Origin of the sequence: Skermanella rosea (assembly GCF_016806835.2) — a bacterium.
In the GTDB taxonomy this organism is placed as follows: domain Bacteria; phylum Pseudomonadota; class Alphaproteobacteria; order Azospirillales; family Azospirillaceae; genus Skermanella; species Skermanella rosea.
In genome coordinates, this window is record NZ_CP086111.1 from 228,983 (window position 1) to 284,315 (window position 55,333).

Annotated in this window: 54 protein-coding genes, 1 other RNA gene, 1 pseudogene and 1 riboswitch (2 of these 57 cut by a window edge); of the genes and pseudogenes, 30 read left to right on the top strand and 26 right to left on the bottom strand. The window is 68.0% G+C overall.

What is annotated here, in order from left to right; genetic code table 11:
- The 5 genes in view from JL101_RS01060 to JL101_RS01080 are tightly spaced (at most 26 nt apart) and all read right to left on the bottom strand, a layout consistent with a single transcriptional unit that may run on beyond the window.
- On the bottom strand, window positions 1-166 hold the 5' portion of the coding sequence (locus JL101_RS01060) for a putative urea ABC transporter substrate-binding protein (protein WP_203096701.1). Its footprint begins 914 nt before the window's first position; only the first 166 of its 1,080 coding nucleotides appear in the window; the start codon lies at window positions 164-166; its stop codon lies beyond the left edge, outside the window.
- 22 nt (window positions 167-188) lie between these two features.
- Window positions 189-1,991 carry an allophanate hydrolase gene (gene atzF / locus JL101_RS01065; protein ID WP_203096702.1) on the bottom strand — a complete coding sequence of 601 codons (1,803 nt, stop codon included), beginning with the start codon at window positions 1,989-1,991 and terminating at the stop codon, window positions 189-191.
- Window positions 1,992-2,008: 17 nt separating this feature from the next.
- On the bottom strand, window positions 2,009-5,611 hold the full coding sequence (gene uca / locus JL101_RS01070; protein ID WP_203096703.1) for an urea carboxylase: 3,603 nt from the start codon (window positions 5,609-5,611) through the stop codon (window positions 2,009-2,011).
- Between the two features lie 26 nt (window positions 5,612-5,637).
- Window positions 5,638-6,285 carry an urea amidolyase associated protein UAAP2 gene (locus tag JL101_RS01075; protein WP_203096704.1) on the bottom strand — a complete coding sequence of 216 codons (648 nt, stop codon included), beginning with the start codon at window positions 6,283-6,285 and terminating at the stop codon, window positions 5,638-5,640.
- 21 nt (window positions 6,286-6,306) lie between these two features.
- On the bottom strand, window positions 6,307-7,035 hold the full coding sequence (locus JL101_RS01080) for an urea amidolyase associated protein UAAP1 (RefSeq protein WP_203096705.1): 729 nt from the start codon (window positions 7,033-7,035) through the stop codon (window positions 6,307-6,309).
- Between the two features lie 73 nt (window positions 7,036-7,108).
- Window positions 7,109-7,232, bottom strand: a riboswitch (guanidine-I (ykkC/yxkD leader).
- Window positions 7,233-7,456: 224 nt separating this feature from the next.
- Between JL101_RS01080 and JL101_RS01085 the strand changes: the two genes are divergently transcribed.
- The 3 genes from JL101_RS01085 to JL101_RS01095 all read left to right on the top strand — a co-directional run bounded on the left by JL101_RS01085 (window position 7,457) and on the right by JL101_RS01095 (window position 9,358).
- Entirely contained in the window at window positions 7,457-8,131 is a 675-nt protein-coding gene (locus JL101_RS01085; protein ID WP_203096706.1) for an energy-coupling factor ABC transporter ATP-binding protein, read from the top strand.
- Window positions 8,131-8,730 carry an energy-coupling factor transporter transmembrane component T family protein gene (locus JL101_RS01090; RefSeq protein WP_203096707.1) on the top strand — a complete coding sequence of 200 codons (600 nt, stop codon included), beginning with the start codon at window positions 8,131-8,133 and terminating at the stop codon, window positions 8,728-8,730. Before JL101_RS01085 ends, JL101_RS01090 begins: the two co-directional genes overlap by 1 nt.
- Before the next feature lie 82 nt (window positions 8,731-8,812).
- Complete coding sequence (locus tag JL101_RS01095) at window positions 8,813-9,358, top strand: biotin transporter BioY (RefSeq protein WP_203096708.1); 546 nt, start codon at window positions 8,813-8,815, stop codon at window positions 9,356-9,358.
- 4 nt (window positions 9,359-9,362) lie between these two features.
- Here the strand turns inward: JL101_RS01095 and JL101_RS01100 are convergent, their stop codons facing one another.
- Window positions 9,363-10,082 (bottom strand): GntR family transcriptional regulator, encoded by a 720-nt coding sequence (locus tag JL101_RS01100; protein WP_203096709.1) that lies wholly within the window; start codon window positions 10,080-10,082, stop codon window positions 9,363-9,365.
- A 162-nt stretch (window positions 10,083-10,244) separates the two neighbouring features.
- Between JL101_RS01100 and JL101_RS01105 the strand changes: the two genes are divergently transcribed.
- From JL101_RS01105 to JL101_RS01135, 7 genes are all read left to right on the top strand, one after another.
- Window positions 10,245-11,228: a C4-dicarboxylate TRAP transporter substrate-binding protein gene (locus JL101_RS01105; RefSeq protein ID WP_203096710.1), complete on the top strand. Its 984-nt coding sequence runs from the start codon at window positions 10,245-10,247 to the stop codon at window positions 11,226-11,228.
- 57 nt (window positions 11,229-11,285) lie between these two features.
- Window positions 11,286-11,801, top strand: coding sequence for a TRAP transporter small permease (locus JL101_RS01110; RefSeq protein WP_203096711.1), 516 nt, complete (start codon window positions 11,286-11,288; stop codon window positions 11,799-11,801).
- Window positions 11,798-13,075 carry a TRAP transporter large permease gene (locus JL101_RS01115; RefSeq protein WP_203096712.1) on the top strand — a complete coding sequence of 426 codons (1,278 nt, stop codon included), beginning with the start codon at window positions 11,798-11,800 and terminating at the stop codon, window positions 13,073-13,075. The genes JL101_RS01110 and JL101_RS01115 overlap by 4 nt, the downstream gene beginning before the upstream one ends.
- A 7-nt stretch (window positions 13,076-13,082) precedes the next feature.
- Window positions 13,083-14,495 carry a glucuronate isomerase gene (gene uxaC, locus JL101_RS01120; RefSeq protein ID WP_203096713.1) on the top strand — a complete coding sequence of 471 codons (1,413 nt, stop codon included), beginning with the start codon at window positions 13,083-13,085 and terminating at the stop codon, window positions 14,493-14,495.
- Window positions 14,496-14,536: 41 nt separating this feature from the next.
- Window positions 14,537-14,926: a transfer-messenger RNA gene (gene ssrA, locus JL101_RS01125) on the top strand.
- A 170-nt stretch (window positions 14,927-15,096) separates the two neighbouring features.
- Window positions 15,097-15,294 (top strand): hypothetical protein, encoded by a 198-nt coding sequence (locus JL101_RS01130; RefSeq protein WP_203096714.1) that lies wholly within the window; start codon window positions 15,097-15,099, stop codon window positions 15,292-15,294.
- A complete protein-coding gene (locus JL101_RS01135; protein WP_203096715.1) occupies window positions 15,294-15,866 on the top strand; it encodes a hypothetical protein in 573 nt (190 codons plus the stop codon). Before JL101_RS01130 ends, JL101_RS01135 begins: the two co-directional genes overlap by 1 nt.
- Before the next feature lie 246 nt (window positions 15,867-16,112).
- On the opposite strand, the gene JL101_RS01140 is transcribed toward JL101_RS01135, so the two are convergent.
- The 10 genes from JL101_RS01140 to JL101_RS01180 form a co-directional block, all read right to left on the bottom strand.
- Window positions 16,113-16,337, bottom strand: coding sequence for a DUF4926 domain-containing protein (locus tag JL101_RS01140; RefSeq protein ID WP_203096716.1), 225 nt, complete (start codon window positions 16,335-16,337; stop codon window positions 16,113-16,115).
- Between the two features lie 92 nt (window positions 16,338-16,429).
- Entirely contained in the window at window positions 16,430-16,684 is a 255-nt protein-coding gene (locus JL101_RS36865; RefSeq protein ID WP_407697376.1) for a DUF6883 domain-containing protein, read from the bottom strand.
- A gap of 91 nt (window positions 16,685-16,775) precedes the next feature.
- A complete protein-coding gene (gene fba / locus JL101_RS01145; protein WP_203096717.1) occupies window positions 16,776-17,822 on the bottom strand; it encodes a class II fructose-bisphosphate aldolase in 1,047 nt (348 codons plus the stop codon).
- Between the two features lie 31 nt (window positions 17,823-17,853).
- The gene (gene tkt / locus JL101_RS01150; protein WP_203096718.1) at window positions 17,854-19,884 is read right to left on the bottom strand and encodes a transketolase; all 2,031 of its coding nucleotides are present in this window, start codon (window positions 19,882-19,884) and stop codon (window positions 17,854-17,856) included.
- A 37-nt stretch (window positions 19,885-19,921) separates the two neighbouring features.
- Entirely contained in the window at window positions 19,922-20,797 is an 876-nt protein-coding gene (locus tag JL101_RS01155; RefSeq protein WP_203096719.1) for a phosphoribulokinase, read from the bottom strand.
- Between the two features lie 4 nt (window positions 20,798-20,801).
- Window positions 20,802-21,908, bottom strand: coding sequence for a class 1 fructose-bisphosphatase (locus tag JL101_RS01160; protein ID WP_203096720.1), 1,107 nt, complete (start codon window positions 21,906-21,908; stop codon window positions 20,802-20,804).
- A gap of 65 nt (window positions 21,909-21,973) precedes the next feature.
- On the bottom strand, window positions 21,974-22,873 hold the full coding sequence (gene cbbX, locus JL101_RS01165) for a CbbX protein (protein WP_203096721.1): 900 nt from the start codon (window positions 22,871-22,873) through the stop codon (window positions 21,974-21,976).
- Window positions 22,870-23,577: a ribulose-phosphate 3-epimerase gene (gene rpe / locus JL101_RS01170; protein WP_203096722.1), complete on the bottom strand. Its 708-nt coding sequence runs from the start codon at window positions 23,575-23,577 to the stop codon at window positions 22,870-22,872. Before rpe ends, cbbX begins: the two co-directional genes overlap by 4 nt.
- A gap of 12 nt (window positions 23,578-23,589) precedes the next feature.
- Window positions 23,590-24,006, bottom strand: coding sequence for a ribulose bisphosphate carboxylase small subunit (locus JL101_RS01175; RefSeq protein WP_203096723.1), 417 nt, complete (start codon window positions 24,004-24,006; stop codon window positions 23,590-23,592).
- Between the two features lie 179 nt (window positions 24,007-24,185).
- Window positions 24,186-25,652, bottom strand: coding sequence for a ribulose-bisphosphate carboxylase large subunit (locus JL101_RS01180; protein ID WP_203096724.1), 1,467 nt, complete (start codon window positions 25,650-25,652; stop codon window positions 24,186-24,188).
- 132 nt (window positions 25,653-25,784) lie between these two features.
- Between JL101_RS01180 and JL101_RS01185 the strand changes: the two genes are divergently transcribed.
- Together JL101_RS01185 and JL101_RS01190 are read left to right on the top strand one after the other, a co-directional pair.
- Entirely contained in the window at window positions 25,785-26,723 is a 939-nt protein-coding gene (locus tag JL101_RS01185) for a LysR family transcriptional regulator (RefSeq protein WP_203096725.1), read from the top strand.
- Window positions 26,724-26,892: 169 nt separating this feature from the next.
- Window positions 26,893-28,674, top strand: coding sequence for a sensor histidine kinase (locus JL101_RS01190; protein ID WP_203096726.1), 1,782 nt, complete (start codon window positions 26,893-26,895; stop codon window positions 28,672-28,674).
- A gap of 185 nt (window positions 28,675-28,859) precedes the next feature.
- On the opposite strand, the pseudogene JL101_RS01195 reads toward JL101_RS01190, so the two are convergent.
- A pseudogene (locus tag JL101_RS01195) lies at window positions 28,860-29,597 on the bottom strand (amidoligase family protein); the annotation flags it as partial.
- Window positions 29,598-29,692: 95 nt separating this feature from the next.
- On the bottom strand, window positions 29,693-30,019 hold the full coding sequence (locus JL101_RS01200; RefSeq protein WP_203096727.1) for a DUF1476 domain-containing protein: 327 nt from the start codon (window positions 30,017-30,019) through the stop codon (window positions 29,693-29,695).
- Between the two features lie 381 nt (window positions 30,020-30,400).
- Between JL101_RS01200 and JL101_RS01205 the strand changes: the two genes are divergently transcribed.
- Window positions 30,401-31,873, top strand: coding sequence for a glycosyltransferase (locus JL101_RS01205; protein WP_203096728.1), 1,473 nt, complete (start codon window positions 30,401-30,403; stop codon window positions 31,871-31,873).
- Here the strand turns inward: JL101_RS01205 and JL101_RS01210 are convergent.
- A complete protein-coding gene (locus JL101_RS01210) occupies window positions 31,833-32,585 on the bottom strand; it encodes a class I SAM-dependent methyltransferase (RefSeq protein WP_203096729.1) in 753 nt (250 codons plus the stop codon). The two genes, JL101_RS01205 and JL101_RS01210, sit on opposite strands and share 41 nt — an antisense overlap.
- Window positions 32,586-32,738: 153 nt before the next feature.
- On the opposite strand from JL101_RS01210, the gene JL101_RS01215 reads away from it, so the two are divergent.
- Both JL101_RS01215 and JL101_RS01220 read left to right on the top strand, forming a co-directional pair.
- On the top strand, window positions 32,739-33,359 hold the full coding sequence (locus JL101_RS01215) for a glutathione S-transferase family protein (RefSeq protein ID WP_228435236.1): 621 nt from the start codon (window positions 32,739-32,741) through the stop codon (window positions 33,357-33,359).
- Complete coding sequence (locus JL101_RS01220) at window positions 33,359-33,805, top strand: VOC family protein (protein WP_203096730.1); 447 nt, start codon at window positions 33,359-33,361, stop codon at window positions 33,803-33,805. Before JL101_RS01215 ends, JL101_RS01220 begins: the two co-directional genes overlap by 1 nt.
- A gap of 19 nt (window positions 33,806-33,824) precedes the next feature.
- Here the strand turns inward: JL101_RS01220 and JL101_RS01225 are convergent, their stop codons facing one another.
- On the bottom strand, window positions 33,825-34,484 hold the full coding sequence (locus JL101_RS01225; protein ID WP_203096731.1) for a glutathione S-transferase family protein: 660 nt from the start codon (window positions 34,482-34,484) through the stop codon (window positions 33,825-33,827).
- Window positions 34,485-34,732: 248 nt separating this feature from the next.
- Here JL101_RS01225 and JL101_RS01230 point away from each other — a divergent pair, with 248 nt between their 5' ends.
- The 3 genes from JL101_RS01230 (at window position 34,733) to JL101_RS01240 (ending at window position 38,623) form a co-directional block, all read left to right on the top strand.
- A complete protein-coding gene (locus JL101_RS01230; RefSeq protein WP_203096732.1) occupies window positions 34,733-35,950 on the top strand; it encodes a polyhydroxyalkanoate depolymerase in 1,218 nt (405 codons plus the stop codon).
- A 140-nt stretch (window positions 35,951-36,090) separates the two neighbouring features.
- Window positions 36,091-37,773 carry an energy-dependent translational throttle protein EttA gene (gene ettA, locus JL101_RS01235; protein ID WP_203096733.1) on the top strand — a complete coding sequence of 561 codons (1,683 nt, stop codon included), beginning with the start codon at window positions 36,091-36,093 and terminating at the stop codon, window positions 37,771-37,773.
- A gap of 121 nt (window positions 37,774-37,894) precedes the next feature.
- Window positions 37,895-38,623, top strand: a complete 729-nt coding sequence (locus JL101_RS01240) for a hypothetical protein (RefSeq protein ID WP_203096734.1) — start codon at window positions 37,895-37,897, stop codon at window positions 38,621-38,623.
- A gap of 16 nt (window positions 38,624-38,639) precedes the next feature.
- Here JL101_RS01240 and JL101_RS01245 read toward each other — a convergent pair whose 3' ends face one another.
- The gene (locus JL101_RS01245; protein ID WP_203096735.1) at window positions 38,640-39,254 is read right to left on the bottom strand and encodes a glutathione S-transferase family protein; all 615 of its coding nucleotides are present in this window, start codon (window positions 39,252-39,254) and stop codon (window positions 38,640-38,642) included.
- A gap of 172 nt (window positions 39,255-39,426) precedes the next feature.
- Here JL101_RS01245 and JL101_RS01250 point away from each other — a divergent pair, with 172 nt between their 5' ends.
- The 3 genes from JL101_RS01250 to JL101_RS01260 all read left to right on the top strand — a co-directional run bounded on the left by JL101_RS01250 (window position 39,427) and on the right by JL101_RS01260 (window position 42,111).
- On the top strand, window positions 39,427-39,912 hold the full coding sequence (locus tag JL101_RS01250) for a PaaI family thioesterase (RefSeq protein WP_203096736.1): 486 nt from the start codon (window positions 39,427-39,429) through the stop codon (window positions 39,910-39,912).
- A gap of 175 nt (window positions 39,913-40,087) precedes the next feature.
- Window positions 40,088-41,590, top strand: a complete 1,503-nt coding sequence (locus tag JL101_RS01255; protein ID WP_203096737.1) for a S8 family serine peptidase — start codon at window positions 40,088-40,090, stop codon at window positions 41,588-41,590.
- Between the two features lie 191 nt (window positions 41,591-41,781).
- Window positions 41,782-42,111: a hypothetical protein gene (locus tag JL101_RS01260; protein WP_203096738.1), complete on the top strand. Its 330-nt coding sequence runs from the start codon at window positions 41,782-41,784 to the stop codon at window positions 42,109-42,111.
- Between the two features lie 73 nt (window positions 42,112-42,184).
- On the opposite strand, the gene hemB is transcribed toward JL101_RS01260, so the two are convergent.
- The 3 genes from hemB to JL101_RS01275 all read right to left on the bottom strand — a co-directional run bounded on the left by hemB (window position 42,185) and on the right by JL101_RS01275 (window position 45,212).
- Window positions 42,185-43,162 (bottom strand): porphobilinogen synthase, encoded by a 978-nt coding sequence (gene hemB, locus JL101_RS01265; RefSeq protein WP_228435454.1) that lies wholly within the window; start codon window positions 43,160-43,162, stop codon window positions 42,185-42,187.
- Between the two features lie 191 nt (window positions 43,163-43,353).
- Window positions 43,354-44,205, bottom strand: a complete 852-nt coding sequence (locus tag JL101_RS01270) for a metallophosphoesterase family protein (RefSeq protein WP_203096739.1) — start codon at window positions 44,203-44,205, stop codon at window positions 43,354-43,356.
- Between the two features lie 20 nt (window positions 44,206-44,225).
- Window positions 44,226-45,212: a diacylglycerol/lipid kinase family protein gene (locus JL101_RS01275; protein ID WP_203096740.1), complete on the bottom strand. Its 987-nt coding sequence runs from the start codon at window positions 45,210-45,212 to the stop codon at window positions 44,226-44,228.
- Between the two features lie 235 nt (window positions 45,213-45,447).
- Here JL101_RS01275 and JL101_RS01280 point away from each other — a divergent pair, with 235 nt between their 5' ends.
- From JL101_RS01280 to JL101_RS01295, 4 genes are all read left to right on the top strand, one after another.
- Entirely contained in the window at window positions 45,448-46,587 is a 1,140-nt protein-coding gene (locus JL101_RS01280; RefSeq protein WP_203096741.1) for an isobutyryl-CoA dehydrogenase, read from the top strand.
- A 64-nt stretch (window positions 46,588-46,651) separates the two neighbouring features.
- Complete coding sequence (locus tag JL101_RS01285) at window positions 46,652-47,791, top strand: enoyl-CoA hydratase/isomerase family protein (RefSeq protein ID WP_203096742.1); 1,140 nt, start codon at window positions 46,652-46,654, stop codon at window positions 47,789-47,791.
- Between the two features lie 44 nt (window positions 47,792-47,835).
- The gene (gene mmsB / locus JL101_RS01290) at window positions 47,836-48,726 is read left to right on the top strand and encodes a 3-hydroxyisobutyrate dehydrogenase (RefSeq protein ID WP_203096743.1); all 891 of its coding nucleotides are present in this window, start codon (window positions 47,836-47,838) and stop codon (window positions 48,724-48,726) included.
- 74 nt (window positions 48,727-48,800) lie between these two features.
- Window positions 48,801-49,274, top strand: a complete 474-nt coding sequence (locus JL101_RS01295; protein WP_201081626.1) for a MarR family winged helix-turn-helix transcriptional regulator — start codon at window positions 48,801-48,803, stop codon at window positions 49,272-49,274.
- Window positions 49,275-49,404: 130 nt separating this feature from the next.
- Here the strand turns inward: JL101_RS01295 and JL101_RS01300 are convergent, their stop codons facing one another.
- Window positions 49,405-50,643: an acyl-CoA dehydrogenase gene (locus tag JL101_RS01300; RefSeq protein WP_203096744.1), complete on the bottom strand. Its 1,239-nt coding sequence runs from the start codon at window positions 50,641-50,643 to the stop codon at window positions 49,405-49,407.
- 138 nt (window positions 50,644-50,781) lie between these two features.
- Between JL101_RS01300 and JL101_RS01305 the strand changes: the two genes are divergently transcribed.
- Window positions 50,782-50,985, top strand: coding sequence for a DUF6898 family protein (locus JL101_RS01305; RefSeq protein ID WP_203096745.1), 204 nt, complete (start codon window positions 50,782-50,784; stop codon window positions 50,983-50,985).
- A gap of 243 nt (window positions 50,986-51,228) precedes the next feature.
- Here JL101_RS01305 and JL101_RS01310 read toward each other — a convergent pair whose 3' ends face one another.
- Window positions 51,229-51,672, bottom strand: coding sequence for a MucR family transcriptional regulator (locus JL101_RS01310; RefSeq protein ID WP_037454989.1), 444 nt, complete (start codon window positions 51,670-51,672; stop codon window positions 51,229-51,231).
- Window positions 51,673-52,196: 524 nt separating this feature from the next.
- On the opposite strand from JL101_RS01310, the gene rpiB reads away from it, so the two are divergent.
- From rpiB to ribD, 4 genes are all read left to right on the top strand, one after another.
- On the top strand, window positions 52,197-52,631 hold the full coding sequence (rpiB, locus tag JL101_RS01315) for a ribose 5-phosphate isomerase B (protein ID WP_203096746.1): 435 nt from the start codon (window positions 52,197-52,199) through the stop codon (window positions 52,629-52,631).
- 85 nt (window positions 52,632-52,716) lie between these two features.
- Complete coding sequence (gene glyA, locus JL101_RS01320; RefSeq protein ID WP_203096747.1) at window positions 52,717-54,036, top strand: serine hydroxymethyltransferase; 1,320 nt, start codon at window positions 52,717-52,719, stop codon at window positions 54,034-54,036.
- 13 nt (window positions 54,037-54,049) lie between these two features.
- A complete protein-coding gene (gene nrdR / locus JL101_RS01325) occupies window positions 54,050-54,508 on the top strand; it encodes a transcriptional regulator NrdR (protein WP_201074650.1) in 459 nt (152 codons plus the stop codon).
- 40 nt (window positions 54,509-54,548) lie between these two features.
- Window positions 54,549-55,333: the 5' portion of a bifunctional diaminohydroxyphosphoribosylaminopyrimidine deaminase/5-amino-6-(5-phosphoribosylamino)uracil reductase RibD gene (ribD, locus tag JL101_RS01330; protein ID WP_228435237.1), read on the top strand. Its footprint extends 340 nt past the window's final position; only the first 785 of its 1,125 coding nucleotides appear in the window; its start codon is at window positions 54,549-54,551; its stop codon lies beyond the right edge, outside the window.

Sequence of the window (55,333 nt, forward strand, 5' to 3'; positions counted from 1 at the left end):
TGCCGCTGTCGGCGGCGTAGCCCCACGGCATCCAGCCCGCATAGATCGACCAGGCGATCCTGAAGGATTGTTTCTCCGCCGCGAGCGCCGGCGACTGCGCCGCGGTCGTGACGAGGGTCAGGGCGAGGCCCAGGGCGACGAGTGCCGATTTGAACAGGGTCCGCATGGGAAGGCTCCTCCGGGGTTGGTCAGCGGGCGGCCAGCCAGTTCCTCCAGCCGCCGTGGTTGGTGATATCCTGCGCTCCGGCGGTCGCGTGGGCCTCGCACAGGAAACCCTGCACGCGGGCGCCGCCGGCCAGTTCCAGCGTGCCGATGGCGAGGGGAGGGGGCACCTCGGCGACGAAGCCGCCGAAGCCGGCGGCGTCCAGCTCCCAGACCTCGACCTCGATCCCGCCGGGAGCGCCGGGGTCGCGCAGCAGGCCGGGCTTGGCGGGCGTTGTGCCGGGCAGGGCGAACAGCCTGTAGCCGGCCGCCGTGCGGTCCGTCCGCACCAGCCGCGCGCCGCGCCCGGTAAGCTGGTGGTTGAGCGGCAGTCCGGAGAGGTGGGCGCCGACGACGGCCAGCCGGACCATTCCCGACTCCGCCGCCTCCAGCGCCGGGCCGGCGACGGCATGCCCGGTGGCGCCGATCGTGGGGGCCTGCGCCCGGTGGAACCGGTCGGCCAGCAGCGCCAGCCTGCCGTCCTCGAAGCTGCGCCCGATCAGCGTCACGCCGAAGGGCAGCCCGGTGGAGCGGAACCCGGCGGGCACGGCGATGGCCGACAGGTCCATCAGGTTCACGAAGTTGGTGTAATGGCCCAGTCGGCTGTTCAGCCGGATCGGGTCGGCCAGCATGTCCTCGATGGTGAAGGTGGTGCCGGTCGTGGGAAGCAGCATCACGTCCATGCGCTCCCACCAAGCCTCCGCCCGCCGGGTCAGCTCGGCCAGCCTGTACTGCGCCTCGAAGGCATCGACCGCGCTGTAGCGGCCGGCCCCCAGGATGATCCCGCGGACCACGGGATGGATCGACTCGGGCTTCGTTTCCGCGAAGTCGCGGATCGCGGCCAGCCGCTCGGCCACCCACGGGCCGGCATAGAGCAGCTTCGCCGCTTCGACGAAGGGGGCGTAGTCGAACTCCACGCGGGTGCCGCCCAACTCCTCCAGCCGGGCGGCGGACGCGGCGAACAGCTCGGCGGCGCCCGCGTCGCCGAAGAACTCCAGTCCCCCGGCCGACGGCACGCCGAAGCGGAACCCCGGAGGCACCGAGGCCGGCAGCGTCGCCCCCGCCGGCGCCCGCCGGGAGAACGGATCGGCCGGATCGAACCCCGCCGCCGCCCGGAGGACCGCCAGGGCGTCCCCGCTGGAGCCGGCGAAGATCGACACGCAATCCTGGGTCCGGCAGGCCGGCAGCACGCCCGCGGTGCTGACCAGCCCCTTGGTCGGCTTCAGCCCCACGACATTGTTGAACGCGGCAGGCACCCGGCCCGACCCGGCCGTGTCGGTCCCCAGCGCGAAGCTGACCAGCCCCGCCCCGACCGCGACGCCCGACCCGGAACTCGACCCGCCCGACACATGGGCCGGGTCGAACACGGACGAGCAGATGCCGTAGGGCGACCGGGTTCCGACCAGCCCGGTGGCGAACTGGTCCAGGTTGGTCTTGCCGATCAGGATGGCGCCCGCGGCCTCCAGCCGCTCCACCACGGTGGCGGAGCGGTCGGGTACGAAGGCGAAGTCGGGACAGCCGGCGGTGGTCGGCACGCCGGCCACGTCGATGTTGTCCTTGACCGCGAAGGGGATGCCGAACAGGGGCAGGTCCTCTCCCGCTTCCTTCCTGGCCCGCGCCCGGCCGAGCCGGGCCAGCGCGTCCGCCTTGTCGAGCAGGGTGATCCAGACGGGGCGGAGCCCCATCGCGCCGATCCGGGCATGGACGCCGTCCAGCACGGCCTCCGGCGTCAGGCTGCCGTCCGCGTAGGCTCGGGCAAGGACGGCGATTTCCAGGCTTCGATCAGTCATGTCGGGTGCTTCGATCATCATGCTGCGGGGAGGAAGACGGCGAGCGGCTGGCCCAGCGAGACGGCCTGCCCCTCGGCGCACCGGATCTCGACCAGGGTGCCGTCGGCGGGGGCGGCGACCGTGATCTCCATTTTCATGGATTCGACGATGACCAGGACGTCGCCGGCCTTGACGGCCGTCCCGGCCGCTCCGGCCACCTTCCAGATGCTTCCCGACACCGGGCTGGCTATGGCCTCGCCCCCGTCGGGCATGTCGGCGTGCCCGGGGAGGGGGCCGGGGTCGGCCACCTCCGCCGCGACGGTCTGGCCCGAGGCCTCCCACCGCGTGCGCTCCTCCTCGAAGGCGGCCTGCTGGCGGGCCTTGAAGGCCTCGATCGAGTCCCGGTTCTCCTCCAGGAAGCGCCGGTAGTCGCGCAGGCGGAAGGTCTCCTCGGTGATCCTGAGCGACGCCCGCCCCTGGAGGAAATCGGCCCGGAAGGCCATCAGTTCGTCGTGGGTGACGGGGTGGAAGCGGATCTGGTCGAAGTGGCGCAGCAGCCAGGACTTGCCCGGCGGGAACTCGGCCGTGGTCCGGTAGGTGTTCCACATCTGGCAGGTCCGGCCGACGAACTGGTAGCCGCCCGGCCCCTCCATCCCGTAGACGCAGAGATAGGCGCCGCCGATGCCGACCGCGTTCTCCGGCGTCCAGGTGCGGGCGGGGTTGTACTTGGTGGTGACCAGCCGGTGGCGCGGATCGACCGGGGTCGCGACGGGCGCTCCCAGATAGACGTCGCCCAGCCCCATGACCAGGTAGCTGGCGCCGAACAGGATCTCCTTGACCGCCTCGACACCGTCCAGCCCGTTGATCCGGCGGATGAACTCGATGTTGCTCGGGCACCAGGGTGCGTCGGCCCGGACCGACTGCATGTATTTGGAGATGGCGAGCCGGGTCGCCTCGTCGTCCCACGACAGCGGCAGGTGGACGATCCGGGTCGGAACCTCCAGGTCGTCGATCGCGGGAAGCTCCCGCTCCGCCGCGACCAGCCGGTCCAGCAGGTCGTCGAGCGCCAGCACCCGGCTGTCGTAGTGGACCTGGAGCGAGCGGATGCCCGGCGTCAGGTCCAGGATGCCGGCCAGCCCGAGGCCTTCCAGATGCCGCTGGAGCGCATGGACCCGGAACCGCAGGGTCAGGTCGAGCACAAGCGGTCCGTACTCCACCAGCAGGTAGCGGTCGCCCGAGCGCCGGTAGACCACGTCCTCCCCGCCCGGAACGGCGGCAAGCCGGTGCAGCACCGCCTCGTCCGGCCCGGTTCCCCGCCGCGGCGGCAGGGCGGCCCGGTCCACCGGCCGGAGCGTCGCGACCGCGGCGTCCTGCGCGTCCTCCAGGGCGGCCGCCTCGGCGGCGGTCAGCCGGCGGAAGCGGACCTTGTCGCCCGGCCGGAGCTGGCCGATCTTCCACAGCTCGGCCTGGACGATGGTGGCCGGGCAGACGAAGCCGCCCAGGCTCGGCCCGTCCGGCCCCAGGATCACCGGCATGTCGCCGGTGAAATCGACGGTGCCGACAGCATAGGCGTTGTCGTGGATGTTGGAGGGGTGAAGACCCGCCTCCCCGCCGTCCTTCCGCGCCCAGTCCGGCTTGGGGCCGATCAGGCGCACGCCGGTGCGGCTGGAGTTGTAATGGACCTCCCAGTCCGCGGCGAAGAAGGTGGCGATGTCGTTTTCGGTGAAGAAGTCCGGCGCCCCGTGGGGGCCGTACAGCACGCCGATTTCCCAGGCATGGCCGTAGTCCGGCACCAGGGCCGGATCGATCGCCCCGGTTTCCCCAAGCCTCTCGTCCCCGACATGGAGCACGTCGCCGGGCATCAGCGCCCGCCCGCCATGGCCGCCGAACCTGCCCAGCGTGAAGGTGGAGCGGCTGCCCAGATATTCGGGAACGTCGATGCCGCCCCGGACCAGCAGATAGGCCCGGCATCCCGCGCCGGTCGCCGCCCCGATGCGGAGCGTCGAGCCGGCCGGTACGGCGACCGGCTGCCAGAACGGCACGGCGGCGCCGTCGAGGGTCGTCGGCATGGCGGCCCCGGCCAGGCAGACCAGCGCGTCCGTGTTGAACTTCAGCGTCGGCCCGGAAACCGTCAATTCCAGCCCGGCCGCCCCCTCCGGGTTGCCCAGCAGCCGGTTGCCCAGCCGGAAGGCCAAGGGGTCCATGGGGCCGGACGGTGGCACGCCGACTTCCCAGTAGCCGACGCGGCCGGGATGGTCCTGGACGCTGGTCAGCGTGCCGGGCGCCACCACCTCGATGGAGCGCGCCCGGTAGGCCACGGTCTCCAGGTACCGGGTGGTGAAGCCTCCTTCCGCGAAGGCCGGGTCGGCGGCGATCTGGCGCAGATAGCCCAAGTTGGTCTCGATCCCGTCGAGCCGGCAGGCGTCGAGCGCCGTCCGTAGCTTCGCGATGGTGTCGGCGCGGTCGGTGCCGCGCACGATGATCTTGGCCAGCAGCGGATCGTAGAACGGCGTCACCTCGGTGCCGCGCTCGACCCAGGTCTCCACCCGGGCATCCCCGGGGAACTCCGCCCGGGTCAGGATGCCGGCCGACGGGCGGAAGGCGCGGCCGGGGTCCTCGGCATAGACCCGCACCTGGATGGAGGTGCCCTCGGCCCGCCGGGCGTGCGCGGCCAGCGGGAGCGTCTCCCCGGCCGCCTGGCGGATCATCCATTCCACCAGGTCGACGCCGGTCACCTCCTCCGTCACGCCGTGCTCGACCTGGAGCCGGGTGTTCACCTCCAGGAAATAGAACTCCCCGGCCGCCGCGTCGTGGATGAATTCCACGGTCCCGGCGGACCGGTAGCCGACCGCCGCGCCCAGCCGCTCCGCCGCGTCGAACAGGGCTTGGCGCTGCGCGTCGGACAGATGGGGCGCCGGCGTCTCCTCGATCACCTTCTGGTTCCGCCGCTGGGCCGAGCAGTCCCGCTCGCCCAGGGCCACCACGGTGCCCTGCCCGTCGCCGAAGATCTGCACCTCGATATGGCGCGCGTGCTCGACGAACTTCTCCAGGTAGACGCCGGATTCCTTGAAGTTGTTGCGCGACAGCCGCGACACCGCCTCGAACATCCCGGCCAGTTGCGCCGGCTCGCGGCAGAGCTGCATGCCGATGCCGCCACCGCCGGCCGTGCTCTTGATCATCACGGGATAGCCGATGCGCGATGCCGCCTCCAGCGCCTCCCCGGCGCCGGCCAGCAGCCCGCTGCCGGGCGACAGCGGAACGCCGCTCTCCGCCGCCAGCCGGCGGGCGGTGTGCTTCAGGCCGAAGGCCCGCATCTGGTCCGGCGTCGGGCCGATGAAGACGATGCCGGCCTCGGCGCAGGCCTCGGCGAATGCCGGGTTCTCCGACAGGAAGCCGTAGCCGGGATGGATCGCTTGCGCGCCGGTCGCCCGGGCCGCCTCCAGGATGCGGCCGGCGTCGAGATAGCTTTCCGACACCGCGGCCGGGCCGATGCAGACCGCCTCGCCGGCCATGGCCACGTGCAGGGAGTGGGCGTCGGCCTCTGAATGGACGGCGACCGGGGCGATGCCCATCCGGTCGAGCGTGCGGATGATGCGGCAGGCGATCTCGCCGCGGTTGGCGATCAGGACTTTGCTGAACATGATGATTATCCGTGCCAGGGCCGCCGTTATGCCGCCGCGTCCCAGACCACCACTTCGATCGGCGTCGGGTCATAGGCGTTGCAGGGATTGTTGAGCTGCGGGCAGTTGGAGATCAGGACGATCACGTCCATGCAGGCCCGCATCTCCACATACTGGCCCGGCCCGCTGAGGCCGTCGGCGAAGGTCAGCCCGCCCTCGGGCGTGACCGGCACGTTCATGAAGAAGTTGATGTTGTGGGTGATGTCCCGCTTGGTCAGCCCGAACTCCTCGTGCTCGGCCACCGCCAGCAGGTAGCTGTCGCGGCAGGCATGCATGCACTTCTTCTCCAGCGCGTAGCGGACGGTGTTGGACTCGGTCGAGCAGGCTCCGCCCAGCGTGTCATGGCGGCCGACCGTGTCGGCGACGATCTCAAGCATGGCATTGCCGGCCGTGGACATCAGCCGGGTGCCGACGCCGAGATAGACGTTGCGCTGCTCCCGGATGGTATCGATCGCGCTGTAGCGCTCGGCCGGGTCGGCGGCGTTGTAGAAGAGGGTGTCGGCCGCCTGGTTGCCCTCCAGGTCGACGATGCGGAAGACTTGGCCGGCCTTGACCACGTGGATCCAGTAGTCGCCGGCGGGGACGGTCTTGCGGTAGACGGCGGTATCGGGGGAGAGGGTGCTCTGTCTCGTCATTGTTCCAGGTCCCGGTTCCGGTCAGCCGCACAGGTGGTAGAGGTGGTTGTTCGCGAAGCCGCGTCCGTTCTCGGGGCGGCTGGTGCGGCAGGGATCGTTCTCCGCCGCCGGATCGCCGCGATGGAGTTCGTAGGAGACGGGCTTGCGCGGATATTCCGCCGCAGGGTTCATGGGGTGCGGGCAGGTGTGGAACAGCACCAGCGTGTCCATGTCGAACCGCAGGTCCACGTGGGCTCCCGCGCGGGCACCCTCGGGATCGAAGACCAGAGTGCCGTCCTGCTCGGTGCGGACCTTGCTGAACCAGTTGACGTTGGCCGCCAGGTCGCGCCGGCCCAGGCCGTACTTGGCGGCCTCGACCAGGAAGCTGTCATGGCCGTTCTGGGTCCAGTCGTTGCGGTATTCCTGGTAGCTCCTGCGGCCCCAGCGCTCCGCCACCATGGATTTCGTGGAATTGCCGCAGACGGTGTCGTGCCAGCCGGCGGTGTCGTCGACGATGGAGCAGAAGACCCGTCCCATGTCGGAATAGAGGCAATGCCCGGCGGTCAGCTTGAAGGTGTACTGGCACTTCAGCGTGTCGGGCGCGTTGTAGCGCTCCAGCAGGTTGGCGGGATTGTAGAACAGCATGCCGACATTGGCGCCGCCCTCGCGGTCGATCAGGCGCAGGACCGTGCCGCGCCGGAGCGTGAACGACCAGTGTTTGCCGCCATCGATTTCGTCTTGATACAACAGGTCGGAGCGAACGGTCGCCATGGCCACACCTCAGGCATAGGAGGAGTGCCGGGCAATGGGACGTCCCATCGGAGCAACATCCTCCGTGTTTGAGACCTCCCGGGCTTTTGTCCCGCCGTGTGCCCGTCCGCTGTTCACCGGACGGGTCGCTGCTCTCGGACCAGTAACACCGGAGGGGATTTGAACCCGTTCCGGCCGGAACCCTAGCTGCTGGGACCATGGAGTTCGCAAGCGGCGTGCCAAGCGCCGAACACCCGGAAATGCGGGAGCCGCGCGGCGGCCCGTGCCGGGCAGGGGCGGGATTCTGCACATACGGGCACCAGGGCTGGCGAAGTTTTGGGCAATCGCTCTTCGGGGCATCCGAAGTCGCTTGATTCCACGGGATTCCCCGTGGCAGTAGCGGCCCAAAGAATCGGCTTCCCCAGAATCGGACGTTTCTCCCGTGATCGAACTTCGACAGGTCAGCCACCGGTTCGGCGACCATCAGGTCCTGCGCGACGTGTCGCTGACCCTGACGGAACGGCGGGTCGCCGTGGTCGGCGCGAACGGGTCGGGCAAGAGCACCTTCGCCCGCCTGCTGAACGGTCTGGTGGTGCCGGACGAGGGGACGGTTCTGGTCGACGGCCTGGACACCGGGAAGGACGGCAAGGCCGTCCGACGCAAGGTGGGGTTCGTGTTCCAGGACCCGGACACCCAGATCGTCTATCCCACGGTCGAGGAGGACATCGCCTTCGGCCTGAAGAACCTGAAGCTGGACCGCGCCGAGATCGCCCGACGGGTTGACGACGTGCTCGACCGCTACGGCTTGGCCGAACACCGGAGCCGCCCCGCGCACCTGCTGAGCGGCGGGCAGAAGCAGCTGCTGGCGATCTGCTCCGTCCTGGTGATGGAGCCGGCCTATGTCGTGTTCGACGAGCCGACGACGCTGCTCGACCTGCGCAACAAGCGCATGATCATGGAGATCGTGGCAGGATTGCCCCAGACCGCCGTCTTCATCTCCCACGACCTGGACCTGCTCGGCGCGTTCGACCGGGTGCTTGTGTTCGACGGCGGCCGGATCGTCGCCGACGACCGCCCCTCCGCCGCCATTTCCCGCTATGTCGAGCTGATGGCCTGATGCTGGGCCTCTACATCCGGCGCGAGTCGCCGATCCACGCCCTGGCGCCGGGCGCCAAGATGCTGGCGCTGATGCTGGCGGCGGTCGGCCTGATCCAGGTGACCGATCCCCGCATCCTCGCCATCGTCCAGGCCGCTGCCCTGGGACTGTTCGCCCTGGCGCGCCTGCCACCGCGGGAGGTCGCGGCCCAGCTTCGCCCGGTGCTGCTGCTGGGGCTGTTCTTCTTCGCGGTCCACGCGCTGCTGGTGGACTGGGGGAGCGGGCTGGTCACGGTCCTGCGCTTCACCGTCCTGGTCTCGCTGGCGGTGCTGATCACCCTGACGACCCGGGTCTCGGACATGGTCGAGGCCCTGGAAGGGGGGCTTCGGCCCCTTCGCCGGGTGGGCGTCAATCCCGCAAAGGTCGGCCTGATGATCTCGCTCGCGATCCGGTTCGTGCCGCTGCTGATCGATCTGGTCCGCGAGATCCAGGCGGCCCAGCGGTCGCGCGGCCTGGAACGGAGCGTCACCGCCGTGGCGGTGCCGCTGATCGTGAAGACCCTGCGCATGGCCAGCGTGCTGACCGACGCGATCGAGGCCCGCGGCTACGATCCCGATTGAGTTTCCCGCGCCGGCGCGCCATGTCTCCGCGCCTCGGCAAGAAACCTTCCAGATTTTCCACAAAGTACCGGACTAGACCGACATGCTGACCACCCGCGACATGGTCCATATCGCCCTGTTCGCCGCCATCATGGCGGCCCTGGGCCTGATGCCGCCGATCCCGGTCGGGTTCATCCCCGTGCCGATCACCGCCCAGTCCATGGGCGTCATGCTCGCCGGCTCCATCCTGGGGGCCAGGCGCGGCGGTTTCGCGATCCTGCTGTTCCTGGCGCTGGTGGCGGTGGGCCTGCCGCTGCTGTCGGGAGGGCGTGGCGGCCTCGGCGTGTTCTTCGGCCCGACCGCCGGCTTCCTGCTATCCTGGCCGGTCGGCGCCTTCGTGGTCGGCTGGCTGACCGAACGCTTCCGCAGCCGCCTGACCTTCGCCCGCCTGCTGATCGCCTGCGCCGTGGGCGGCATCTTCGTGGTCTATGCGATCGGCATCGTCGGCGTGAGCCTGGTCGCCGGCCTGCCGCTGTTCCAGGCCGCCGCCGGCTCCATGGCCTTCATCCCCGGCGACCTGGTCAAGGCCGTCGTCGCCGCCTTCGTCGCCCACACGGTCAACCGGAGCTACCCCGTCATCCGGGGCTGAAACCTCAGGCGGCGCAGGTGGGCCGTGCCGCCGGCGCCGCGGCGCCATCGAACAGGTCGGGGAAGCGCTGCTCCAGCTCGGGCAGGGAGGTCAGGATCTCCCGCAGGTGGCGGCGCATCGCGGCCTCCGCCCCGTCGGGATCGCGGGCCTCGATCGCGTCGACGATCGCCTCGTGCTGGTGGATCAGCCGGTCGAGCGGCGTCGCGCGGGGCAGGCTGAGATAACGCACGCGGTCCATCTGGGCCTTGGTCTCCTCGACCACGCGCCACGCGTATTCGCAGCCGATTCCCAGCGCGATGGTCCGGTGAAACGCCTCGTCCAGGTCGAGGAAGCGTTCGGGCGTGCTGTCCTCGGCGGCGGCGCGCTGGGCGCGCAGGTTGTCGCGCAGGTCGCGGAGGGCGGCGGCCGGCAGATCCTCGCCGGCCTTGCGGGCGACCGCCACCTCGACCGCTTCGCGGACGAAACGCGCGTCGATCACCTGCTTGACCGAGATCTTGACCACGAAGGTGCCGCGCTGCGGGCGGATGGTCACCAGGCCCGACTCGCCCAGCTTGATGAAGGCTTCGCGGACCGGCTGGCGGCTGACGCCCAGTTGGGTGGCGACCTCCTGCTCCGACAGCGGCTGGCCGGGGCTGAATTGCATCGTGACGATGGCCTGGCGCAGGGCCTGGAAGACGCGCTTCGCCACCGGCTCGGCCGAGTCCGTTTCGATCCTGCTGAGCATTGCCGTCCTTCCGTCCCTTTCCCGACCATCCCCACGGGGCGAATGGTGCTGCCCATTCTGCGCCGTCGCAAGGGCATTGCCAATACCATTCTTGTATACTACCATACCAGTGAGCTTCAAGAACGCCTCTGTAACACAGGCAAGCCCTCTAGGGAGGAGACAATGAGCTTCATCACCCGCACGTGGCGCGCGGCCACGCTCGGCATGGCCCTGGCCACCATGGCCGGCAGCGCCTTCGCCGCCGACTACACCCTCAGTGTCAACACCGCCCTGGCGCAGCAGGACCCGCTGTACAAGGGCTTGGAGGAATTCAAGAAGAACGTCGAGCAGCGGACCGGCGGCAAGGTTTCCGTCCGCCTGTTCCCGGGGTCCCAGCTCGGCAAGGACGAGGACGTGCTGGAGCAGGCCCGGGCCGGGGCCGGCGTCGCCGTGGTGGTCGACGGCGGCCGCCTCGCCGTCTTCACCAAGGAGTTCGGCGTCCTCGGCGGGCCGTACCTGGCGCAGGGCTATGAAGGCGTGCGCAAGGTCGTCACCTCCCCGCTGTTCGAGCAGTGGGTCGAGAAGCTGCGCAAGGCTTCGGGGCACCAGGTCCTGTCGTTCAACTGGTGGCAGGGCGAGCGCCATGTGCTGACCAACAAGCCGGTCGCCACGCCGGCGGACCTGAGCGGCGTCCGCATGCGCACGCCGGGCGCCCCGGTCTGGATGGAGACGATCCGCGCGATGGGCGCCACCCCGACGCCGATGGGCTGGTCGGAGGTCTATACCGCCCTCCAGCAGAAGGTGATCGACGGGGTCGAGGCCCAGCACCCGGCCAGCTACGGCTCCCGGCTGTACGAGGTGACCAGCCACGTCACCAAGACCGGCCACATCAACCTGATCACCGGCATCGTCACCAGCGCCGCCTGGTTCGACAAGCTGCCGGCCGAGTACCGCCAGATCCTGCGCGAGGAATCGACCAAGGCGGGCGACAACGCGTCCCGCGCGACCGAGGCGTCGCTGGCCGAGTACGAGAGGCAGATGAAGGAGCAGGGCATGACGATCGCGGAGATCGACGTCGCCCCGTTCCGCGAGGCCACCAAGCCGGTCTACGACAAGCTGGGATATACCGAGCTCCACCAGGAGATCGAGAAGATCCTCCAGAACTGACGCGCCTGCCCCCCGGCCCGCCGTCAAGAAGGCCCGCCGACAAGAAGGATTGCCGCCATGACATCCTGGCTGATCAAGGGGGAGGGGCTGCTGGCGACGCTCCTCCTCGCCATCATCGTGCTTCTCGTCTTCGCCGCCGGTGTCATGCGCTGGTTCGGCTATCCCCTGGTCTGGTCGGTGGACCTGGCGCAGCTCCTGTTCGTCTGGGTCAGTTTCCTCGGCGCCGACATGGCGCTGAGGAAGCGCGCCCATATCGGCATCGACTATCTGGTCAAGCGCCTGCCGCCGACCACGCGGGCGGTGGTCGACCTGGTCCTGGGCGCCGTGGTGCTGGTCTTCCTGCTGACCATGGTGGTCATGGGCTATCAGTTGACCATGCTGAACCTGGAACGGCAGTTCGGCGACAGCGGGATCAGCTACGCCTTCGTGACGGGCGCGGTGCCGATCGGCTGCCTGCTGCTGGCCGTCACGCTGGCGGGCCAGATGGTCCGGACCGCGCGCGGCCTGCGCACCCGGCCTGAACCCGTCTTCGCCGCCCCATCCGCCATCCATGCCGAGGAGGTCGTCCCATGACCCTGCTCGCCGTCACCTTCTTCGTCCTCATGGGGCTCGGCCTGCCGATCGCCTTCGCCATCGGGATCGCCGGATTCTCGTTCTTCGCGACGAACGAGATCATGCCGATGTCGATCGGCGTGCAGCAGGTCGCGACCGCGTCCCAGAGCTTCCCGCTGCTGGCGGTGCCGTTCTTCGTGCTGGCCGGCCACATGATGAACCGGACCGGCATCACCACCCGGCTGATCGCCTGCTCCAGCGTGCTGGTGTCGTGGATGTCGGGGGGACTGGCCCAGGTCTGCATCGTGCTGTCCACCCTGATGGGCGGCGTCTCCGGGTCGGCGGTGGCCGACGCGGCGATGGAGGCCCGCATCCTCGGCCCCAGCCTGATCGCGCGGGGCTATTCCAGGGGCTTCACCTGCGCCACGATCGCGGTGGGCTCGCTGATCACCGCGACCATCCCGCCGAGCCTGGGGCTGATCCTGTACGGCTTCGTCGGCAACGTGTCGGTCGGCAGGCTGTTCCTGGCCGGCGTCATCCCCGGGCTGCTGATGATGGCCGGGCTGATGGTCACCGTGTGGCTGATCGCGCGCCGGCGCGGCTACCGCGCCGAACTGGCGGAGCGGCCGACCCTGCGGTCGGTCTGGGCGGCGGTCGCCGACGCCAAGTGGGCTCTGCTGTTCCCGGTCGCCTTGCTGGTCGCGATCCGCGGCGGGTTGTTCACCCCGTCGGAGGTCGGCGCCTTCGCGGTGATCTATGCCGCCGTCGTCGGGTTCCTGCTGCACCGGGAGCTGACCTGGGCCGGCGTGATGGAATCCCTGTACGAGGCCGTGGTGGATACCGGGCTGATCATGCTGATCATCCTGTTCTCCGGCATGGTCGGCTACGCCATCATCTTCGAGCAGGCGCCGCAGAGCATCGCCGAAGCGATGACCGGGCTGACTCGCGAGCCGATCCTGGTGGTGGCGCTGGTGCTGTTCTTCCTGTTCGTCGCCGGGCTGTTCATCGAGAGCACGGTGCTGGTGCTGCTGCTGACGCCGATCTTCCTGCCGATCGTGACGCCGCTGGGCGTCGATCCCGTGCATTTCGGCATCCTGATGATGACCATCGTCACGCTGGGATCGATGACGCCGCCGGTGGGGGTCGCGATGTACACCGTGTGCAGCCTGCTGGACTGCCCGGTGGAGGAGTACGTGGTCGAATCGCTGCCCTTCATCTTCACGATCCTGCTGCTGGTCGCGGTCCTCGCCTTGTGGCCCGGACTGGTCCTGTTCCTGCCGAACGCCCTGATGTGAGAGCGCCATGCTGAACGAAGACCGACTGTTCCCGGCCGATCCCGGCACGCGGGCGATCGCCCGCCGGCTCCATGCCGAGGTCCGGGACCTGCCCATCGTCAGCCCGCACGGCCATACCGACCCGGCCTGGTTCGCCCTGGACGAGGCGTTCCCCGACCCCGCCACCCTGCTGGTGGTGCCGGACCATTACCTGCTGCGCATGCTGTACAGCCAGGGCATCCCGCTGGAGAGCCTGGGCGTGCGGCCTCGGGACGGGGCGGCCGGGGTCGGCCCGGTCGAGACGGATCCGCGGCGGATCTGGCGCACGGTGGCCGAGCACTGGCACCTGTACCGGGCGACGCCGACCCGGCTGTGGTGGGAATATTCGCTGGAGCATGTGTTCGGCGTGACGGAGCGGCTGTCGGCGGCCACCGCCGACGCGATCTACGACCGGATCGCCGAGTGCCTGGCGAAACCGGAGTTCCGGCCGCGCGCCCTGTTCGAGCGGTTCAACATAGAGGTGCTGGCCACCACGGAATCCCCGCTCGACACGCTGGAGCACCACAAGGCGCTCCAATCGTCGGGATGGCGGGGACGGGTGGTGACGACCTTCCGGCCCGATCCCGTGGTCGATCCGGACACCCCGGGCTTCCTCGCCAACCTGGAGGCGCTGGGCAGGATCACCGGCGAGGACACCCTGGGCTGGAAGGGCTATCTGTCGGCCCTGGCGCGGCGGCGGCGCGACTTCATGGCCTGCGGTGCCACCGCGACCGACCACGGCCACCCGACGGCGTTCACCGCGGACCTGCCCCCGGACCAGGCGGCGGCCCTGTTCGAGACCATCGTGTCCGGCAGGGCGACTCCCGCCCAAGCCGAGCTGTTCCGCGGCCAGATGCTGACCGAGATGGCGCGCATGAGCTTGGAGGACGGGCTGGTCATGCAGATCCATGCCGGCGTCCACCGCGGCCACAATGACTGGATGCGCCGCACCTTCGGGCCGAACCTGGGCGACGACATCCCGGTCCGGGGCGAGTTCGTCACCGCGCTGAAGCCGCTGCTCGACCGGTTCGGCAACGAGCGGGACCTCACGGTCATCCTGTTCACGCTGGACGAGACGGTCTATGCGCGCGAACTGGCGCCGCTCGCGGGGCATTATCCCGTCCTGCGGCTCGGCCCGGCCTGGTGGTTCCACGACAGCCCGGAAGGCATGCGCCGCTACCGCGAGCAGACCACGGAGACGGCGGGCTTCTACAACACCGTGGGCTTCAACGACGACACAAGGGCCTTCCCGTCGATCCCGGCCCGGCACGACGTCGCCCGCCGGATCGATTGCGCCTATCTGGCCGGCCTGGTGGCCGACCACCGGCTGGACGAGGACGAGGCGCGGGAGGTGGCGGTCGATCTGGCCTATCGCCTGGCGAAGAAGGCCTACCGGCTGTGAGGCTGGCCGGTCCCGGGAAGGGCTTGCGAATCCCGCCGCCAAGGCTTATCTAGAGGACAGCGTTGCAGGGCGGCCCTCGGGCCGTCCGGGACTGCGATCATATAAGACCTGGCGGACGGGGGCTGCAATGCCCCCCGCCTCCACCAAAAGACCTCGTGATGAGCGGGGCATGGCCTGCGGGCCATCAGGCCAAACCTCTGCGGAGTGAGGGCTTGTCCGATGGGGGCGAATTAGGATCGACGTGGGTGAATAAGGGTCGTTTAGACGTTGGGTGAGGTACGCCCGCTGATCCCCTCGGGGAAAGGCTCGTCCGACAACTTGTGAATGTCGCAAATGACAACCACAATGCTCAGGATCTCCGCGTAGCTGCCTAACGGTGGCCGTGGTGAAACTAGGCGGGGCTGGAATGGCCTAGCAACAGAATATTCCCAGGAAGGGCGGGGGCAACCCCGCCCTTTTTGCGTATGGGCGAGGGGGAGCGACCGCATCGATGCGGCGGCCTGGCTCACCTGAAACCCCCTGACTGATCTGCCATCCCACTGCTAATCCTGCGTCGAAAGTGGTATTTTTACATGTGAAGTTTTGGGGAAGAGCGCGACCGATGAAGTTAGCCGACATAAAGAAGAGCAACAGCCAATTCATCCAGGAACTGCAAGCCGCCAGAGCGGTCGCGTCTTCGGAAGTCCATGTCAATTCGGGTGTCCGCACGGCAGCCGACGTATCGGCCATCATCAACAACCGTATAACCGAAAAGCCGGACTGGGAGACTCTTTACCAGTACGCTACGAAATTCGATTGATGCGGGACCCGGACCTTTTGCCGGTGGAAGTTCAGGACAAGCTGGCGGTCCTGTTCTGTGAAGCCGTCTCTTCCATAGCGGAGGAGAACGGGTTGCCCGACACCCTGATCGACGTTTCAAGCAGCGAGCTGTCCCTTGCGTTGAGCGAGGCTCGCAAGGATCTGATGATCATGTTGGCGCGCCGCGTTACCCTGACGTCCAAGTCTGGCGGGCCGGATAGGTTCGACGGGCTGTCGATCGGAAAGCTGGCTGGAATACTCGTATTCCGGCTTTCACGGTATCGCATCGTTCATGTGAATACGTCGGGCATCAATCCGACGGACGTGAGGGCGATGAAGCTGTCCAGCAAGCTCCAGGAGTTGGCGGCGCTCAGGTTCGCATCCGAAACGATCCTCAAGGTTCATCCACTGGTCTGGCATCCCGAGTTACTTTACGTCCTGTCGCGACGCCACATCAATCAGGAGATGCTTGGCGTGACCTTCGACGTCATTGCAACTCACTGCCCGAAATTGGCTACGGCGTCTCCCCTGGACATGCCTCCATTCGACAAATACTATAAGCGTGCTTCCTGAGGCGGAGTTCGGTCGGTGTCGGTTCTTGGGGAAAGAGCCGTGATCCCTAGAGCTGTACACGATCAGGTCGATCCGCCCGAGACAGCTGATCCGATGCGTTGCGCCGTGGGCGCAACCTACGACCGTCGGCCCGCATCACCTCCGTCCTGCATCGAGCCGTAGGTTGGGCCCATGGCGCAACACGGTGCAGCGAGTGGAACGGCAGGCTGCGAGGACCGGAGCGGTTCAACCTGATCGGGGACCGCTCTAAGCCACCATCCTTGCATGGGGGATTTCCCTATCGCCTACTGCCCTGACTGCGTGGTCGGGAACAGTCACGACGGAGATGGTTTCGCCCGTCAGTGTGGCAAATTCGACTTCATAACCAACTCCGCCAGCATGGACCATCACGATGCAGCCCACATCACCGGCTTGCAGTCCTTCCTCGGGAAGGTCCTTGGTCAAAACGACGGGGTCGAGTTCCTTGATCATCGCTGACCTCCACGTGTCGGATAGGCTGTCACCAGTCCGGGGATGATTGTACATCTTGCGACGAACCAAGCCACTTTAACCTGCTGATTTCTTTAATCGGGCGGAAGCAACGGCCCCTCAACGACATATTTGGTGCCGAACTCCGATGAGGTTGCCGAAATAAAGTCACTCGTACTCAGGTGGAGGAGCAATGCGTCCCTGAAGATGCTCGATGAGTCGGCTCGAAAGCCAAAGCTACGGAAGTAGGCAGATTTGTTGCGCCCTGTCGGGTGGTTTTCGGATAGCAGATCTCCTTTGATCTTGCTCTCCTCGACTACCGCCAGATGGGAGTTCGGCACAGTGTCCATGGCGTGCGCTCGGCACCTGCAATATCGATCGGGGAGCGTCACTCCTGCATTCGGACCAACCGTCAAGTCAAAGCCTTTCGCGCCTCCCCCCTCACGCCGCGGCCATATAACTCTCCGCCACCCGCTCCATCGTCATCGGCCTGATCCTGGATGCTTGGCCGGCGCTGCCGAACGCCTCGAACCGGGCGCGGCAGAGGTCGCTGGCGGCGGTCAATGCTGCGGCGAAGAATTTGCGGGGGTCGAACTCGTCGGGCTGCTGGGACAGCAGGCGGCGGACCGCGCCGGTCATGGCGAGGCGGATGTCGGTGTCGATGTTGACCTTGCGGACACCGTAGCGGATGCCCTTCCGGATCTCCTCGACCGGGACGCCGTAGGTCTCCTTGATCTCGCCGCCATGCTCGCGGATGACGTCCAGCCATTCCTGCGGCACGGAGGAGGAGCCGTGCATCACCAGGTGGGTGTTGGGCAGGCGGGCGTGGATCTCCCGGATGCGGTCGATCGCCAGGATGTCGCCGGTCGGGCGGCGGGAGAACTTGTAGGCGCCGTGGCTGGTGCCGATCGCGATCGCCAGCGCGTCCACTCCCGTGGCCTGGACGAAGTCCGCCGCCTGGTCGGGGTCGGTCAGCAGCTGGTCGCGGCCCAGCGTGCCCTCGGCGCCGGAGCCGTCCTCCTCCCCGGCCTGGCCGGTCTCCAGCGATCCCAGGCAGCCCAGCTCGCCCTCGACCGAGACGCCGACGGGGTGCGCCATCTCCACCACCCGCCGGGTCACCCGGACATTGTATTCGAAGCTGGCCGGCGTCTTCATGTCCTCCCGCAGGGAGCCGTCCATCATGACGCTGGTGAAGCCGGATCGGATCGAGCGCTGGCACACCGCCGGGCTGGCGCCGTGGTCCTGGTGCAGCACGATCGGGATGTGCGGCCAGGTCTCGACCGCGGCCTCCACCATATGGCGCAGGAAGGCCTCGCCGGTATATTTGCGGGCGCCCGCCGAGGCCTGGAGGATCACCGGGCTGTCGCAGGCGTCGGCCGCCAGCATGATCGCGCGGATCTGCTCCATGTTGTTGATGTTGAAGGCGGGCAGGCCGTAGCCGTGTTCGGCGGCGTGGTCCAGCAACTGGCGCATCGCGACGAGAGCCATGGTTTCCTCCGGGGGATCTTCTGTTTTCGATTTATCGGAGCAGCGCGCGGGCGGTTTCGGCGACGCGCTCGGGCGTCAGCCCGAAGAAGGGGAACAGTGCCTCCGCCGGGGCGGATTCGCCGAAGCGGTCGATGCCGACGACGGCGCCGTCCGGCCCGACATATTTCCACCAGCCGTCGGTGCGGCCGGCCTCGACCGCGAGCCGGGGGACGTCGCTCCCCAGCACGGCCCTGCGGTAGCCGGCGTCCTGACGGTCGAACACCGTGGTGGACGGCATCGACACCATCCGCGCCGCGATGCCGTCGGCTGCCAGCAGGTCGCGCGCGGCCAAGGCGAGGGGAACCTCGGACCCGGTCGCGATCAGGACCAGTTCCGGCGTCCCCGCGTCGGGTTCGGCCAGGACATAGCCGCCCCGCGCCGCCGCCCGGCCCCGGTCGGCGCCGCCCGGCTGGGCGGGCAGGTTCTGGCGGGACAGCAGCAGGCTGGTCGGGCCGTCGCGCCGCTCCACGGCGGCGCGCCAGGCGACTGCGGTTTCCAGCGCGTCGCACGGGCGCCAGACATCCATGTTCGGGATCAGGCGGAGGCTGGCCGCGTGCTCGATCGGCTGGTGGGTCGGGCCATCCTCGCCCAGGCCGATGCTGTCATGGGTGAAGACCTGGATCGTGCCCAGCCCCATCAGCGCCGACAGGCGGAGCGCGTTCCTGGAATAGTCGGAGAACACCAGGAAGGTGCCGCCGAACGGAATATGGCCGCCATGCAGGGCGATGCCGTTGACGATGGCGGTCATGCCGAACTCGCGCACGCCGTAATGGACGTAGTTGCCGCCGCCGGTGCCCAAGACGGTCCGGCAGGCCGGCCAGTTCGTCAGGTTGGAGCCGGTCAGGTCGGCGGAGCCGCCGAGCAGTTCGGGCAGCAGGGGGGCCAGCGCCTCGATGGCGCGCTGGGACGATTTGCGGGTCGCCGCGGTCTGGGCCGCTTCCGCCGTGGCGGCGATGAAACCTTCGGCACGCTCGGCGAAATCGTCCGGCAGCCGGCCGGCGATGCGGCGGGTGAATTCGGCGGCGAGGTCGGGGTGCTCGGCGGCATAGGCGTCGAAGCGCCGCTGCCAGTCCTGCCGGAGCTTGGCGCCGCGCGCACGGGCGTCCCAGGCGTCGCGGATTTCGGCGGGGATCTCGAAGGCGGGATAGGGCCAGCCGAGGGCCTGTCGGGTGGCGGCGGTCTCGTCGGCGCCGAGGGGTGCCCCGTGGACGTCGTGGGTTCCCGCCTTCTTCGGGGCGCCCCAGCCGATCACCGTCTTGCAGCAAACCAGGACGGGCTTGCCGTCGGGAGCCAAGGCCCGGGCGAAGGCGTCGTCCAGGGCGGCGGCATCGTGGCCGTCCACGTCGCGGATCACGCGCCAGCCATAGGCTTCGAACCGGGCCGGGGTATCGTCGGTGAACCAGCCCTGGACGTGCCCGTCGATCGAGATGCCGTTGTCGTCGTAGAGGACGACCAGCTTCTCCAGCCCCAGCGTGCCGGCCAGCGAGCAGGCCTCGTGGGAGATGCCCTCCATCAGGCAGCCGTCGCCGACGAAGACGAAGGTTCGGTGGTCGACGATCGCGTGGCCGGGGCGGTTGAATTCGTCGGCGAGCAGCCGTTCGGCCAGCGCCATGCCGACCGCGTTGCAGATCCCCTGGCCGAGCGGGCCGGTGGTGGTCTCCACGCCGGGCGTGATCCCCCATTCCGGATGGCCGGGGGTGCGGGAATGGAGCTGGCGGAAAGCCTTCAGCTCATCGAGCGGGAGGTCGTAGCCGGTCAGGTGCAGCAGCCCGTAGAGCAGCATGGAGCCGTGGCCGTTGGACAGCACGAAGCGGTCGCGGTCGGGCCAGCGCGGGTCGGCGGGATCATGGCGGAGGTGGCGGTTCCACAGGGTCTCCGCGATGTCGGCCATGCCCATGGGCATGCCGGGGTGGCCGGACCTGGCCTTCTCCACCGCGTCGATCGCGAGCATGCGGAGCGCGTTCGCCAGGGTGCGTCGGTCCGTCGCCGGGGCCTGGGCCTCGGCGGTCAGCGTCTCAGTCATCGCGTTTCCTCCGCGGGCGTTTTTACGATTGCCCTTTTCAGTGGGCCTTCTTCTTGCGATCCATCAGCTGCCAGATCAGCGGCGTGATGATCAGCTGCATGGCGAGCGCCATCTTGCCGCCGGGGCAGACGATGGTGTTGGGCCGGGACATGAAGCTGTCCTTCAGCATCGACAGCAGGTAGGGGAAGTCGATGCCCCGCGGGTTGCGGAACCGGATCACCAGCATGCTCTCGTCGGCGCTGGGGATGTCGCGGGCGATGAAGGGGTTGGACGTGTCCACCGTCGGCACCCGCTGGAAATTGATGTCGGTCAGGCTGAACTGCGGGCAGATGTAGTTCACGTAGTCGGGCATCCGCCGCAGGATCGTGTCGACGATCGCCTCCTGGCTATGGCCGCGCGAGATCTTGTCCCGGTGGAGCTTCTGAATCCATTCCAGGTTGATGATCGGCACGACGCCGATCAGCAGGTCGGCATGGCGGGCGGCGTCCACCGTCTCGGTCTTCACGGCACCGTGCAGCCCTTCGTAGAACAGCAGGTCGGTCGGCTCGGGCAGGGGCTCCCACGGGGTGAAGGTGCCGGGCTCCTGGCCGTAGGGAGCCGCCTCCTCCGCGTTGTGCAGGTATTTGCGGGTCGTCCCGGTGCCGGTCTCGCCGTAGCCCTGGAACAGCGCCTCGACCTCCTCGAACAGGTTCGCCTCGGGGCCGAAATGGCTGAAGCTGGTCAGTCCCTGGCGCTGGGCCTCGGCGAGGCGCTGGCGCATCTCGGCGCGGTCGTAGCGGTGATAGGCGTCACCCTCGATGATCGCGGCGGTGATCTGCTCCCGGCGGAAGATCTGCTGGAAGGTGTGGCGGACCGTGGTGGTGCCGGCGCCCGACGATCCGGTGATGGCGATGATGGGATGCTTGACGGACATGGGATCATGATCCTCCTGCTGCGCCGGCCGGCAGGCGGAACAGCGAGCGGGTGTTGAACAGGGGCGAGTCGAACACCCGGTCCTCGCCCCGGTCGTGGGCCTCGTGGTAGCGGACGATGCGCTCGACCTCGGCCTTCGAGCCCAGGATCAGCGGCACCCGCTGGTGGAGCGCCGTCGGCACCATGTCCAGGATGCGCCCGCGGCCGGTGGAGGCGGCACCTCCCGCCTGTTCCAGGATCATCGCCATGGGATTGGCCTCGTAGAGGAGGCGCAGGCGTCCGGGCCTGGCGGCGTCGCGCGTGTCCCACGGATACATGAACAACCCGCCGCGGATCAGGATGCGGTAGACCTCGGCGACCAGCGACGCGATCCAGCGCATGTTGAAGTCCTTGCCCCGGGGACCCGCCTTTCCCTGGACGCATTCCTCCACGTAGCGCCGGACCGGAGGCTCCCAGTAGCGCTCGTTCGACATGTTGACCGCGAACTCGCCGGTCTCCTCCGGCACGCGCATGTCGGGATGGGTCAGGTTGAAGTTGCCGACCTCGCGGTCCAGGGTGAAGCCGTGGACGCCGGCGCCCAGCGTGACCACGATCATGGTGGTCGGGCCGTAGAGCGCGAACCCTGCCGCCACCTGCTCGGTGCCCGGCCGCAGGAAGTCGGCCTCGGTCGGGTCGGCGTCGCCCGGCGGTGCCCGCAGGATCGAGAAGATGGTGCCGACCGTCACGTTGACGTCGATGTTGGAGGAACCGTCGAGCGGGTCGAACACCAGCAGGTGCCGGCCCTTCCGGTGCGGCGGAGGAACGGCGTAGAACTCGGCCATTTCCTCCGACGCCATGCCGCAGACCTTGCCGCCCCAGCTGCATGTATCCAGCATGATCTCGTTGGCGGTGACGTCGAGGGGCTTCTGCTCCTCGTCGTGGACGTTGATCCCGGGGGCGGTTCCGGGAGCGGTCCGGTGCTTGTGGAGCGGCCCGCGCGACACGGTGACCCCGATCAGCTTGCAGGCGGTCTGGACATCGTTCAGCAGCGCGGTCAGTTCGGCGTCAGGACCGCCGCGTCGGCGCTGGTCCTCGATGATGAACTTCGCGAACGTCATGCTGCGATGCGGCATATGACTTCTCCCTGGGAAATCGTCGTCGTTCTTATTGTTTGCTTATGTTTGTAAGCTTGGCGGGGCTATTGAGTAAAGACGCGGCTCGCGCGGATGTCGGCCTCCTCGATGGTCTGGAGCATGTCGGCGTCGAGCACGCCGCCCCGGGCGAACAGCCGGTTGGCCTGGCGCAGGCGGGCGCGGTCGAGCGCGTTGCGGATCGAGCGGGCGTTGGCGAAGCGGGGCTGCTCCATGCGGCGCTCGATATATTCCCGCAGGGCGGCGGCGGCTCCGCCGGACAGGCGGTAATGCATCGATCCCGTCATGGATTCCGCGATGTCGAACAGCTCGTCCGATCGGAAGTCCGGGAAGTCCACGTGGTGGGCGATGCGCGATCCCATGCCCGGGTTGCTGGAGAAGAAGGTGTCCAGCCGGTCCTTGTAGCCGGCCAGGATGACCACGAGGTCGTCGCGGTGGTCCTCCATCACCTGGAGCAGGATCTCGATCGCCTCCTGCCCGTAGTCGCGCTCGTTCTCGGGCCGGTAGAGATAATAGGCCTCGTCGATGAACAGCACGCCGCCCATGGCCTTCTTCAAGGCCTCCTTGGTCTTGGGCGCGGTGTGGCCGATATACTGGCCGACCAGGTCGTCGCGGGTCACCGAGACCACATGGTCGCGGCGGATATAGCCCAGGCGGTGGAGGATGCCGGCCATGCGCCGGGCCACCGTCGTCTTGCCCGTGCCGGGGTTGCCGGTGAAGCTCATGTGCAGCGACGGCGGGTCGGTCGCGAGGCCGAGCTGCCGGCGCGCCTGGTCGATCAGCAGCAGGGCCGCGATCTCGCGGATGCGGGCCTTGACCGGGACGAGGCCGACCAGTTCGCGGTCGAGCTGTTCCAGGATCTCGCCGATGTTCGACGCGGCGTAGAGCGCGTCGAGATCGACGGAGGTCCGGGGGGAAGCCTGCGTGTCGGCGGCCAGCGCGGTCATGCCGCCCTCCTTGCCGGTTCCAGGGCGTTCCGCATGTCGGCCAGGACCTCCCGGTAGGAGCCGTCCGTTCCGCGGGCGCCGAAGATCGCCGAGCCGGCGACGAAGGTGTCGGCCCCGGCCTCCGCGACGGCGCGGATGTTGCCGGCCTTGATGCCGCCGTCCACCTCCAGCCAGATCTCCCGCCCGATTTCCGCCGCGTGGCAGTCGATCCGGCGGCGGACCTGGGCGATCTTGGCCAGCGCCTCCGGGATGAAGCCCTGGCCGCCGAAGCCCGGGTTGACCGACATGACCAGGATCAGGTCGAGCCGATCCATCACATGGTCCAGGTGCTGGAGCGGGGTGGCCGGGTTCAAGGCCAGCCCCGCCTTGCAGCCATGGTCCCGGATAAGCGCCAGGGTGCGGTCCACGTGCTCCGACGCTTCCGGGTGGAACGAGATGATGTCGGCGCCCGCCTTGGCGAACATCGGCACCAGCGCGTCCACCGGCTTGACCATGAGGTGGACGTCGATCGGGGCGCGGGTTCGGGGCCGGATCGCTTCGCAGACGAGCGGCCCGATGGTCAGGTTGGGAACGTAGTGGTTGTCCATCACGTCGAAATGGACGATGTCCGCCCCCGCCGCGATGACGTTCTCGACCTCTTCGCCCAGCCGGGCGAAGTCGGCCGACAGGATGCTGGGGGCGATCCGGAAGCCGCCGCTGCTCATTTCTTCGCTCCCTCAGTACCGCGCGCCCATGGGCTTCTCGGTCGCGTAGCTGCGGACGGTGTAGTTGACCTGGCGGCCGGGTCCCTCGGCGCGGACCAGCTCGAAGCCCTTCTCCTCGGCCGGGCGGTCGATGATGAAGGACATGCGGATGCTCTCGAAGCCCTTGCTCGCGTCGAAGGCCAGCACCTTGACGTATTTGCCCTTGTTCGCCTTGCGGCAGGCGTTGACCTCCATCATCACGCCGGCGGCGTCGACGATGTCGAACATCGGCGTGCCCCACATGTCCCAATAGGTGTTGCGGGGGTGGGGATCGTCGGTGGATTCGATCGCGACGGCCCAGCCCTGGCTGAGCGCGTAGGTGATCTGCTGCTTGATCTCGTCGTCCGTCAGGTCCGGAAGGAACGAGAACTGGCCCTGGGTCAGGCGCATGGGAATGGTCCTTCTTGGGTTCGCGGCGAACATGCGGTGAGGCTGTCCCGTGGAGCGGGGCCTAATGGTCTTGATGAGGTCGGCCTTCGCCCGTCAGGGCGAACGCCGACACATCGCATCCACTCTCCGGCCGCGCTGTCGGCGTCGGCCTTCGGCCGAGGCCGACCTACGGCTGACGGCTAGAAGGCGGGCGTCGGGGTCGGGACGTAGTCGACGCTGTCGGTCGAGGCGTAGTCGAACGTCACGTCCTTCCAGGTATCCAGCGCCGCGCGCAGCGGCTGGCACCATCTGGCCGCCCTGGCCAGGATCTCCGGCCCTTCGTTCCAGATGTCGCGCCCCTCGTTGCGGGCCTTGACCATGGTCTCCAGCGCCACCCGGTTGGCGACGGCTCCGGCCTGGATGCCGCCGGGATGGCCGATCGTGCCGCCGCCGAACTGGAGCACCACGTCGTCGCCCAGATATGTGAGAAGCTGGTGCATCTGGCCGGCATGGATGCCGCCGGACGCCACCGGCATCATCTTCTTCAGGCTGGCCCAGGGCTGGTCGAACAGGATGCCGTGCTCAAGCCGCTTCGGCACATGGGTCTCGCGGCAGGTATCGTAGATGCCGCGGATCACGTTGGGGTCGCCTTCCAGCTTGCCGACGACGGTTCCGGCGTGGATATGGTCGACGCCGGCCATGCGCATCCACTTGGCGATCACCCGGAACGACACCCCGTGCGACTTCTGGCGGGTGTAGGTCGAGTGCCCGGCGCGGTGCAGGTGCAGGATCATGTCGTTCCTGCGGGCCCACTTCGCCATGGACTGGATGGCGGTGTAGCCGATCACCAGGTCGATCATGATGATGACGCTGCCCAGCTCCCTCGCGAACTCCGCCCGCTCGTACATGTCCTCCATGGTGGCGGCGGTGACGTTCAGGTAGGTCCCCTTGATCTCGCCGGTCTCGGCGATCGCCTTGTTGACGCCTTCCATGCAGTAGAGGTACCGGTCGCGCCAGTGCATGAAGGGCTGGGAATTGATGTTCTCATCGTCCTTGGTGAAGTCCAGGCCGCCCTTCAGCGCCTCGTAGACGACCCGGCCGTAGTTGCGGCCGGACAGGCCCAGCTTCGGCTTCATGGTGGCGCCCAGCAGGGGACGACCATAGTTGTTCAGCCGCTCGCGCTCGGCGATGATACCGGTCGCCGGCCCCTGGAAGGTCTTCAGGTAGGCGGTCGGGATGCGCATGTCCTCGAGGCGCAAGCCTTTCAGGGGCTTGAAGCCGAAGACGTTGCCGATGATCGAGGCGGTCAGGTTGGCGATCGAGCCTTCCTCGAACAGGTCCAGGTCGTAGGCGATGTAGGCCATGTACTGGTCGGGAGCGCCCGGGATGGGATCGACCCGGTAGGCCTTGGCGCGGTAGTTCTCGCAGTCGGTCAGGCGGTCGGTCCAGACCACGGTCCAGGTCGCGGTGGAGGACTCGCCGGCGACGGCCGCGGCGGCTTCCTCCGGATCGACGCCGTCCTGGGGCGTGATGCGGAAGGCGGCGAGGATGTCGGTGTCCTTGACCTCGTAGTCGGGGTCCCAGTAGCCCATCTGCTTGTACTTGAGGACACCCGGCTTGTAGCGGGCCTTCTTGTCGGTGATGACGCGATCCGCGACCACTTCCATTATTCGTTTCCTCCCGCGATCGACCTGGAGGCTTCCAGGCGTGCCACGATTGACTTGGCCTTGACGGTATCAGCGGATCAGGTTAAGGAAAATTCAAATGTTTTGACCATTTACCCTAGGAATCCCTTGTCAATGACCCTGCGGCATTCCACGATCCGTCAGCTCCAGGTCTTCGTGGAGGCGGCGCACACGCTGTCCTTCGCCCGCGTGGCCGAGCGGCTGGGGCTGACGCCGGCGGCGGTGTCGTTCCAGATCAAGCAGATCGAGGGGCTGTGCGGCTTCGCCCTGTTCGAGCGGGTCGGCCGCCGGGTGGTCCTGACGGAGGCCGGGGCGGCCCTGCTGGAATATGCCTCGGTCGTCCTGAAGGCGCTGACCGACGCCGACGAGCGGATGCAGGAGTTGAAGGGGCTGAGCGGCGGCCACGCCCGGATCGGCTTGGTCAGCACCGCCAAATACATCATGCCCCGGATGCTGTCGCGCTTCCAGGCCGAGTACCCGCGGATCGCCATCCACCTGCACGAGGGCAACCGCCGCGACATCATCGCGGCCCTGCTGTCGGGGGAGGTGGACATCGCGGTCATGGGCAAGCCGCCCGACGACGCCGACGTGGCGGCCGACCCCTTCGCCCCGCATCCGTCCGTGCTGATCGCCCCGCCGGGCCACCGGCTGGCGGGCCAGAAGGAGATCCCCTTGGACGGGCTGGCGGAGGAACGCTTCATCGTCCGCGAGGAAGGGTCCGGCACCCGCGCGCTGATGGAGAACTTCTTCCGCGGCGCCGGCTTCACGCCCCGCATCGCGCTGACGTCGAGCAGCAACGAGACGATCAAGCAGGCGGTCATGGCGGGGATGGGCGTGGCGCTGATCTCCCGCCACACCATCGTGCTGGAGCTGCGCATGGGCCTGCTGACCGTCCTGCCGGTGCAGGGCCTGCCGCTGATGCGGAGCTGGTTCGTGGCCTGGCGCCGTCATATGCCCCTGCTGCCGGTCCATACCCAGCTCCGCCGCTTCCTGCTGGCCGAGGGAAAGTCGCTGATCGCCGGGATCGAGAGCGCCTATCGAACCGAGGGCTGAGGCGCCGGAATGACCTTTCGCGGCCAAGGAATTCTCCGACCCCGACCAATAGATACATAATACTATCTTAATAGGTAGCCTATCACTACAAAGCGGTTTAAAGTTGCGTTACAATAGGTATCGGTTTCGAGTGTTCCTCACCTGGGGATCGCCGCCCCGGAGTTCGCTGATGTCGCTGCGCCTGAAGATCCTTTCGGTGATGGCCCTGATCGCCGCGCTGATGATCGCCGTGAGCTGGATCCTGCTGCAATCCCTCGTGGTTCCCGGATTCGAGGCGCTCGAGGCGGGGGAGGCCCGGCGCAACCTGCTTCGGGTCGAGCAGGCGCTGGCGGCGGAGAACGAGGCATTCGGGCGGAACACGAACGACTGGGCGAAGTGGGACGAGACCGCGGCCTTCGTGACCGGCGGGCTGCCCGATTTTCCGGACCGCAACGTCTCCGCGGCGGTCCTCCGGGACATGGGCGTGGACATCCTGCTGGTGGTGGCGGCCGACGGCACCCTGGTCTACGGCACCTCGCTCGACGGCGACCGGCTGACCGAGGGCGCGCCGGCCGGGCTGACCCGCGAGATCCTTCCCCTGGCGCCTCCCGGCGATGCGTCCGGCGCGACCGACGGGATCGTGCTGAGCGACCGCGGGCCGGTCATGATGGCGGCCCGCGCGATCCAGCCGACCGACCGTAGCGGCCCCGTCCTGGGCATGCTGGTATTCGGGCGCGTGATCGATTCGGAGACGGTCGCGGTCGTCCGCCGGAGCGTCCAGCTCGACGTGGATTTCCTGTTCAGCGACCCGGTGACCGGAGCCGCCTTCCCCGAAGATGGCGGTCACAACCACCCGCCGGTGCTGGATCGCCGGGACGACGTGCTGGTCGCCACCGGAATGGTCGACGACATGCATGGCCATCACGCGATGATGGCCAGGGTGACCATGCCGCGCGACGCCGCCCTGGCCGCGGGACGCACGGTCCAGCTGGCCATGGCCCTGCTGGTGGTCGCCTGCGGCGCCGCGCTGGTGATCCTCTGGCTGATGCTCAACCGCCTGATCATGGCGCCGGTGCTGGCCCTGACCGACCATATCCTCTCGATCCGCACCACGGGCGACCTCGCCCGGCCGGGCCTGGCGGACCGCGGGGACGAGATCGGCGCGCTCGCGCGGGAGTTCGACGCCCTGCTGCGCCGGGTCGAAAGCCTGATCCAGGAGAGCGAGACGGCGCGCCGGTCGGCGGAGCAGGCGAGCCGGACCAAGACCGAGTTCCTGGCCTCCATGAGCCACGAGCTGCGCACGCCGCTGAACGCGATCATCGGCTTCTCCGAAATCATCCGGGACGCGATGTTCGGCGCCAGCAGCGCCCGGTACCAGGACTATGCCGAGGACATCCACCGCAGCGGCCAGCACCTGCTGGCGCTGATCAACGACATCCTGGACTTCTCCAAGGCCGAGGCGGAGCGAATCGAGCTGCACGAGGAAGCGGTCGACCTGCCGCGGGTCGTCGCGACCTGCCGGCATCTGGTCGAACCCATGGCCCGCGACGGCAACATCGACATCGCCGTCCAGTTCGCCGACCGGTCGGTCAGGCTGCTCTGGGCCGACGAGCTTCGGCTGCGGCAGATCCTCCTCAACCTGCTGACCAACGCGATCAAGTTCACCGCCCCGGGCGGCGAGGTCAGGATCCGGGTCGGCCGTCAGGCCGACGGCGGCGTCGAGATCCGGGTGGAGGACAACGGCATCGGCATGTCGCCGGAAGGCGTCGCCAAGGCGCTGGAGCCCTTCGGCCAGATCGAGAGCGCCCTGAGCCGGCGCCACAGCGGCACGGGGCTGGGGCTGCCCCTGGCCGCCCATCTGGTCAAGGCCCATGGCGGCCGGCTGGTCATCGAGAGTTCGCTGGGCTGGGGCACGACCGTCAAGGTCGGGCTGCCGCCCGCGCGCCTGATGGACGAGCGCCTGTCCGCCTGATCCCGATCGCTTCCGTCCCGGTCCGCGTCATCGTCCCGATCCGCGACCGGACGGCCCCGGAACAGCAGCCAGGCCCGGCTGAGCCGGTCGAGCCGGCGGGGATCGCCGGCGAGCCGTTCGACCGCGACCCAGCGGTTCCATTCCGGCGCGATGCTCCAGCCCGGCACGCCGACATGGGCCTGCGGCACGCGGTAATGGAAGACGGGACGGGCGGCGATCTTCTCCCGCGGCAGCCGGTGCCGGACCCGGGCGGGGTCGACGTGGAGCAGCAGCGGCAACAGGTCCAGCCCACGGTCGCGGGTTGGATTGGCCGCGAGGTAGTCGTCGATGAAGCCGGCGAGATCCGGCGCGTAGTCCGGATGCAGGACGCGCAGCACGTAGTCTTCCGGATAGGGCGGCGGCGTGGCCGTCCGCGTTCCCGGAAGGGTTCCGTGGGGTCCCGCCTGCGGCGAGCGCAGCCACCGGTCGAGCAGCATGAAGGCGCGCAGATGGGCCAGCAGGCAGCCGACCCCAAGCCCGGGCACGTCGATGTTGAAGTGCAGACCCAGCGACCCGAACTGGGGCGACCCGAATCCCGGCGAGCCGAACCGGATGGCGCCGTTGCCGGTCGCCCCGGCTTCCCGAAGCACCGCGACGGCCTCGTCCACCTCGGGCAGCCGGTCCGGCGGCAGCGGTGCCGTGATCAGTTCGCGCGGGACGATGCCGCCGGCCAGCCTGCCCAGCCAGGCGGCGCCTGCGGGGCTCGGCCGGAGCCGCAGGCTGCCGGCATGGCGCTGGGGATGGGTGTGGCGGAGGTCCAGCTCGACCGCCAAGTCGCCGATCTCGGTCCCGCGGATCGAGAAGGCATGGGGATCCTCCTCCAGCGGCAGGCCGCCCAGCCGGACGGCCAGGACCCGCGCCGCCTCGGCGACTCCGATGCCCATGAACTCGATCTCGACGCCCACCTGCCGCACCGTGCCGCCCGCGGTGCGGGCGGTCGGCAGGGCTTCGAAGCGGGACCCGAAGGCGGAGTCCGGTATCAGTCCGTCGCGGCGCACTGGCGGCTCGCCTCCGCATGGCAGGCGACCAGCCGGCTGGTCAGCTCGTCTTCCGGCACCGGGCAACCGGCCTGCTCCAGGTCCGCGCGCACCTTGCGCAGCACGTCCTCGTGCCCCGGCTCGTCGCGGTCGACCTTGACGACGGACCGCGCGTAGGTCTCCAGCTCGGTGCCGGTGAGGGACAGCCTGCGGCCGGCCCAGAGACCGAGCAACAGGTTGCGCCGGGCGGTCACGTAACCCTCGGTCGCGTCGAACGGACAGGGAGCCTCGAGCTCCGGGACGGTATGCTTGTGGTGGGAGGCGGGCATCGGTTGTCTCCTCGCGAGAAAGGGCTGACGGTGACCTGCAGCCTGCGGTTTCTGAGAAGGAACCATGTCTTGAACCCTCCAGATGCACGGCGTGCAGGTGGAGAGGTCCGACATCGCGGCGCTCGCTGGAGCTGCCGCCAGAGGGGCCCGGACCCCCGATACGAATTACGTGGGGGTGGCGGTGCGGTACTTCAATCCTCGGGCGGGGCGCTGTCGCCGGGACATCCGTGCGACGCCGATATCACCGGCTTGCCACAGGGGGACGGCATATCCAGAGATGTAACTCGCTGCCTGTACCGGGACTAAGCGCCGGCAGCCGGATGTTCACCGGGTGACCGGCCGTACGTGGAAACCATAGAGGGTGATCGGGGAATGCCTGTCGTGACCGTCGTTCAGTGGCTCTTGTACCTCCTTCTCTCCCTCTCCCTCGTCATGCTGTTCGCCCTCAGCTGCAACCTGCTCGGCCTTTCCGTCGCCTTCCTGCGCTCCCGCCGGAGAGCCCTGCGCACGGGACCCGAGCGCCTGGTCGTCACGGCTCCCGAAGATCATCCGAAAGTCCTGGTCCAACTGCCCGCCTTCAACGAGGGCATGCTGATCGAGCGGGCGATCCGCGCCGCCGATCTGGACTGGCCGCGCGACCGGCTCGCCATCCAGGTGCTGGACGACAGCACCGACGGATCCGAGGAGATCTCGAGGCGCTTCGCCGACGAACTGCGCCGCACCGGGGTGGACATCACGGTGATCCACCGGCGCGACCGCGCCGGCTTCAAGGCGGGTGCGCTGGCCAACGGGCTTGGCCGTGACGACAGCCCCTTCGTCGCGATCTTCGACGCCGACTTCGTCCCGCCTGCCGATTTCCTGAAGCGCACCGTCCCGATCCTGGCGGCGGACCGCGGCATCGCCTTCGTGCAGGCCCGGTGGGAGCACCTGAACGCCGGGCAGAACCTGCTGACCCGCGCCCAGGCCGTGATGCTGGACGCCCATTTCGGGGTCGAGCAGTCGGTCCGCTCGGCGACCGGCCTGGTGCTGCCGTTCAACGGGACCTGCGGCGTCTGGCGGCGCGAGGCGATCGATGACGCCGGCGGCTGGACCGCCGACACGCTGACCGAGGACCTGGACCTCTCGGTGCGCGCCCATCTCGCCGGCTGGCGCGCCGCCTATGCGCCCGACGTGGCGGCGCCCGGCGAGTTGCCGACGACGCTGGCCGCCTGGCGGACCCAGCAGCACCGCTGGAACAAGGGCTTCGCCCAGGTCGCCCGCAAGCTGCTGCCGGCGGTCTGGCGCTCCGGCCTGCCCACCTTGTCCAAGCTGGCGCTGACGCTGGAGGTCGGGCAGTCGCTGTTCTGCCCGCTGGCGGCCCTGTGCCTGACCACCTCGCTGTCGCTGCTCTGGATGGAGGCCGGCCAGCAGCCGCTGGCGCTGTCGGTCCTGGGACTGGTCGCGACCGCCATGGGCGTCTTCTCGGCGACCACCTTCGTCACCCTGGGCCAGGTGGCGCTGGGCCGCCGGCCGCTGCGCGCCGTCCCGCTGAGCATCCTGGCCGCGATGACGCTGACCTCGGGCCTGATCCTGTCCAACTCGCGCGCGGTGTACGAGGCCGCCGTGGGCAGGCAGTCGCCCTTCGTGCGCACGCCCAAGATGGGCGGCGGCCCGGTTATCCCCGCGGCGCCGGTGCGCCGCGCCGGCCCGACCGGCATTCCGGAGATCGTGCTGGGGGGCTGCCTGTTCTTCACGATGGTGCTGCACGAGGGCTGGTACTCGCCCCTGCTCGGCACGACCATCCTGGGCCTGGCCGTGGTCGGCGGCGCGTTGTTCAGGGAGCGCTGGCAGGTGCTTCGCGCGGTGGTGCCGTAACCCGGCCCCGGCGTTCCGGCGGGATCGCCACGCAGGTCAGCACCAGCGAGAGCGGCCGGCCGGTCCGCGGGTCGGCCGGTTCCCGCAGGTCGGCCACCCGCCAGCCGCCGTCCCGCAGGTCCCCGATCCAGGTTTCGAGCGTCCGGAAATACCAGGGCATCGGGCTCCAGGGTTCGCCGCCGGGGCCGCCGAACCCGGCGAAACTCTCCTCGCGCCAGCCGTCGGCATAGGGGCCGTCGCCGCAGGCGGTCCAGGGATGCACCGTCTGGATCACCAGCGCTCCGGCCGACGCGCAGGCCGCCAGGGCCCGGAGCAGGCCCGACAGATCCTCGTCCAGCAGCGCGAAATTGGCCGCGACGGCGTCGAACGGTCCGCCGAGGCGACCGGGATCGGCGGCGATCGCGGCGTAATCGGCATGGAGATACCCGCCGTCCGGATCGGCCTCGCGGGCGAGCCGGACCAGTTCGGCGCTGCCGTCGGCGCCGGTGACCCGGCAGCCCGCTTCGTCGCGCAGGCGGCGGGCGAGCCAGCCTTCCCCGCAGCCGAGGTCCAGGACGTGGGCGGGACGCAGGCGGGCCACGGCCCCGAGGATGGCCGAGTCGGTTCCCGCCCGGCGGCTGGCGATCGCTCCCGACCGCACCGCGGCGGTCCACCGCCCGGCATTGTCGTGCCAGGACCCCTGGATTCTCCGGTCCGTCGGTGAAGCCGACATGGTGCTCTCCCGGTTTCGGCGGTAATCCTGCGGACACTATAGTCATATACCTTTGGCCTTGCGGGCGCATTCCGGCGCGGCTGGACAGGATATGGATGTTCACGTATTGTTCTTTTGCTGGATGTCTTTCGAACCTGATGGGAGGCGAGGGCCATGACTGTGATGAGGCTGTACTGGATGCCGCGGACCCGGTCCATGCGGACGCTCTGGCTGCTGGAGGAGGCGGGATGCCCGTATGAGAGGGTCCTGGTCGATCTTTCCACCGGAGCCCAGTCCACGCCGGAGTACCGCCGCGTCAACCCCATGGCCAAGGTCCCGGCGCTGGTGGACGGGGAGGCCGTCGTCGCCGAGTCGGCGGCGATCTGCGCCTACGTGGCCGACCGCTGCCCCGAAGCGGGCTTGGCGCCGCCGGTCGGCGATCCGGCGCGCGGCCGCTATCTCCAATGGCTGTTCTTCTCCGCCGGTTGCGTGGACCCCGCCTTTTCCGAGCGGATGAACGGCTGGACGACCGACAGCGCCGCAACGGGATGGGGCAGTTTCGACCGGGTCTTCGCGGTCCTGGACGAGGCGCTGGCCGATGCCGGGAAACGGGGCGGCTGGATCCTGGGCGAACGCTTCTCCGCCGCCGACGTGCTGCTCGGCATCGACCTGCACTACGGCATGGACATCATCGGCATCGTGCCGCGCCGCCCCGCGTTCGAGGAGTATGTCAGGCGCTGCCTGGACCGCCCGGCGTTCCAGCGGGCGCTGGCGATCGACGCGGCGGGCGCGTGATGGCCGGCCCTTCCAGGCCCGGGGCCGGGACCGGCAGCGTCGTCCCTTGCCTGCGCTATCGCGATGCGCCCGCCGCGATCGACTGGCTGTGCGATGCCTTCGGCTTCGAGCGGCATGCGGTCTATCCGAACGGCGACGGCACCATTGCCCATGCCGAGATTGCCACGGGCCGGACCGGCGGCCGGGGTATGGTCATGCTCGGTTCCGCGGTCGAGGGCGAATATGGGGCCTTGATGCGCCAGCCGGACGAGTTGGGCGGCGCCAACACCCAGGGCACCTATGTGGTGGTGGAGGATGTCGACGCGCATTACGCCCGCGCCAGGGCGGCCGGCGCGCGGATCGCCATCGACATCAGGGACCAGGACTATGGCGGCAGGGACTATACCTGCCGCGACCCCGAGGGCCATGTCTGGACCTTCGGAAACTACGATCCCTGGGCGGAGTGACGACTGCGGCGCGGAGTTCTCAGAACTCCGCGTCCAGCTCCGGCAGTTCGTCGGGTTCCATCCTCGCGGCCTCGAACCATTCGGCCATGTCGGGCAGGGACAGGATATTGGCGCAATAATCCGAGCAAGCCTTGTCAAGCTTGACGTCGTAGGTCTGGAAGCGGGTGGTCACCGGCGCGTACATCGCGTCCGCCATGGTCGGCGTGGCCCCGAACAGGTAGGGACCGCCGTATTTTCCCAGGCAGTCGCGCCAGATGTCGGCGATCCGCTCGATGTCGGCGAGCGCCCCCGCCCAGACCTTGAAGCCGGGATAGTGCCGCTTCAGGTTCATCGGCAGGGCCGAGCGCAGCCCGGCGAAGCCCGAATGCATCTCCCCGCAGATCGAGCGGCAATGGGCGCGGGCGCCCGTATCCTCGGGCAGCAGGCCCTTGCCGGCCGGCCTGACCTCGTTGAGGTATTCGCCGATCGCCAGCGTGTCCCAGACCGAGTTGCCGCCATGGATCAGGCAGGGCACCAGGATCGACGGGGACAGCAGCAGGATCTCCGCCTTGGCCGATGAGTCGTCGAGCGGAATGATCCGCTCCTCGAACGTCAGCCCCGACATCCGTGCCAGGAGCCAGCCCCGAAGCGACCACGAGGAATAGTTCTTGCTGCTGATGACGAGGGTGGCATCGGCCATGGCTGGGGTCCCTCCTGGGCGGGCTGCCGTTCGATGCCCCAAGGATTGCGTGCATGGCGCTTGCAAGTCCAGAAGAAACGCTGTTGCTTGAAGGGGCTTTTGCCTATCATTTCGTATAGGCGAGGGCAGGGATTTTGGCGCGATTATTTCTTGGGCGGGCTGCCGAGTTCTTGTGCAATCGGGTTTTCCGCGAGCTTTTCGTTCGTTCTGAAATAAAGAAATCCACTCAGCGGATCGGGTGAACGCGTATGATTTACCAGCTGTACCAGCACCAGTCCGACATCCTCGATCCGTTGCGCTGGATGGCGAGGAGTTCCAGCGCCGTCTTCGGCCATCCCTGGCCGGGAATCGGCACGGGCGCCGTGGCGCGGCGGCTGTCGGCGGCGCTGGAGGTGCTGTCCTGCATGGGAACCACCCACACCCGCCCCGATTTCGGCATCCGCTCGGTCACCGTGGGCCACCGGGAGGTCGGCGTGACCGAGGAGGTGGTCCACCGCACCCCGTTCTGCTCGCTGGTCCGCTTCCGCAAGGACGTGTCGGTGCAGGAGCCGAGGGTGCTGGTGGTCGCCCCCATGTCCGGCCACTTCGCGACCCTGCTGCGCGGCACCTGCCAGACCATGCTGGCCGAGCACGACGTCTACATCACCGACTGGCACAATGCCCGCGACGTGCCGCTGTCCGAGGGACGGTTCGATTTCGACTCCTATGTCGACCACCTGATCGGGTTCTTCGAGTTCCTGGGGCGCGACTGCCACGTGGTGGCGGTCTGCCAGCCCTCGGTCGCGGTGCTGGCGGCGGTCGCGGTGATGGCCCAGTCCGACAACCAGTCCCAGCCGCGCAGCATGACCCTGATGGCCGGCCCGATCGACACCCGCGTCAGCCCGACCAAGGTCAACGAGCTGGCCATGTCCAAGCCGATCGAGTGGTTCGAGGAGAAGATGATCTCGACCGTGCCGCTGCGCCATGCCGGCGCCCTGCGGCGGGTCTATCCGGGGTTCGTGCAGCTGGCCGCCTTCATGCAGATGAACCTGGAGCGCCACGTCAAGGCGTACCGCGACATGTACGAGCATCTGGTCGCCGGGGAGGACGAGAAGGCCCGCGCGATCCGCACCTTCTACGACGAGTACCTGGCCGTGATGGACCTGCCGGCCGAGTTCTTCCTGCAGACGGTCCGGCTGATCTTCCAGGAGCACGCGCTGCCGCTGGGCACGCTGGAATGGCACGGCAGGCGGGTCGAGCCCGCCGCGATCCGCCGCACCGCCCTGTTCACCGTCGAGGGCGAGAACGACGACATCTGCTCGGTCGGCCAGACGCTGGCGGCCCAGGATCTCTGTACCGGGCTGCGCCCGCACCTGAAGCACCACCATCTCCAGGCCGGGGCCGGCCATTACGGCGTGTTCAACGGCCGGCGCTGGGGGGGCCAAGTCTATCCCATGCTGCGCATGATCATCCAGGCCAACGACTGAGCCGCGCGAAGCTCGCCGGCGGCGAGTCAAACCTCGCCAATCCGCGCGCCTTGCGCTACATAAGGCGCAACATCGACGGGAGGCCGTTGCGGTGGCGTCCCGTCGCACCCTGATCCACGTGAATTTGGTCGGAGAGACGCATGGCGTCCTATCAATACGTCTTTGTCATGAAGGGGCTGACCAAGATCTACCCCGGCGGCAAGAAGGTGCTGGATAACGTCTGGCTGTCTTTCTACCCCGGAGCCAAGATCGGCGTGCTGGGCGCGAACGGCGCCGGCAAGTCCACGCTGATGAAGATCATGGCCGGCATGGACAAGGACTTCAACGGCGAGGCCTGGACCGCGGAGGGAGCCACCGTCGGCTACCTGTCGCAGGAGCCGCAGCTGGACGAATCCAAGACCGTGCAGGAGAACGTCATGGAGGCCCTGGCGGGCACCAAGGCGCTGCTCGACCGGTTCGAGGAGGTCAGCATGAAGCTCGGCGAGGTCGAGGACCCCGACGAGATGACCGCGCTGATCGACGAGCAGGCCGAACTGCAGGAGAAGATCGAGGCGGCCGACGCCTGGGACCTGCAGCGCACGGTCGAGATCGCCATGGACGCGCTGCGCTGCCCGCCGCCCGACAGCGCGGTCACCAAGCTGTCCGGCGGCGAGCGCCGGCGCGTGGCGCTGTGCAAGCTGCTGCTCCAGAAGCCCGACCTGCTGCTGCTCGACGAGCCGACCAACCATCTAGACGCCGAGTCCGTCGCCTGGCTGGAGAAGTTCCTGGAGGACTACAAGGGCACCGTCGTCCTGGTCACCCACGACCGCTACTTCCTCGACAACGTCACCGGCTGGATCCTGGAGCTGGACCGCGGCCAGGGCATCCCGTACGAGGGCAACTACTCCGCCTGGCTGGAGCAGAAGCAGAAGCGGCTGGAGCAGGAATCCAAGACCGAGGCCAACCGCCAGAAGACCCTGGCGCGCGAGCTGGAATGGATCCGGCAGTCGCCCAAGGCCCGCCAGACCAAGAGCAAGGCGCGTATCTCCGCCTACGAGACGATGCTGGCGGAGAGCGGCAAGGCGCAGAACACCGACGCCCAGATCATCATCCCGACCCCGCCCCGGCTGGGCGGCGTGGTGATCGACGCCGAGAACATCGCCAAGGGCTTCGGCGACCGGCTGCTGTTCGAGAACCTGAGCTTCCGCCTGCCGCCCGGCGGCATCGTCGGCGTGATCGGCCCGAACGGCGCCGGCAAGACCACGCTGTTCCGCCTGATCACCGGCCAGGACCAGCCCGACGAGGGCAGCTTCAAGGTCGGCGACACCGTCAAGCTGGGCTATGTGGACCAGAGCCGCGACACGCTGGCGCCTAACAAGACGGTGTGGGAGGAGGTCTCCGACGGCCTGGACGTGATCGAGCTGGGCAAGCGCTCGATGCCGAGCCGGGCCTATGTCGCCGCCTTCAACTTCAAGGGCAGCGACCAGCAGAAGAAGGTCGGCCAGCTCTCCGGCGGCGAGCGCAACCGCGTCCACCTGGCGAAGATGCTGAAGTCCGGCGCCAACGTCCTGCTGCTCGACGAGCCGACCAACGACCTGGACGTCGATACGCTGCGGGCGCTGGAAGATGCGCTGGAAGGCTTCCCCGGCTGCGCCGTGGTGATCAGCCACGATCGCTGGTTCCTGGACCGTATCGCGACCCACATCCTGGCCTTCGAGGGCGAGAGCCACGTCGAGTGGTTCGAGGGCAACTATCAGGACTACGAGGCGGACCGCAAGCGCCGCCTGGGCCACGAGGCCGACCAGCCGCACCGCATCAAGTACAAGCCGCTGGTGCGGGCGTAACCGGGACGCGTCTCCGCCGGTCACCCTTAAGGGCGTGATCGGCGGAGATCTCCGCTTTCCCATGAACCTTGGACCCGATCCGGAGTTGTAAAGAGACCGCCAGCCAGATCGGGTTCTCGACATGACTTCGCGCAGACCGCTTTCGCCTCCCGAAGCAGCGGACTGGCCGGACGAGGAGTTCCCCCGTTTCAAGCGGCCCGTCGGTGCCGCCGCCCAACCCTGCGGGCCTGCGGAACCGGCCCCGGCGCGAAGGCCGCCGCCCGCGCCGCCGCGCCGGGGCGGGCGGTTCGCCCTGGGATTCCTGGCGGGCTTCCTGCTGGCGGGGATCGGGCTGGGCTTCGCGACCTATGTGCTGATCGTCGACGTGCTGGGTCCCGCCCGTCCGGCGGCGCCGACCGCGGTCGTGATCGAACCGGAAGTGCTGGGCGCCCCGCTTCCCCTGGGCGGGGAGGAGGAGGCGCTGACGCCGCGGCCGGAACCGCCGCCGGCACCGCCGGCCGCGGAACCCCCGCCGCCCGGACCGGCGGGGCCGACGCCGCTGAGCGGCGCCCGCCTGTTCGTGCATCATTACGTCGTTCCGCCGCTCGCCACGGTCGCCGCCGACGTGGTCGGGGCCCTGCGGTCCGACGGGCTGACCGTCATCGATACGCGCACCGTCCAGGCCAGCATCTCCGCCGGCAACGTTCGCTATTTCTTCCCGGAGGACCGGGACGCGGCGGCCAGCCTCGCCGAGCGGCTCAGCGGACTCTATCGCGAGCGGTTCGGGGGGCAGGATTTCCGGGTCATCGACTTCACCCACTACGACCCGAAGCCGCGTCAGCGCACGATCGAAATCTGGCTGCCCGGATGACCGGCCGTGTCCGGGGTCAGCGCCCCGGAACCTCGGTGATCGCCACGTGCCCGGGATGCGCGGCCACGCGGCTCAGCCAGGCCAGCACCGACGGGTAGGGCTTCAGGTCGAAGCCGCCCTCGTGGGCGACATGGGTATAGGCGTAGAGCGCGATGTCGGCGACGGTGTAGGTATCGGCGACGAAGAACCGGTTCAGCGCCAGGTGGGCTTCCATCACGTCGAGCGCGGCATAGCCGGCGATCCGCTTCTGGACCACGGATTCCTGGCGCCAGGGCGTCATCTCGACGCCGTGGGTCAGCCAGAAGCGGACGGTCGCGATGTTCGGCTCGTGGCTGTACTGCTCGAAGAACATCCATTGCAGCGCCTGGGCGTGGGCGAACCGGTCGGCCGGAAGGTATGGCGTGCCGTCCGCCAGGTAATGCAGGATCGCGTTCGATTCCGGCAGCAGCCGCCCGTCGTCCAGCTCCAGCAGGGGAATACGGCCGTTCGGGTTCTTCGCCAGGAACTCCGGCGTGCGGGTCTCGGCCTTGTCGATGTCGAGCGGGACGTACTCGTAGCCCTGCCCGAGCAGGGCCAGCATCAGCCTCGCCTTGTACCCGTTGCCCGAGCAGGGATCGTCGTAGAGCCGCATGGTGCCTCCGGATGCTGGGAGCGGTCGAACGTGCCCGCCGATGATAGCCGGCGGATGATAACCGATGGCCGCGAATTTCCAGTATGCCGCGAGCGCATGCTGTCGGGACGGGGGTGCGGCGCGTTACCCTGTGGTTTCCATCTTCCGGACACCGCGTACAGGTACCCAGCCCATGACGATACCGCCAAACCTTCACGCAGAAGAGCCGAACGACCTGGAGCCGTTCGACGATCCCCTTCTCGCGCCGGAGCAGCCTTCCGCCTTCCAGCGGACGATCCGCTACCGGCTGGCGGAGTGGAAGCCCGACGAGGCGGTGCTGGTGCTGGACCTGCTGCCGCGCCACCTGAACCGCGGCGGCGTCGTCCATGGCGGCGTGCTCGCCACCCTGATCGACACCGTCGGCGGCTTCGCCGGCACCTTCTGCACCGTTCCGGGCAACAAGCGCGGCACGGTCACGCTGTCGCTGACCACCAGCTTCCTGGGGCAGGCCAGCAGCGGCACGCTCCGCGCGGTCGGCCGCCGGCGCGGCGGCGGCCGCAAGATCTTCATGGCGAGTTGCGAGGTCTTCGACGCCGAAGGCAACCTGATCGCCATGGGCGAGGGCACCTACCGCTACCGCAGCGGCAGCGAGAACCCGGAGGGCGTGCCGGTCGGGTGATCGGCTTCGTTAGAGTCGGCAATCAGCAGCAGGACAATTTTACCGCATCTTTCTCAGGATATTTATATTGATTCGCGGCATATCCGTGGGAACAAACTACCTTAAGAGGAAGCTGGGCGGAGCTTACGGGCGGCCCGCGACCGCCCTGCGGGAATTTCTGTTCGATGGTGCGACGATGAGCGAAGCGATCTCTGATTTTGACCCGCAGTCGGGAGATGGATGCGAGCTCATCATAACCTTGAACCAGGGGCCGCTCGCGACCTCTCGGTCGAGGCATATGCCGGCCGATGCCTTACTATCCGGATCGACGCTTCAGGAAGTTGCGGTCACATCCGGGATCCGGTTCCGCAGACTGTTCGGCAGGGCGGACGGATCCAGCGGGGAAGCCCCGGCCGGCCGGCAGTTCGGTGCCAAGCGGTCCGCCGCTTCAAGGCTGGAGGCATTCTTCGCGGCGGAACCCGTTGGCGAACGGATGGGCCGAAGACAGTTGGAAGAGATCGCGGAGCGTCTGGCAGCATGCCCGGAGATCGCCGCCGCCTACGTCAAGCCCCCTGCTGCTCCGGCCACGCTGCTGGGGACCCCGGATGTCGGGCGGGTCGATCCGGGCCTCAAGGGCAAAGTCCCGCTCGGCCCCATGCCGTCGGGGATTTCCGATTTCACAGGTTCCCAGTCCTATCTGGAACCGGCTCCCGGAGGTGTCGATGCGTTCCATGCCTGGTCCCTGGCGGGCGGGCGTGGCGAAAAGGTGCGGATCATCGATGTCGAGGGTGGTTGGCAGTTCACCCATGAAGCCTTGAGAGCGGGGTCGGTCGGATTGCAGGGCGGAACTTCGATAGATCCCTCATGGCGGGATCATGGGACGGCGGTCCTGGCGCTGCTCGGCGGCTCCCATGGCGTCATGGGCGTGGCGCCCGGCTGCCAGTTCGGCGGCGTCTCCATTTTTCGGGAGAATGGCAGGGTAGGAAGCGCCGAGGCCATTTATGACGCGGCGGCAACGTTGGAGCCGGGTGACATCATCCTTGTCGAGATACACCGGCCCGGACCCCGCTACCAACTTTCAGTGATGCCCTACCAGGAGGGATACATCGCCACGGAATGGTGGGACGATGATTTCGCCGCGATCCGCAAAGTGGTGGACGACGGCATCGTCGTCGTCGCCGTGGCAGGAAATGGGGGAGAAAATCTTGATGATCCCCTTTACGATAGCGGATTGCCGGGCTTTCCTCACCAATGGCGCAATCCTTTCCGGCGTGGTACCCGCGACTCGGGCGCGATCCTCGTCGGGGCGGGAGCGCCGCCCCGCGGCAGTCACGGCCCCGACCGCTCGCGCCTGGACTTTTCCAACTACGGAAGCGCCGTCGATGCGCAAGGCTGGGGACGTGAGGTAGTCACCGCCGGGTATGGGGACCTCCATGGCGGAGCGGACGAGGATCGCTGGTATACGAGAAGCTTCAGCGGTACCTCGAGCGCAGCCGCCATGGTCGCCGGCGTGCTGGCCTGTATCCAGGGCATCCGGCGGGCCGCGGGACTCGCCCCGCTGAACCCCGGCCAAGCGCGCGACCTGCTTCGGGCCAGCGGGACTCCGCAGGTGGGGACTCCTGGTCAGCCGGTTGCTAGACGAATCGGCAGTCGACCCGATCTGAAGGCTTTGATTGCACTGGCGCTGTCATTCGCCTGATGCGCGGAGTATCGCTCGGCGATAGCCCTTGTGGCTTGCTTGACTCTCGCTAAAGATAGTTATCTCGCTGCTTGGAAGGTGTGTTATTGTAACTACCCCATACCGACTGATCGTCGCGCGGGTCCCGCTTGCGGCGCATGTCTCGGTTCATGGGGCGGGTTGAGAATAACCTGTCTGGTCGGAGGTTGCGTATGGAGATCGTTCTTACCGTGACGCCTGAGGCCGCGCGCTGGCTGCGTGAAGGCAATGTCAAGGAGAATGAGGAAGCCCAGCGCATCTCCAAAACCGTCCGGTCGCTCGGCGTCAGGCTGGTTCCCATGCATAAGCATATCCGGGGACGGGATGGCGGGCTCTCCACCTTCTTCATCATCGAAGGCGCGAAGCCCTGGCAGGTTGAGGCGATCACCGGCAAATTGCGCGGCATGAAGGCCGTTACGGGCGCTTACGCAAAGCCTGATGCAGCACCCGCTTCCGGGTTGGTCTCCGCACCCCTGAGCCGGGTCGGCTTCAGCCCGCGGTAACGGCATCCCCTGCGATAGCCACAGGCATGCGCCGGATCAGGGTTCCCGCGCATGCCTGCACAGCCGGAACAAGTCACCCCCGCATCTCGCGCAGCAGCTTGGCCGCCTCGATCGCCGAGTAGGTCAGGATCGCGTCGGCGCCGGCGCGCTTGAAGCCCAGCAGGGTTTCCATCACGACCCTGTCGTTGTCCAGCCAGCTGTTGGCCGTCGCGGCCTTCAGCATCGCGTACTCGCCGCTGACCTGATAGACGAAGGTCGGGACCGAGAAGGTCTGCTTCACGCGGGACACGATGTCCAGGTAGGGCATGCCCGGCTTGACCATGACCATGTCGGCGCCTTCCTGGAGGTCGAGGGCCACCTCGCGGAGGGCCTCGTCGGTGTTGGCCGGGTCCATCTGGTAGGTGCGCTTGTCGCCCTTCAGCAGCCCGCCCGAGTTCAGCGCGTCGCGGAACGGGCCGTAGAAGGCCGAGGCGTACTTGGCGGCGTACGAGCAGATGCGGACGAGCTGGTGGTTGCGCGCGTCCAGCGCGTCGCGGATGGCGCCGATCCTGCCGTCCATCATGTCGGACGGCGCCAGGATGTCGATGCCGGCGTCGGCCTGGGCCAGCGCCTGGGCGACCAGCACCTCCACCGTCTCGTCGTTCAGGATCACGCCGTCGCGCACCAGCCCGTCGTGGCCGTGGCTGGTATAGGGGTCGAGCGCCACGTCGCCGACCAGGCCCAGGTCCGGGAACTGGCTCTTGAGCGTGCGGATCGTGCGGCACATCAGGTTGTCGGGGTTGGCGGCCTCGGCGCCGTCCGGGGTCTTCAGCTCGTTCGGCGTGACCGGGAACAGGGCCACCGCGGGGATTCCCAGCTCCACGGCCTGCGCCACGTGGCCGACCAGCAGGTCCAGCGACAGGCGCTCCACGCCGGGCATCGATGCCACCGGCTCGCGCCGGTTCTCGCCGTCGAGCGAGAACACCGGCAGGATCAGGTCGTCGGTGCTCAGCCGGTTCTCGGCGACCAGCCGGCGGGTCCAGGCATCCGCGCGGTTGCGGCGCGGCCTCATGCGCAGGCTGAGCTGGCGGGTCGCGGCGGCTTCGGTCTGCGGCAGTTCGGCGGGCCGGGGCGGCTGCCGGTTGAACATCTTGGTGAACATCTGACCTGGAACTCGGGCTTGGAACGGGGGCTTTGAACTCGGAGTCGGCGTCCGGTATCGGGGCAAGAGGCTTGCCGGCTCCGGCGGGGACTGTACGCCGTTCAGGACGCCGGGCTCAATCCCGGATCTTGCGCCTGAAGCTCCCAGCGGTGTCCCCGCTTCACATATTGGCTCTTGAGCCCCGGAGTGAAACGGGCGCCCTCCCAGGATCGTACCAGGAAGGTCACCCTGGCGTCCTCGCCGGTTCCCTCGATGGTGATGAAATTGTACGCGTTCGGCTCGTTCCGCAGCCGGGTCGAGGTGGCCGTCGAGGCCTGGGCCACCAGGATCGAGCGTGCCACCTTGGTGTGGTGGCTCATGATGTCGCCGCTGTACGCCCGGTGCAGGTGCCCGGCCAGCATCAGGTCGACGCCGGCCTCCTCCAGCCGGCGCAGGGCCTCGCGGGCGCGGCCGACCAGCCTGGTCTCGGGCGCGTCGGGCGGCGGCAGGAACGGGTGGTGCGTGAAGAAGATCTTGAACCGGTCCGGTCCGGCGGCGTGGAGCACCTCCTGCATCCGCTTCATCTGGGCGCGGTTGATCCGGCCTTCGGCGAAATCCAGGATCCAGGACCTCACCGTGTTGATGCCGACCGCCACCAGTTCGTCGTCCTGGTGGATCGGGCACAGGTCCTCGCTGATGTAGCGCTTGTAGTTGCGGTAAGGGTCGGTGAATCGGCCGAGGATGTTGAAGTTCGGTATGTCGTGGTTGCCCGGGATCACCAAGTAGGGCATCGGCAGCCGGTCCAGGAAGGCGCGCGCCTCGCGGAATTGGCTGCTCCGCGCCCGCTGGGTCAGGTCGCCGCTGATGATCGCCAGCGACGGCTTCTGCTCGGCCAGATCCTCGGCCAGGGCCTCGACCACCCGAGGATCGATGCGGCCGAAATGCAGGTCGGAGATGTGGGCGACGGTGCGCATGGTCGAATCCCGGCGCCGGTTCAGGCGCTTTCCTTCCGCGCGGTCTCGGCCCGCGTGATCTCCGCCTCCTCGGCCAGGCGCTCCCCGGGGGATGCCGCCTGCACGCCCGACTCCTCCGACGGGACCAGCATCCTCAACCCGCCGGCCAGCATCCGGTAGTGCAGGGGGGCCTCCATGCGATGGACCTCGCCGTCGTTGGCGACCTTGAGGGTCCGCCGGCGGCTCTTCACGGTGAACTCGGTCATGTGCATCACCTCCAACTCGGCATCGCGCTGCCAAGTGCCGAGCACCAGCGCCACCATCATCCGCGCCATCCGCAGCGGCTGGCGGTGCTTGGCGACGTAGAGCGCCAGTTCGCCGGTATCCAGGCGGGAGCGCTTGAGGAAGGAGCCGAAGCCCTCGTCATAGGGGTTGTTGGCGACCGCCAGGATCGGCGTGGTGATCCGCCGGGTGCCCTTGTCGGTTTCCAGCCGGACGCGCAGCAGCGGATAGCGCTTCAGCGCCTTGCACATGGCGATCGCCATGGCCGGCCACTTGCTCAGCCCGCGCTCCTCCCGGACCTCCTCGCGCTCCTGCACCATCATCGGATAGAGGCCGAGGACGGAGTGGTTGAGGAAGACCGTGCCGTTGACGTCGCCGACATCCATCGGCTTGATCCGGCCGTGCGCCAGCAGCGGCACCGCCTCGGCGATGTCGAGGGGAATGCCCAGGTCCTTGGCGTAGAGATTGAGCGTGCCGAGCGGCAGGATGCCCAGCGCCTTGTCGGTGCCCATCAGCTTGCCGGCCGCCGTGGCCACGGTGCCGTCGCCGCCGCCGACCACGACCACCTCGGCGTCCGACGCCACGGCCCGGTCGATCGCGGCGACGATCTCCGGGCCGGACGCGGCCGTGACCGTGGCGGTGTGCCCGGCCTCCTCGAAGAGACGCTTCACCTCGCTGACCGACTCTTCGATCGGCTGGCCCACCAGGGATCCGGCGGCGCCATTGAGGACGACGGAAATTTTCATGTGACGGGTTCCACTTCGGAACGGCTTGAAAAGGGAGACTATCCACGCACCTGGGGTTCAACACGGGTGCAGGTCCGGTGTTCCGGATGGCCGGTGTTCCAGGGGGCTCGGCGCGCCGCGCATTCCCGCCCCGCGCGCCGCCGGAGTGCGCCTCGATTGACAGTCACCCCGCCGGCTTTATCATCCGGTCCGAACAAACGGGCCATCCGGATAAACGGGAGGAAGCAAGGCCGCCATGAATTTCGACCTCACCGAGGACCAGCGCGCGTTCCGGGAAACCGCCCGCGGATTCGCCGCCGAGCACATGGCGCCCCATGCCGCCGAGTGGGACGAGCACCAGGTCTTCCCGGTGGAGACCCTGCGCCGCGCCGCCGAACTGGGATTCGCCGGGATCTATTGCCGCGAGGAGTTCGGCGGCTCGGGCCTGTCGCGGCTGGACGCCGCCGTGATCTTCGAGGAGCTGGCGGCCGGCTGCGTGTCGACCTCGGCCTATATCTCGATCCACAACATGGCCTCCTGGATGATCGACAGCTTCGGCGACGAATCCCAGCGCGCCCGCTGGCTGCCGAAGCTGACATCCATGGAGCATTTCGCCAGCTACTGCCTGACCGAGCCCGGCGCCGGCTCCGACGCCGGGTCGCTCAAGACCCGGGCGGAGCGCGACGGCGACCACTACGTGCTGAACGGGACCAAGGCCTTCATTTCCGGCGGCGGCGTGTCCGACGTCTATGTCGCCATGGTCCGTACCGGCGAGCCGGGCCCCAAGGGGATCTCCTGCATCGTGGTCGAGAAGGGAACGCCGGGGCTTTCCTTCGGCAAGAAGGAGAAAAAGCTGGGCTGGAACAGCCAGCCGACCGCGGCGGTGATCTTCGAGGACTGCCGCGTTCCGGTCGCCAACCGGCTGGGGGCGGAGGGCGAGGGCTTCAGGATCGCCATGAAGGGGCTGGACGGCGGCCGGCTCAACATCTCCGCCTGCTCGCTGGGGGGAGCGCGCGCCTGCCTGGAGCTGGCGCGCGACCATATGACCGTCCGGACCCAGTTCGGTCGCAAGCTGGCCGATTTCCAGGCGCTCCAGTTCCGGCTGGCCGACATGGCGACCGACCTGGAGGCCGCCCGGCTGATGGTCCATCGCGGCGCCGCGAAGTTGGATGACGGCGACTCCGAAGCCACGCTATATTGTGCGATGGCGAAACGCTTCGCCACCGATGCCGGCTTCAGGATTTGCAACGAAGCCTTGCAGCTTCACGGCGGCTACGGCTACATCAAGGAGTATCCGGTGGAGCGCTATCTGCGCGACGTCCGCGTGCACCAGATCCTGGAGGGCACCAACGAAATCATGCGCCTGATCATCGCCCGCCGCCTGCTCTCGGCCTGAACTCCCCTCCCGATCGGACCCGCTTTTCCGATCGGACGCCTGCCAACGACCAAGAACGGACGCCATGACCGATACAGCGAATTCCCCATCCGGAGCCGGGAGCACTCCGGAGAACGGGCCGGACTCCAGGCAGGAGATCACCTTCGAGCGGCGGGGCGCCGTCGCCGTCGTGACGCTCGACAGGCCCAAGGCGCTGAACGCGCTGACCCTGGGCATGATCCGGGAATTCGATCCCCGCCTCGCCGACTGGGCCGGGGACCCCGCCGTAAAGGCGATCGTGGTGCAGGGCGCCGGCGACCGCGCCTTCTGCGCCGGCGGCGACGTCCGAGCCGTGGCGGATGCCGGACGGGCGCTCAAGGAAGGGCGTGAGGGCGGCGACCTTGCCCGCGACTTCTTCCGCGAGGAATATGTCCTCAACCGCCGGATCCACACCCTGTCCAAGCCCTACGTGGCGCTGCTCGACGGCATCACCATGGGCGGCGGCGTCGGGATCTCCGTGCCGGGCTCGCACCGGGTGGTGACCGAGAGGACCCTGTTCGCCATGCCGGAGACCGGCATCGGCCTGTTCCCCGACGTCGGGGGAAGCTGGTACCTGCCGCGCTGCCCGGGCGAGATCGGAACCTACCTGGCCCTGACCGGCGCCCGGCTCCACGCCGCCGACACGCTCTATGCCGGCCTCGCCACCCATTACCTGCCGAGCGCCGCCATGGGCGGCCTGATCGACGCGCTGGCCGGTGCCGACTGGTCGGGCGACGGCCGGGCCGTGGTGGACGAAGCCCTGGCCTCCGTCGCCGCCGGGTCGGCCGGCGACCCGCCGCTGGCGGCCCGTCGCGAGGCCATCGACCGCTGCTTCCGCTTTGATTCGGTTGAAGAGATTTGTGCCGCCCTGGAAAAGGACGGAACAGATTGGGCGGTGTCCACGTTGAAAAATTTGAGCCAGATGTCTCCCACAAGCCTCAAGGTAACCTTGCGGCAGGTCAGGCTTGGAAAGAACCTGTCATTCGATGATGCGATGATCATGGAGTACAGGATGAGTCAGGCATTCATCCGGGGGGATGACTTCTACGAAGGGATCCGCGCCCTGCTGGTCGACAAGGATCGTTCGCCCAGGTGGCGTCCGGCCACCCTGGCCGAAGTCGGCGCGGCCGACGTGGAGCGTCACTTCGCACCGCTCGGCGACCGCGATCTCGGCTTCGCCGACTGACATGAAGCGCCTGGATCATATGACAAGACGGGGAGGCACCTGAAATGGCGACGGTAGCGTTCATCGGCCTGGGCAACATGGGACTGCCGATGGCCCTCAATCTCGTGAAGGCGGGGCACGAGGTCATCGGGTTCGATGTGTCCGCTTCCAACCTGGAAAGCCTGACGGCGGCGGGCGGCACGGGCTCCGCCAGCGCCGGCGAGGCCGCCGCCGGGGCCGACACCGTCGTCACCATGCTGCCGGCGGGGCAGCATGTCCGGCAGGTCTACGCCGGCGAGGGCGGGGTGATCGCCTCGGCCAGGCCGGGAGCCCTGCTGATCGACTGCTCGACGATCGACGTGGACAGCGCACGATCGGTCGCGGAGGCCGCGACCGCGGCGGGATTCGCCATGGTCGACGCGCCGGTATCGGGAGGCGTGGGCGGGGCCGCGGCCGGCACCCTGACCTTCATGGTCGGCGGGCCGGACGACGCTTTCGCCAGGGCGGAACCGCTCCTGTCGCAGATGGGCAAGGCGGTGATCCATGCGGGCGGCCCCGGAACGGGCCAGGCCGCCAAGATCTGCAACAACATGGTCCTGGGAATCTCGATGATCGCCGTGGGCGAAGCTTTCGTCCTCGCCGAAAAGCTTGGCTTGGACCACCAAAAATTGTTTGATATCAGTTCCAAATCATCCGGACAGTGCTGGTCCCTGACCACGTACTGCCCGGTGCCGGGACCCGTACCCACCTCGCCGGCCAATCGGGACTACCAACCCGGTTTCACGGCGGAAATGATGCTGAAGGATCTCAAGCTTGCACAGCAGGCTGCCAATAATTCCGGAGCGGCGACGCCTTTGGGAGCCGAAGCGGCGGCGCTCTATACGGTGTTCGCCAATAACGGCAATGGCAAACTGGATTTTTCCGCGATTATAAAGATGCTTCGCGGAGCTTGTTGAGCTAACGTATTACTTGAAAGGCTACGGAGTCCTTGGCCTCAAGGAACTCCGGAACCGGGAGAATGGAGAACGCCGTGCGACAGCCCTACTATGACAGCATCCTCCTGATCGAGCGTCTGCATCGACACTTTCTGGAAGTGCTGAAGACCGAACTGGACCGTTTGGGAATCCAGGACATCAACAACGTCCAGAGCCTGATTCTCTACAACATCGGTGACGACGAGCTGACCGTCGGCGAACTGACCGCGCGGGGCTATTACCTGGGCTCGAACGTGTCATACAACGTGAAGAAGATGGTCGAGAACGGCTATCTGGGCCAGGAGCGCTCGCCCCACGACCGCCGGTCGGTCCGGGTCCGCCTGTCCGACAAGGGGCTCGATCTTCGCGACAAGATCAGCAACATGTTCGAGCGCCAGATCAAGGCCCTGGACAAGGCCGGCCTCAGCGACGAGGAGCTGATCAAGGCGAACGAGACCATGCGCAAGCTGGAGCGCTTCTGGTCGTCGTCGCTGGACTACAGCGGCTATCCGGTCACGTCGGCCGCCTAATCCGGGCGGCCCGGTTCGCACGTCGCCGGCCGGGCCGCCCGAGGGGCGGCCCGGCACGTCCGCGTGCCGCTTCTCCACCGACGCTCCCGCGGCGTTTGCGGGGTGAACCGGATCACCCCGCGGCCCTGCCTCAGCCGAAGGCCTGGATGCCGGTCTGGGCGCGGCCCAGGATGAGGGCGTGGATGTCGTGGGTGCCCTCGTAGGTGTTGACCGCCTCCAGATTCATGACGTGGCGGATCACGTGGTACTCGTCCGAGATGCCGTTGCCGCCCAGCATGTCGCGGGCGACCCGGGCGACGTCGAGCGCCTTGCCGCAGTTGTTGCGCTTCATCAGGCTGATCGCCTCCGGCGGGGCGCGGTGCGCGTCCTTCAGCCGGCCCAGCCGCAGCGCGGCGTGCAGCCCCAGCGTGATCTCCGTCTGCATGTCCGCCAGCTTCTTCTGGATCAACTGGTTGGCCGCCAGCGGCCGGCCGAACATCCTGCGCTCCAGCACGTAGTCGCGCGCCTGATGCCAGCAGAACTCCGCCGCTCCCATGGCGCCCCAGGCGATGCCGTAGCGCGCGTTGTTCAGGCAGCCGAACGGCCCCTTCAGCCCCTTGACGTTGGGCAGCAGGTTGTCGTCGGGAACGAACACCTCGTCCATCGCGATGCCGCCGGTGATCGAGGCGCGCAGGCTGAACTTGCCCTCGATCTTGGGGGCGCTCAGCCCCTTCATGCCCTTCTCCAGCACGAAGCCGCGGATCTCGCCGGCATCGTCCTTGGCCCACACCACGAACACGTCGGCGATCGGCGAGTTGGTGATCCACTGCTTGGAGCCGCTGAGGCTGTAGCCGCCGTCGACCTTGCGCGCCCGGGTCTTCATGGAGCCGGGATCGGAGCCGGCGTCCGGCTCGGTCAGGCCGAAGCAGCCCACCCACTCGCCGCTGGCGAGTTTCGGCAGGTATTTCTGCCGCTGCTCCTCGGTGCCGTAGGCATGGATCGGGTGCATGACGAGGGAGGACTGGACCGACATGGCGGAGCGGTAGCCCGAGTCCACCCGCTCGACCTCGCGGGCGATCAGGCCGTAGCTGACATAGCCGACGCCGGCGCAGCCGTAGCCGTCGATGGTCGGCCCGAGCAGGCCGAGTGCGCCCATCTCGGTCATGATCTCGCGGTGGAAGTGCTCGTGCCGGTTCGCCTCCAGCACGCGCGTCATCAGCTTGTCCTGGCAATAGCTCCGCGCGCTGTCGCGGACCATGCGCTCTTCCTCGGAAAGCTCGTCCTCCAGCAGCAGCGGGTCTTCCCACTGGAAGCGGACGGCCTGCGCCGACGTCCCGGTTTCCTCGCCTATTGCCGCATCGGTTGCTGCGACGATCGGGTTTGCGGTCATTGTTGATTCTCCGACTCGAACTCCAGGCGACGGAAAAGGCGCGCCTGGTACAGGGGAATTTACCGAATCGAAACGCCCGCGGCACTATCCACCTGGACCGAAGCGCTCGATTACCGGATATGGGAAGGGGAAACTGTGATGGCCAAGCCACCCGAGCGCGAGGTCCTTCTGGAGTTCCAGCGCGTCGGCATGTACATGAAGGCGATCGCGATGGATCCGGAAACGCTGACCGAGGTGACCGTGCTCGGCCCGCTGAACCACAGCCAGGAAATGCTTCGCCGGACCGCCGTGGCCAAGCTGGAATATGTCCTGGCCAAGAAAGCGTCGACTCCGTCCCGTTGAGCGCCTCCCGGCCTACGTCAAGACGACACGGCCGGCAAGATACAGGGCGGCGCGGAGCCAGCCTGCGAAACGAAAACGGACAGTCAGGCGGATTCCCCATCCGGCCTGCCTGTCCGGCAGTCAGTTCATACCTGTCGACTTGTCAGAACGCCGGGCAGGCTTCCGATGACCTCCGGCTCCCCGGGTCCGTCACCCTTCTCCTCCCGTGCGGGCGGGGGCGGCGATCCCGGGGAGCGGCGGCAATCAGGACGCCTTGCGCCGGGTCTGGCGACCGGAAGAGCGGCCGAGGCCGATCTTCTTCGCGAACTCGGACCGTTGGGCAGCGTAGTTCGGCGCCACCATGGGGTAGTCCGGCGGCAGGTTCCACTTCGCGCGGTACTCGTCCGGGGTCATGCCATAGGTGGACCGGAGGTGCCGCTTCAACATCTTCAACTTCTTGCCATCTTCCAGGCAAACGATGTATTCGGGCGTCACCGACTTGCGGATCGGCACGGCGGGCTTCTGCGGTTCGGCCTGAACCTCCCGCGGCTGGCCGTTCAGACCGGTCAGCGAGGAGAATACCGTATTGATGACTTCCGGGATTTGGGTCGCCGGAAGCACATTCTTGCTGACGTAGGCGGATACTATGTCCGCCGTCATCCTCAGAATGGCACCATCCGGCGCGTCGTGTTCAAGCTGGTCACTCATGCCCAGTATCCTGATTATTCATTGTGTTCGATGCTCTTCAAGTCGCACATGGGGATTTGGGTGTCAATAAAATTTCCGCAAGTGGTTCAAAGGTTATTTTGACTCCGCCCAGGTTTTCATCCACACGGCAAGATTGGGAACCGCTAGTTCGCGGGGCGAATTGAGGAGCGATCAGCATTAAAGATATTTTAGTGGTGCCGGAATGGCATTTCAGCTCCGTTGTCCCCCCGGCACTTGTCCACAAATTCGAGGCTAGAAGCGAGAACAGCGCTTTTGCTTCAGAAGCATAGTTTGTCCGGATGCATGGCGGCTACGCGCGGAGCGCATGGCTTACCGCGGCGTGCGCCCTGTGCAGGTCTGCCCGGCAGCGTCGCCCGGTGCGATTCTGGCATGCCGCGCCGATATCTGGTAGTGTCCCGCAAGTAATGCCCCTATGGCCAGCTTTCGGAGGGGAACGCGGGGAGCCGAGGCTTCCCGCCGGGTCACGAGGGTTCCGCGGGGTCTCCGGAAATGGGTTTGGTTCGATGTCTAAACAGAAACTCGTCATTGCGTCCGATCACGCCGGCTTCGACTTCAAGGCTTCGTTGAAGGATTCGCTCGCCGGCCAAGGCTACGAGGTGGTCGACCTCGGCGCCCACAGCACCGAGTCAGTGGACTATCCCGACATCGCCGCGGCCCTCGCGGGCGCCATCAGGGACGGGACCGCCGACCGCGGCATCCTGATCTGCGGGACCGGCATCGGCATCAGCATCGCCGCCAACCGGCATGCCGGCATCCGCGCCGCCCTGTGCCACGACACGACGGGCGCAAGGCTGTCCCGGCAGCACAATGACGCCAATGTACTCGTGATGGGCGCCCGGGTCACCGGGATCGAGGTCGCGAAGGATTGCGTCGCCACCTTCCTCGCCACGCCGTTCGAAGGCGGCCGCCACAGCCGCCGCGTTGACAAGATGGGCTGAACCGGCCTTTTTTACTGCAATTCCGGTGCCCGGCGCCGGCTTCTCCGTCCGGCGGCCCGAAGCAGCAGATCCTAAGGAACCCCCCATGTCCTCGCTTCCCCAATCCTTCGCACCCTCCTCCGGCTTCTTCGGGGCCGCCCTGGCCGAGAGCGATCCCGAGCTGGCCTCGGCGATCGCGCGCGAATTGTCGCGCCAGCAGGACCAGATCGAGCTGATCGCGTCGGAGAACATCGTCTCTGCCGCCGTGCTGGAGGCCCAGGGCTCCGTCCTGACAAACAAGTACGCGGAGGGCTATCCCGGCCGCCGTTACTATGGCGGCTGCGAGTTCGTCGACGTCGCCGAGCAGCTCGCCATCGACCGGGCCAAGGCCCTGTTCGACTGCGCCTTCGTCAACGTGCAGCCCCATTCCGGCGCGCAGGCGAACCAGGCGGTCTTCATGGCGCTGCTCCAGCCGGGCGACACCATCCTCGGCATGTCGCTCGATGCCGGCGGGCACCTGACCCACGGCGCCGCGGCCAACCAGTCGGGCAAGTGGTTCAAGGCCATCCAGTACGGCGTCCGGCGCGACGACGCCCGGATCGACTTCGACCAGGTCGAGGCGCTGGCGCGCGAGCACAAGCCGAAGCTGATCATCGCGGGCGGCTCGGCCTATCCCCGCCAGATCGATTTCGCCCGATTCCGCAGGATCGCGGACGAGGTCGGCGCCTTCTTCATGGTCGACATGGCCCACTTCGCCGGCCTGGTCGCCGGCGGCGCCTATCCGTCGCCGCTGCCCCATGCCCATGTCGTCACCACGACCACGCACAAAACGCTGCGCGGCCCGCGCGGCGGCATGATCCTGTCCAACGACCCGGACCTGGGCAAGAAGATCAACTCGGCCGTCTTCCCAGGATTGCAGGGCGGCCCGCTGATGCATGTCATTGCCGGCAAGGCGGCCGCGTTCGGCGAGGCGCTGCGGCCCGACTTCAAGGACTATGCCCGCTCGGTGGTGGAGAATGCCCGCGCGCTGGCGGCCCGGCTGATCGAGGGCGGCGTCGACATCGTGTCCGGCGGAACCGACAGCCACGTGGTCCTGGTCGACCTGCGGCCGAAGAACCTGACCGGCAAGGCGGCGGAGGCGAGCCTGGAGCATGCCGGCATGACCTGCAACAAGAACGGCGTGCCGTTCGACCCGCAGAAGCCGATGGTCACCTCCGGCGTCCGGCTCGGCACCCCGGCGGCGACCACCCGCGGTTTCGGCGTCGCGGAGTTCACCGAGGTGGGCGAGATGATCTCGGAAGTGCTCGACGGCCTGGCCGCCAGCAATTCGGGCGACAACACGGCGGTGGAGGCCCAGGTGCGCGAGCGCGTCCGCGCCCTATGCCGGCGGTTCCCGATCTACCAGGGCGCCCAGCCCAACCTGTGAGGCGATGACCTAAATGCGCTGCCCGTTCTGCGGACACGACGACACCCAGGTTAAGGACAGCCGGCCGACCGAGGACAACTCGGCCATCCGCCGGCGCCGCTTCTGCCCCGGTTGCGGGGCCCGCTTCACCACGTTCGAGCGGGTCCAGCTGCGGGAGCTGACGGTGATCAAGAGCATGGGGCAGCGCGAACCCTTCGACCGCGACAAGCTGCTGCGCTCCATGCGCATCGCCTTGCGCAAGAGGCCGGTCGATGCCGACCGCATCGACCGGCTGGTCAACAGCCTGGTCCGCCAGCTCGAATCGTCGGGCGAGAGCGAGATCCCGTCCAAGCAGATCGGCGAGATGGTGATGAACGCCCTGTTCAACCTGGACCAGGTCGCCTATGTCCGCTATGCCTCGGTCTACAAGGATTTCCGCGAGGCGTCCGATTTCAACGAATTCGTCGGAACCCTGAAGCCGGAAGTCACCTGACGATCCGGCAATCCGGGTTTCCGACCAGGATCAGCGACCGATGCCAGTTCCACCCCCGACCGCAGCGTACCCGCCAGCCGACGCCGGCTTCATGCGGTCGGCCATAGCCCTGGCGCGGCGCGGCCTGGGCACGGTGGCTCCCAACCCGTCGGTCGGCTGCGTCATCGTGCGCGACGGCGTGGTGGTCGGTCGCGGCTGGACCCAGCCGGGCGGGCGTCCCCATGGCGAGACCGAGGCGCTGAGGCGCGCCGGCGCGGCCGCGCGGGGCGCCACCGTCTATGTATCGCTGGAACCCTGCAACCACTGGGGCAAGACCCCGCCCTGCACCGAGGCGCTGCTGGAAGCCGGCGTCGGCCGCGTCGTGGTGGCGTGCGAGGACCCCGATCCCCGCGTCTCCGGCTCCGGCATCCGACGGCTGCGGGAAGGCGGCGTCCAGGTGGATGTCGGCCTCTGCGCCGACGAGGCGACGGAACTGAACGAAGGCTTCTTCCGCCGCATCCGCGACGGCCGCCCGCTGGTGACCCTGAAGCTCGCGACGTCGCTGGACGGCCGCATCGCGCTCCGTACCGGCGAGAGCCAGTGGATCACCGGCCCGACCGCGCGGGCCTGGGGACATGGCCTTCGCGCCCGCTACGACGCGATCATGATCGGGCTGAACACGGCGCTGGCCGACGATCCGGAGCTGACCTGCCGTCTTCCCGGCCTGGGCCACCGCTCGCCGCTGCGGGTGGTGGTGGACAGCCGGCTGCGCTTGCCGCTGACCTCAAAGCTGGTGCGCGGCGCCCGCACCACGCCGACCCTGGTGTTCACCCTGCAGGGCGTCGA

Coding starts and splice junctions, on each gene's coding strand:
- JL101_RS01115 (WP_203096712.1), top strand. CDS start 11,798: ATGACCCTGCTCGCCGTCACCTTCTTCGTCCTCATGGGGCTCGGCCTG.
- JL101_RS01255 (WP_203096737.1), top strand. CDS start 40,088: ATGAGCGAAGCGATCTCTGATTTTGACCCGCAGTCGGGAGATGGATGC.
- fba (WP_203096717.1), bottom strand. CDS start 17,822: ATGGCTCTCGTCGCGATGCGCCAGTTGCTGGACCACGCCGCCGAACAC.
- JL101_RS01260 (WP_203096738.1), top strand. CDS start 41,782: ATGGAGATCGTTCTTACCGTGACGCCTGAGGCCGCGCGCTGGCTGCGT.
- nrdR (WP_201074650.1), top strand. CDS start 54,050: ATGCGCTGCCCGTTCTGCGGACACGACGACACCCAGGTTAAGGACAGC.
- JL101_RS01075 (WP_203096704.1), bottom strand. CDS start 6,285: ATGACGAGACAGAGCACCCTCTCCCCCGATACCGCCGTCTACCGCAAG.
- uxaC (WP_203096713.1), top strand. CDS start 13,083: ATGCTGAACGAAGACCGACTGTTCCCGGCCGATCCCGGCACGCGGGCG.
- JL101_RS01135 (WP_203096715.1), top strand. CDS start 15,294: ATGCGGGACCCGGACCTTTTGCCGGTGGAAGTTCAGGACAAGCTGGCG.
- JL101_RS01180 (WP_203096724.1), bottom strand. CDS start 25,652: ATGGAAGTGGTCGCGGATCGCGTCATCACCGACAAGAAGGCCCGCTAC.
- JL101_RS01270 (WP_203096739.1), bottom strand. CDS start 44,205: ATGCGCACCGTCGCCCACATCTCCGACCTGCATTTCGGCCGCATCGAT.
- glyA (WP_203096747.1), top strand. CDS start 52,717: ATGTCCTCGCTTCCCCAATCCTTCGCACCCTCCTCCGGCTTCTTCGGG.
- hemB (WP_228435454.1), bottom strand. CDS start 43,162: ATGAGGCCGCGCCGCAACCGCGCGGATGCCTGGACCCGCCGGCTGGTC.
- JL101_RS01245 (WP_203096735.1), bottom strand. CDS start 39,254: ATGCGGCTCTACGACGATCCCTGCTCGGGCAACGGGTACAAGGCGAGG.
- JL101_RS01300 (WP_203096744.1), bottom strand. CDS start 50,643: ATGACCGCAAACCCGATCGTCGCAGCAACCGATGCGGCAATAGGCGAG.
- JL101_RS01140 (WP_203096716.1), bottom strand. CDS start 16,337: ATGATCAAGGAACTCGACCCCGTCGTTTTGACCAAGGACCTTCCCGAG.
- JL101_RS01175 (WP_203096723.1), bottom strand. CDS start 24,006: ATGCGCCTGACCCAGGGCCAGTTCTCGTTCCTTCCGGACCTGACGGAC.
- JL101_RS01105 (WP_203096710.1), top strand. CDS start 10,245: ATGAGCTTCATCACCCGCACGTGGCGCGCGGCCACGCTCGGCATGGCC.
- uca (WP_203096703.1), bottom strand. CDS start 5,611: ATGTTCAGCAAAGTCCTGATCGCCAACCGCGGCGAGATCGCCTGCCGC.
- JL101_RS01275 (WP_203096740.1), bottom strand. CDS start 45,212: ATGAAAATTTCCGTCGTCCTCAATGGCGCCGCCGGATCCCTGGTGGGC.
- JL101_RS01200 (WP_203096727.1), bottom strand. CDS start 30,019: ATGCCCGCCTCCCACCACAAGCATACCGTCCCGGAGCTCGAGGCTCCC.
- JL101_RS01110 (WP_203096711.1), top strand. CDS start 11,286: ATGACATCCTGGCTGATCAAGGGGGAGGGGCTGCTGGCGACGCTCCTC.
- JL101_RS01100 (WP_203096709.1), bottom strand. CDS start 10,082: ATGCTCAGCAGGATCGAAACGGACTCGGCCGAGCCGGTGGCGAAGCGC.
- JL101_RS01130 (WP_203096714.1), top strand. CDS start 15,097: ATGAAGTTAGCCGACATAAAGAAGAGCAACAGCCAATTCATCCAGGAA.
- rpiB (WP_203096746.1), top strand. CDS start 52,197: ATGTCTAAACAGAAACTCGTCATTGCGTCCGATCACGCCGGCTTCGAC.
- JL101_RS01310 (WP_037454989.1), bottom strand. CDS start 51,672: ATGAGTGACCAGCTTGAACACGACGCGCCGGATGGTGCCATTCTGAGG.
- tkt (WP_203096718.1), bottom strand. CDS start 19,884: ATGACTGAGACGCTGACCGCCGAGGCCCAGGCCCCGGCGACGGACCGA.
- JL101_RS01305 (WP_203096745.1), top strand. CDS start 50,782: ATGGCCAAGCCACCCGAGCGCGAGGTCCTTCTGGAGTTCCAGCGCGTC.
- JL101_RS01185 (WP_203096725.1), top strand. CDS start 25,785: ATGACCCTGCGGCATTCCACGATCCGTCAGCTCCAGGTCTTCGTGGAG.
- JL101_RS01080 (WP_203096705.1), bottom strand. CDS start 7,035: ATGGCGACCGTTCGCTCCGACCTGTTGTATCAAGACGAAATCGATGGC.
- JL101_RS01230 (WP_203096732.1), top strand. CDS start 34,733: ATGATTTACCAGCTGTACCAGCACCAGTCCGACATCCTCGATCCGTTG.
- rpe (WP_203096722.1), bottom strand. CDS start 23,577: ATGAGCAGCGGCGGCTTCCGGATCGCCCCCAGCATCCTGTCGGCCGAC.
- JL101_RS01240 (WP_203096734.1), top strand. CDS start 37,895: ATGACTTCGCGCAGACCGCTTTCGCCTCCCGAAGCAGCGGACTGGCCG.
- JL101_RS01250 (WP_203096736.1), top strand. CDS start 39,427: ATGACGATACCGCCAAACCTTCACGCAGAAGAGCCGAACGACCTGGAG.
- JL101_RS01220 (WP_203096730.1), top strand. CDS start 33,359: ATGGCCGGCCCTTCCAGGCCCGGGGCCGGGACCGGCAGCGTCGTCCCT.
- JL101_RS01285 (WP_203096742.1), top strand. CDS start 46,652: ATGACCGATACAGCGAATTCCCCATCCGGAGCCGGGAGCACTCCGGAG.
- JL101_RS01210 (WP_203096729.1), bottom strand. CDS start 32,585: ATGTCGGCTTCACCGACGGACCGGAGAATCCAGGGGTCCTGGCACGAC.
- JL101_RS01155 (WP_203096719.1), bottom strand. CDS start 20,797: ATGTCCGTCAAGCATCCCATCATCGCCATCACCGGATCGTCGGGCGCC.
- JL101_RS01225 (WP_203096731.1), bottom strand. CDS start 34,484: ATGGCCGATGCCACCCTCGTCATCAGCAGCAAGAACTATTCCTCGTGG.
- JL101_RS01280 (WP_203096741.1), top strand. CDS start 45,448: ATGAATTTCGACCTCACCGAGGACCAGCGCGCGTTCCGGGAAACCGCC.
- JL101_RS01190 (WP_203096726.1), top strand. CDS start 26,893: ATGTCGCTGCGCCTGAAGATCCTTTCGGTGATGGCCCTGATCGCCGCG.
- JL101_RS01095 (WP_203096708.1), top strand. CDS start 8,813: ATGCTGACCACCCGCGACATGGTCCATATCGCCCTGTTCGCCGCCATC.
- JL101_RS01160 (WP_203096720.1), bottom strand. CDS start 21,908: ATGCCGCATCGCAGCATGACGTTCGCGAAGTTCATCATCGAGGACCAG.
- JL101_RS36865 (WP_407697376.1), bottom strand. CDS start 16,684: ATGGACACTGTGCCGAACTCCCATCTGGCGGTAGTCGAGGAGAGCAAG.
- JL101_RS01215 (WP_228435236.1), top strand. CDS start 32,739: ATGACTGTGATGAGGCTGTACTGGATGCCGCGGACCCGGTCCATGCGG.
- cbbX (WP_203096721.1), bottom strand. CDS start 22,873: ATGACCGCGCTGGCCGCCGACACGCAGGCTTCCCCCCGGACCTCCGTC.
- mmsB (WP_203096743.1), top strand. CDS start 47,836: ATGGCGACGGTAGCGTTCATCGGCCTGGGCAACATGGGACTGCCGATG.
- ettA (WP_203096733.1), top strand. CDS start 36,091: ATGGCGTCCTATCAATACGTCTTTGTCATGAAGGGGCTGACCAAGATC.
- JL101_RS01090 (WP_203096707.1), top strand. CDS start 8,131: ATGCTGGGCCTCTACATCCGGCGCGAGTCGCCGATCCACGCCCTGGCG.
- atzF (WP_203096702.1), bottom strand. CDS start 1,991: ATGACTGATCGAAGCCTGGAAATCGCCGTCCTTGCCCGAGCCTACGCG.